The sequence below is a fragment of the Kutzneria buriramensis genome (genome assembly GCF_003387475.1).
Taxonomy (GTDB): Bacteria; Actinomycetota; Actinomycetes; order Mycobacteriales; family Pseudonocardiaceae; genus Kutzneria; species Kutzneria buriramensis.
In genome coordinates this window covers 226056-283726 of the sequence record NZ_QUNO01000005.1, presented here as the reverse complement: position 1 = coordinate 283726, position 57671 = coordinate 226056, and the positions used below count along the sequence as shown (strand labels likewise).

Here is a 57671-nt window from a genome sequence, read left to right as displayed (position 1 = left end):
GAGGACGGGAATTGCTGTATGCACTTTGCTTGGTGTTCCGGCGATGCCCGCGAACAACTCGTCCTCGTCCATGCCGAGGCTGCGAGCGATCGCCTTTCGGACGTCGGCCGTTGCGGGTCGTGAGTTCTGCTCGATCTTCTTCAGCAGACTGAGGGACACGCCCGCCAACTGCGCAAGGTCCTGTTGCGTGAGACCTTGGCGGCCACGGGCAGCAGCGATTCGCCAGCCGGCGTCAATCTGCCCGCTTGGTGTCATCGCGTCCCTCCAGAAATCACGCGGTCAGCAATTCCGGAAGCTCATCCAGTGAATCTACCCGCCAGTCGGCTGCTCCTACCACCCGCGGGTCATCTGCCCACAAATAGCCCCATGGGCCGCGCCGGACGAGCGCCGTGCGCAGACCGGCCGCCTTCGCTGGCAGTATGTCATTGTCCCGGTGGTCGCCCACGTACACGATCTGGTCCGGTTCGCCTGGTGCCATCTGGGCGACGCGCTCGAAGAATGCGGTGTCGGGCTTGGCGACGCCCCACTCTCCGGACGTGGCGATCGCCTCGACGGGGAGCCGCAGCTCGCGCAGCAGCTCGGCGGCGCGAGCAGTCTGGTTCCCGGCGACACCGAGCCACAGACCCTGGTCGCGCAGCCGTTGCAGGGCGCGGCGGACGTCGGGGTAGAGGTCGGACTCCTCGATACGTTCGCCTTTGCCGGCTTCCTCCCGCAGCTGCCGTTCGCGGTGAAGGTCGAAGCCGGGGCGAAAGTACTGGAAGGTCTCGGCGTTGTTCCGACCGGCCGCGGTGACCGCGCCCATCACTGCCGAGAAGGTGTTGCGAGGCACGCCGATCCAGTCGGCCCAGGCACCCCACTCTCGGGTGTCGTCCAGCAGGGTCTCGCCGACGTCGAACACCACAGCGCGGATCACCCTCTGCTCATATGTCATCAGCGCCGACGACGCAAGTGCGTCCGTTCCCCTGCCATCGTCGAAGAGCGCGGCAGCCGTGGCTGATCATGTCCACCGCGCCCCAGGTCACAGCCTGGTCACGGCCGGCAGGGTCGATGTCCCCGATTGGCCCGAAAACCGGAGTTAAGGAGTGCATGGATCTCCGGCAGGATGGATGGAGGCGCCGCTCATGGCTCTCGCTCGTCGGCGAGGGGTTCGGCAGGCACGCGGGTCCGCGAGCCCAGACAACCTGGGAATTCGGTCACGATTTGGTTACCCGTGGCGATTTTGGGGCCGAAATTCGGAGTTCTTCTATGCCGAGCACCTCTCGGCTACCCCGGATGGGAGGCGGTGGTGACCATGGTGGACCGCGACAGCCGTGCCGATGACCGTGGCGTAGCAGCTGCGGATGGGCTGGCGTCTGGCGCAGCGTGTGGCTCGGCGCAGCCTCGGCGTTCTGAATCCGCTGCCCCAAACGCCGAGGCGATTCCGGCTAACACCGCTGGTCAGAGGTGGTATCGGCGGGAGCGGACGGAAGGCCGACTGAGGGGCAATCCTCACCAATCCACACATCGTCACCCGCGCGGCGGGACTGCCGGCCGCCGGGCGGGGGAACCGGACGCGGCGTTGTGGTTCCGCCTGGTCGACCGGGACCGGCGACTGCTGGCGCTACTGGCCGAGCACAAGGTCCTGACCACCAACCAGATCGCTGCGATCGAGTTCGCGTCCCTACGCCGCGCGCAGGACCGGCTGCGGCGACTACGCGAGCTGGGCGTGGTGTTCACGTTCCGCGAGACCTACCCGATGGGCGGAACCAGCCAGGCACGGTTCGCGCTGGGCTACCTCGGCGCGCGATTGATCGCCGCGCAGCGCGCGCAGAAGCCGCCCGCGCAGAAGGCGTACGCCGAGAGCCTGGAACGGCTCGGGATGTGGCCGAAGCTGGACCACCAGCTCGGCGTGAACGAGTTCTTCTGCTCCCTGTCCGCACATCGCAACCCGGCCCGCCGACGCGATGGCGCGGCGGCGAGGTTGACGCAGTGGTGGTTGGAGAAGCAGTGCACGGAGTTCTTCTGGACAAACGTGGACTCGCGCACTGTTCGACCACGCCCGGACGGATACGGTTGCTGGGAGGAGCACGGCCGCGTTGTGCGGTTCTTCCTCGAACACGACACCGGCACTGAGCCCCTCGCCAGGGTCACGGGCAAGATCGTCGACTACGGCGATTTCCCCACCAACGCTTTCGGCGTCCTGCTGTTCTCGGTGCACTCCGCCCGACGGGAGATCGCCCTGCGAGCGGCGCTGCACCGCGACCTCGCTGGCTCGCCGCCCAGCTTTGTGATCGCCACAGCGGCACGCGACCACAACCACCCTGATGGCCCAGCAGGGCCGATCTGGGGCCTGTGGACACCGCGTAGCGGCGACACCGTGGCCCGCCGGTACCGATTGGCCGAGCTGCCCGCTCGCGGCCCCCATGTCGAACACAGCGCGCCCAGCACCGACCAGCCGTTGAATGAGGCGGCGTTCGACCCGAATGACCGGGAGATCCTGGGCCGAATCAGCGCCTGGCAACCCGAGCCGGCGGACGCGACAAGCTATCCAGACGACGATGAGGACCTGGACGGCGACGTGATGCTCTACGACGACAGCGACGACGATGTGTATCGCGTGCCGGCAGACACGGCTCGGCCAGCCGCTCAGCGGCCACGGCGCTGGGCGGCCTGACGTCCCCGTCTCGGCAAGGGCTTCTGCGTCGTGTGGCGGGAGGTGAACGGCGATGAGGTGAACGACGACAATCACACCGACGATGGTCACCAGGCTGTTGGCCTGGGCCTGCCGCCTTGCGCGGCACAGGAAATCTGGACCCACCATGCGTCGAGCTGTCCATGGTGGTCTCGCTCCGGCGAGACCACACCGAGACGACCAGACGAGAAACCGAGACCACGACGAGACCAGCGAGACCCGACGTCTCGCCATCCGTCTCGCCGGTCTCGGAGGAAGTCTCGGGTGGACAGTAGAGAGGGTTCAGTCAACCGGTGATCGCTGGCCCCGATGGGTGCTACGGCAGTCGGGGAGTCGAAGCGCCACGTGGTTGCTGCAGCGAGGACGCCCGCCAGCTCGTGAATCGCGCGTCATGGCGCGGCCAACGCCTCTATCACGAACCATCCACTGTGGATGATTACGGGGTGTCGGTGAGCGAGGGCTGGCTGGGCCAGCTGCGTCGACGGTTGTCTCTGACCGCTGACCAGCGCCCGCGACTTCCCGCCATGAGCGGCTCGCGGGCTGGAGGTGCCCCATGCACACCCACGACAACACCCCAGACACCCCCGGCGATGACCAGGACGCCGTGGTCGTTCCACTACCGCGGAAAGCACTCGACGATTACATCGAGAGCCTGCCCGAAACTGGCTCTGACCAGCCGGTTTGGTGGTATGATCAGAAGCAGAAACGCGGCGGTGACCGCACGTATTCTGGTCACGTCAACCACGTTCATGGCGCGGAAGCCGAACGGGTGCGCGGCGAACTGGCCAAGGTGATCCAGGAGCTTCTGGACTGGGCCGCGCAGCAACAATCCGGTGATCAATCCACTGAGGATGGTGAAGCCGCATGACGCCCGACGACCTGCCGGTCAACCCGCCGGCGCCAGCGTTGACACGACGGGCAGCATCGCTGTCGGCGACCGTGCCGGTCTCCGGGCCGTCGGGGTTGTCCGACTATGCCGTTTCGCCGTTGGGCGTGCCGGTGGCCTTGCTGCGGGACGAGGTGCGGGTGGCGTTCCTCGGGCGAACCTCCACAGAGGACCAGCAGGACCCACGTCAATCTTTGATGCGGCAACTCGGCAACGCCAAGACTGCCATCCCGGAGTCGTGGGTGGTCGTGGCGCACTTCTACGACGTCGAGTCCGGCCGCATGGAACTCGACCAGCGTGGCCACGGTGAGAACTACGGGCGATTCGACATCCCCATCGCCCGCGACGGCGGGATCGCTGATCTGCTGGACGAGGCTGCACATCCAGGTCGGCGGTTCGACGTGGTGATCTGCGAGTCCATCTCGCGCGTTGCCCGCCGTGCCTACGAGGGCCTGTCGATCGAGCGGGAGTTGGAACGTGCCGAGGTGCCGCTGTTCGCGGCCAACGAGCCGATCACCCTGACTGGTAGCCGGGCACAGCGGATCCTGCAACGGCGCATCAACCAATCCGTGGCCGAGTACGAAGTCCTCAACACTCTCGAACAGTCCTGGGGCGGGCTGTGCACCCACGTACGGGAAGGTTGGAACATCGGCAAACCCCCGTACGGCTACAAGGCGAAGACATACCGTCATCCCAACCCCGTCAAGGCGGCGAAAGGGCAGACCAAGACGCGGCTGGAACCTGATGGTGTTCGTGGTGAGACGGTCACGCAGGTCGCGTTGTGGCGCTACCACGAAGGGCTTGGGTACGACACGATCGCCGAGCGGCTCAACGCCGACCCGACCAAGTATCCGCCTCCGGAGCCGCCCGGCAAGGAACGAGCGCGTGGGGCCTGGGGCAAGTCCAGCGTCTTCGAACTGCTCAAGAATCCCAAGTACACCGGGTACCAGGTGTTCAACCGACGCGCCTCGCGCTCCCGGCGCGGCAAGGTCAACGATCCTGTGAAGTGGGTCTGGTCGACGGAGCCGGCGCACGAGCCGTTGATCCCGAAGTGGATGTACGACGAGCTCCGTGCCCGAAGCGGAGCCCGGCGCGGGTCGCGGCAAGAGAACGACAAGAACGTCCACCCAGAGACTCGGCGGACCTACGTGCTGCGGGGGATGGTGTTCTGCGGGTGCGGACGGCGAATGTTCGGCAACCACCGGCACGACAGGGCGTACTACATGTGCTGGCCGCGCAACAACAACCGTGGCAGGGCCGACAAGTACGAGGGCCATCCCAAGGCCGTCTACATCCGGGAGGACACCATCCTGGACGCGGTGTCCCGGTTCTTCGCCGACCGGGTGTTCGGCCCGCACCGCAGGGAGATCCTCGCGGCCGATCTCGCCGGCATTGACGATCGGGCCACCCGCGAGCGACAGACTGAGCGGGAACGCCTACAACGGGCCGTCGCCGACATGGCGCGGCGGCAGAACTCGATCCTGCGGCAAGCCCAAGACAGCGACCCTGACGACCCGTTCACCAAGGCCCCTCGTGGCACCTTCAACGACCTGGACGCCGAGAAGACCGCCACGCTGGCCGCCATCGCCCAACTCGACGCCGCCGACCAGACAGAACCCGGCCTCCGCCCCAGCACAGCGGACATCGCCTTGTTGGACTCGCTGCCCTACCTGGCGCTCAACCTGGCCGGAGTGCCTGAGCAGCCGTTGCGCCAGCTGTTCGAGATCACCCAGCTCGCCGTCCGGTTGCACGACGACAGCGACCACGTGACCATCACCATCAAGCTGCCCACCGACCAACTACCCGACATCGCCCGCGTGGCAGAAAGGATCACCAACATCATGCCCGAAACACAAGAAACGCCTGCTCAGAGGGCAGGCGCGGCTTGTGTGGATGCTGTTTGTGCCCCCGGTGCGATTCGAACGCACACTGGACGGGTTTTGAATCCGTTGCCTCTGCCGTTGGGCTACGGGGGCCTGGTGCAGGGTGTTGACTCTACGCGATCGGGGCGATGGGGTTGCGGGCACCCCCGGGGTGTAGGGCTGATCACGCCGTGGCTGCGGGTGGGGTGCGGGCACACTGAGTAAACTGCGGGTTCGGTCCACTCGTCAGGGTGGATTCCTCGATCGCACAGGAGGACCGCGGTGACCCAGCCGGCTGCCGAGGCCCAGACGCAGGCTGCTGCCCCGCAGCGTCGGGTGCTCGTGGCGGAGGACGAGGCGCTGATCCGGCTCGATCTGGTGGAAATGCTCCGCGAGGAGGGCTACCAGGTGGTCGGGGAGGCGGGGGACGGCGAGGAGGCCGTCAAGCTGGCCGGTGAACTGCGGCCTGACCTGGTGATCCTTGACGTGAAGATGCCGAAGATGGACGGCATCGAGGCGGCGTCGGTGATCGCCAAGGAGCGCATCGCCCCAGTGGTGATCCTGACGGCCTTCAGCCAGCGCGACCTGGTCGAGCGGGCGAGGGACGCGGGCGCCATGGCCTACCTGGTGAAGCCGTTCGCGAAGCGGGACCTGGTGCCGGCGGTGGAGCTGGCGATGAGCCGCTTCTCGGAGCTCCAGGCGCTGGAGCACGAGGTCGCGAGCCTCACGGACCGCCTGGAGACGCGCAAGGTCATCGAGCGCGCGAAGGGCCTGCTGATGAGCAGCCAGGGCCTGACGGAGCCGGAGGCGTTCCGCTGGATCCAGCGCACGGCGATGGACCGCCGCACCACGATGAAGGCGGTCGCGGAGGCGGTCGTCGACAGCATCAAGTGACGGTGACGTCCTTCAGCGCCGACACCGGAGGCTTCGACCCGTCGACGGAATACGCCCGCACGTCGAACGTGTGGTGCCCGGGGCTGAGGGAACCGGCGCTGAACGTCACGGTGTAGCGGCCGCCGAGGCCGGGGCCGTCCATGGCGGTGGGTTGCGCGGCGACGCGGGACCCGTCGAGCCACACCTCGAATCCGGCGACGCCGGAGACCTCCGACGAGTAGCGGCCGTCCAGCAGCACCTGGAGCACGGTGCGGCCGGTGTCCACGAGCGAGTCGACCTTGACGAGGGGGAACTGCTCTACGGGCGGCGCGGCGGGCAGCGGGCCGTAGGCGACCGGCGGCGGGGGACTGGTGTGGTGGATCTCCAGGTAGCTCTCGACGATGGTGGCGGCCCCCCGCGCGGACCGCACGACGTACGGGCTCAACGGGTCGCCGGCGACGAACAGGGCCGCGGGTAGGTCGGCGGACACGGTGGTGACGGACCCCTCGGGCACTGGCCCGGGCACGGCCTGCACCAGGGGATACGTCCCGGATCCCAGCTCCACGGCCAGCCCGGACGGGTCGAGCCCGGCCCCGGCCTGCACGGTGGCGACGTAGCGGACGGACGCGGCGCCGACCATGGACCCGCGGGAGATGCCGATGCCGGGGGCGTCCTCGCCGGGCGCCAACGCCCGGAGTGTGGCGGGCACCAGCGACGCCTCGCTGATCGGCGGCACGGGCTCGGCCGCCCCGGAGAACCCGGCCCCGCCGACGAACACCCGCGACTTGAGCCCGGCCGGCCCCTGGAAGCCGTACAGCACGTACGCGGACGTCCACGACGGCACGATGCCGCCGAAGCCGATCTCCTGACCGTCCTGGAGCACGGAAACACCCGAAGAGGTGAGCACGACCTCGAACCGGTGCGGCACACCGACGCCGCGGGCTGGCGCGGCCGAGGAATGTGAGCCGGTCACGGGTACGCGCGGCACGTCGTCGGCGGCGAGCACCCGGGCGCCCTTGTCGTCGACGACGACCTGGACGGTGCCCGCCGGCAGCGCGGACCCGACCCGGTCGACGGGACCGGGACAAAGATCCACAGTCAACTGGCCGCCGGGCCCGGCGGCGTCGGTGACGACCGCGATCCGGCCCATTTCCCCTTTCGACGCGAGTTCGATGCGCGATCGGGCACGCAGCACGGCCTGATCGGATCCGCATTCCAACCCGATCGTGAGGCCTCCTCCACCGCCGCCCGCGTCCACGCAGCCCTGATAGCCGGACAGGTGCCATCGCCGGGTCAGGGTGCCCACCTGCGAGAAGTCGTCGTGCAACCCGGTCAGCGGCTTTGTCCACGACGTGTCGGTAGTAGCCGCGGGGGTCCCGCTGGCGTCGGCCGGGTTGGACCGTTGGCCGTAAGCATCAACGGCGCGCACTTCGATCGAGTAGGACACGCCAGCCCGAAGTCCGCCGAGTCGCACTTCGGGCTGTATGGTCAGCATTGTGTGGTCCAGTTCGCCCGCGTGGCGCCAGGTCACCTCGTACCCCGATGCGCCGGCATCGGTCCAGTCGGCGCGCAACGCGCCGACTTCGGAAGTCAACCGCAGGTCGGACGGCATGGCTGGTCGGCCGTTTGGTTGCGGTACGTCAACGTTACGGTTGGTGAATCGGTCCACCCGCCTGATCGTCGAATTCGGGGCGGGTGGTGTCTTTTGGTCGGGTTGAGCGGCGCGTAGCGCCACACCCGCGCTGACCAGCAGAAGGATGGCTCCCAGCGGTACCAGCCAGCGTTTCGTCGGGACCATTCGGGCATGGTAGGGCGGCACAACGGGGTCGAGATAGGGCCCGTTGCCGACTTGAAATCGGCATTTCCGCTGGATGTGTTACGTAAAAAGGTTGTGGCGTTGTGCGTCGGTTTGGCAACGGAGGGTTCTCAACGTTGCGGTCTGGTCACGGAAACGGCCACCGCGATGACTGTGAAGCGCTCCATCGCCTAACTTCCGCGCAACCCCCAAATCAGACGGGGTCGTACGGTCCGCGCGTATCACGCCGACCGCGCAGCTTGCGAGAAGGGACGTCACGTGCTTAACCGGACGGTGAAGGCCGCAGTGGTGGTGATGGCCGGCGCACTCGCGCTGGCAGCCTGCGGCACGAACAAGACCGAGAGCGGCGGAGGCGGCTCCGCCAGCTGCGACACCAGCAAAGGCACGCTGACCATCGGCGTCATCGCGCCGCTCACGGGCAGCCTCGCCGCCCTGGGCCTGGGCATCCAGCACTCCGCCGAGCTCGCCGTGGCCGAGGCCAACGACAAGTGCACGGTCAAGGGCTACAAGCTCAACCTGGACGCGGAGGACGACACCGCCACGCCGCAGGTCGGCGCGCAGGCCGCCACGAAGCTGTCCTCGGACAACACCGTGGTCGGCGTCGTCGGCACGCTGAACTCCTCGGTCGCGCAGACGGTGCAGCCGATCCTGGCCGGCAAGAAGGTCGTCCAGATCTCGCCGGCCAACACCAACCCGTCGCTCACCAAGGGCACGGACCTGACCAACCCGAAGCGTCAGTTCCCGACGTACTTCCGGGTCTGCACCACGGACAACTACCAGGGCCCGGACGCGGCCGACTACCTGGTGAAGAAGTCCGGCAAGAAGAAGATCGCGGTCATCCAGGACGGCAAGACCTACGGCGCGGGCCTCGCCGCGGCGTTCTCCGACCGGGCCACCACCGACGGCGCCACGATCGTCGACAAGGAGCAGGTCGGCGAGAAGGACACCGACTTCTCCGGCGTGCTGACCAAGGTCAAGGCGGCCAGCCCCGACGCCATCTACTACGGCGGCGAGTACCCGGTGGCCGGCCCGCTGTCCAAGCAGGCGGCCGCGCTCGGCCTGAACATCCCGGTGATGGGCGGCGACGGCATCTTCGACCCGAAGTACATCGACCTCGGCGGCAAGGAGGGTGACCTGGCCACCTCCGTCGGCGCCCCGGTCGAGTCCCTGGACTCCGCCAAGGACTTCGTGAAGGCCTACCAGGCCAAGGGTTACAAGGACCCCTACGCGGCCTACGGCGCCTTCTCCTACGACGCCGCCAACGCGATCATCTCCAGCCTGGCCACCACGCTCGGCGACAGCGGCACCTGGAGCGACTCGCTGCGCGACAAGCTGATCAGCAACGTCGGCTCGTACAAGGGCCAGGGCGCGACCGGCGCGGTCGCGTTCGACCAGTACGGCGACAGCACGAACAAGGTCCTGACCGTGTACCAGGTCACGGGCAAGGAATGGAAGCCCGTCCAGACCGGCGCCTTCGAGGGCTGACCACAACTACTCAAACGCGTGTGACAGCGGCGGGGGTGAGCGCCTCACAAGGGCGTCACCCCCGCCGTTCATGGAGGTAGCAGTGGCAACCCTGTTGCAACAGATAGTCAACGGGCTCATCTTCGGCGGCCTGATCGCCATGGTGGCTCTGGGCTACACGATGGTCTACGGGATCATCCAGCTGATCAACTTCGCGCACGGCGAGATCTTCATGACCGGCGCCTTCGGCGGCCTCGCGGTCTACACCTGGCTGCTGCCGGCCGAGGCCCAGAAGATCTGGTACGTGGCGCTGCCGGCGATGATGGTCGGCGGCGCGATCGTCTCCCTGGTGGTCGCGCTGCTGATGGAACGCCTGGCCTACCGGCCGCTGCGCAACGCGCCGCGGCTGGCGCCGCTGATCACCGCACTCGGTGTGTCGGTGTTCCTCCAGGAACTGACCCGGATCGTGTATCCCGGCGCCAACTCGGCGGTGCCGTTCCCCAACGTGTTCTCCGCGGCGCCGGTGCACATCGGCTCGATCACCATCCCGTCCAGCGGCCTGCTGATGCTGGTCGTGTCGGTGGTGCTCTCGGTGGTGCTGCAGACCTACGTCAACCGGTCCCGGATGGGCCGTGCGATGCGGGCCACCGCGCAGGACCCGGACACCTCGCGGCTGATGGGCATCAACCCGGACCGCGTGATCGTGCTGACCTTCGGCATCGGCGCGGTGCTGGCCGGCATCGGCGGCGTGCTCTACGGCACGTACATCAACAACGTCGACCCGTACATCGGCTTCCAGAACGGCCTGTTCGCGTTCGCCGCGGCCGTGCTGGGCGGCATCGGCAGCATCCGCGGCGCGGTGATCGGCGCGTTCGTCATCGGCCTGATCAAGAACATCGCCGACATCTACCTGCCCGGCGGCACCGCGTACGACTACGTGTGGATCTTCATCCTGCTCATCGCGGTGCTCGTGTTCCGGCCGCAGGGCCTGTTCGGCGAGGTGGAAAGGGTGCGCGCATGAAAACCGCGATGGCTCGTCCCCTGTCCGCGATCGGCTCGGTGGTGCTGATCATCGGCGCCCTGCTGCCGTGGGCCACCTTCGTGCTCAACGACGGCCCCTATCCCGACAAGGCCACCCTGGAGTTCTTCGACGCCCCGTTCGGGCTGAGCTCCTTCCGGCTGTACCTGGAGATCCTCGGCCTGGCCGGCATCGTGTTCACCTTCGTGCCGGTGCGGGACAAGATCCGGGTGCTCAAGTCGATCGGCTGGGGCGCCGCGGGCATCTCCGTGGTCAACCTGCTGTTCATCGCCGGCGACGGCGGCGGCCTCGGCGCCATCACGGCGGCCGACGGCGTGCCGGCGTTCGGCAGCATCGTGGCCGTGGTCGGCTCGGCCGTCCTCCTGTTCGGCGCGTACCAGCTGCCGCCGGAGCCGCTGACGGTGATCGACTCGAAGCTGCCGTGGTGGGCGGAGTGGCTGATCCTGCTGGCCGCCTTCGTCGCGCTGCTGTTCCTGATCACCGAGACGCTGACGGCCGGCGGCCACAGCGGCGTCTCCGATCCGTACATCGGCCCGCTGTTCCTGTCCTACCTCAGCGCGGTCGGCGCCCTGCTGGGCGTGCTGCACGCGTTCGGCGTCACCGAGTGGATCTCGGACATGTCCGAGCGCCACCGCGTCTTCAGCATCGTCGTGCTGGTGCTGTGCGCGGTCGCGGTGCCGTTCACCTCGGTCGGCAACGACTACTGGATGACGATCACCGCGAACATCGGCGTGTACGCGGCGACCGCCATCGGCCTGAACATCGTGGTCGGCCTGGCCGGCCTGCTCGACCTCGGGTACGTGGCGTTCATGGGCATCGGCGCGTTCGTCGCGGCGAACCTGTCCGGCGCGGTCGCCGCCGAGTTCCACATCCAGCTGCCGTTCATCGTGGCCGCGATCGCCTCCGGCATCGTGGCCGGCGTGTTCGGCGCCGTCGTCGGCTCGCCGACGCTGCGGGTGCGCGGCGACTACCTGGCCATCGTCACGCTGGCCTTCGGTGAGATCTTCGTCCGGGTCTCGCAGAACAACATCGGCGGCCTGACCGGCGGTTCCAACGCGATCCCGAACATCCCGGACCTGAGCCTGTTCGGGGCCCAGTTCAACGACGCGCCGACCATCGGCGGCCTGCAGCTGCCCGGTGGTGTCCTGTACTACTTCCTGATCGTGCTGCTGGTCGCGCTGGTGATGTTCGTCTTCGGCAACCTGAAGAACAGCCGCATCGGCCGGGCCTGGATCGCGATCCGGGAGGACGAGGACGTCGCGCGGGCGATGGGCGTGAAGACCGGCAAGCTGAAGATCCTGGCCTTCATGACCGGCGCCACGCTGGCCGGCCTGGCCGGCGCGGTGTTCGCGCACAAGCTGGCCACCGCCTCGTACGACAGCTTCCAGTTCAACCAGTCGGTGACCCTGCTGGCCGCGGTCATCCTGGGCGGCATGGGCACGATCCCGGGCGCGGTGCTCGGCGCCGCGCTGCTGTTCGTGCTGCCGGAGGAGCTTCGGCAGTTCAAGGACTACCGGCTGCTGTTCTTCGGCCTGGCGCTGGTCGTGATCATGCGGTTCCGGCCGCAGGGCCTGATCGCCGACCGGCACCGCCGGGCGGAGTTGGCCGACGAGGACACGACCGGCGAGTCACTGGACGACACGGCGATCAAGGAGCCGGTCGCCGTCGCAGCCAAGGAGGCCGGCGCATGACCCCGGTGTTGCAGGCGCGGGACGTGTCGATGGTCTTCGGCGGCCTCGCCGCGCTGAAGAACGTGTCGCTGGACCTGGACGAGGGCAAGATCGTCGGTTTGATCGGGCCGAACGGCGCGGGCAAGACGACGTTCTTCAACTGCCTGACGGGTCTCTACACGCCGACCACCGGGCAGGTGCTGCTCAAGGGCGACCCCCTGCCCGGCGACCCGGCCGCGGTGACCGACGCGGGCGTCGCCCGCACGTTCCAGAACATCCGGCTGTTCCCCAGCATGACCGTGCTCGAGAACGTGCTGCTGGGCCGGCACGTGCGGATGAAGCAGGGGCCGCTGTCGTCGCTGTTCCACGGGCCGGCGTTCCGCCGCGGCGAGGCCGCCGCCCGGGACCGGGCCCGCGAGCTGCTGGCGTTCGTCGGCCTGGGCAAGGTCGAGGACGAGCTGTCCCGCAACCTGCCCTACGGCGACCAGCGGCGGCTGGAGATCGCCCGCGCGCTGGCCACCGACCCGGCGGTGCTGCTGCTGGACGAGCCGACCGCCGGCATGAACCCGCAGGAGACCGAGGCGGCCCGGCAGCTGATCTTCCGGATCCGCGACACCGGCGTGTCGGTGGTGGTCATCGAGCACGACACGAAGTTCATCTTCACGTTGTGCGACCGCGTTTCCGTGCTGGTGCAGGGCGAGCTGCTGGTCGAGGGCACCCCGGACGAGGTGCGGGGGGACCCGCGCGTGGTCGAGGCGTACCTGGGCAAGCCGCCGGAGGAAGTCGAGGCCGAGCTCCAGGCCGTGCAGGAGGGTGAGCAGTCGTGAGCGAGACGACCGCGGCGCCGCAGGCGCCCGTCAGCACCCAGACCCGTCCGCTGCTGGAGGTCCGCGGCCTGTCCGTGGCGTACGGGGCGATCGAGGCGATCCGCGACATCACCTTCTCCGTGCAGGCGGGGCAGATCGTGTCGCTGATCGGCAGCAACGGCGCCGGCAAGACGACGACGCTGCGCACCATCTCGGGGCTGCTGCGACCCAAGGCCGGGGAGATCCTGTTCGAGGGCCGGCCGATCCACACCCAGCCGGCGCACGCCATCCTCGGCATGGGGGTGGCTCACTGCCCGGAGGGCCGGCGGCTGTTCCCGCGGATGACCGTCGAGGAGAACCTGCTGCTCGGCGCGTACACCCGGTCCGACGACGGCGTCGCCGAGGACATGGAGCGGGTGTACGAGCTGTTCCCGGTGCTGGGCGAGCGGCGGCAGAACAAGGCCGGCCTGTTCTCCGGCGGCGAGCAGCAGATGCTGGCCATCGGGCGGGCGATGATGTCCCGGCCGCGGCTGCTGATGCTGGACGAGCCGTCGATGGGCCTGTCGCCGATCATGACCCAGCGCATCTTCGACACCATCCGCAACCTGCGCGACCTGGGCACCACGGTGCTGCTGGTGGAGCAGAACGCGCTGGCGGCGCTGGCCCAGTCCGACTACGGCTACGTGGTCGACCTGGGGCGCACCACGCTAGAGGGCAGCGGCCACGAGCTGCTCGCCGACCAGCGGGTCCGCGACGCCTACCTCGGCGAGAGCTGAGTCCGAGGAGGGTAAGGCGTCCTTCCCTGCGCTCAACGCAGGGAAGGACGCCTTACCTGCATCCGGGGTAACTCGATCAGGTGGTCTTTGCGCCGGTGGTCTCGCGGATGGCGCAGGTCAGGCGGGCGGTGCAGACGCGCTTGCCCGCCTCGTCGGTGACCACGACCTCGAACGACGACAGCGTCCGCCCCACGTGCAGCGGCGTGGCCACGCCCGTGACGACGCCGGCCACCACGCCCCGGTGATGGGTGCACGACAGCTCCACGCCCATGGCGATGCGCCCGTGGTCGGCGGCGTGCATGGCGGCGGCGATCGAGCCCAGCGTCTCCGCGAGCACGGCGCTGGCGCCGCCGTGCAGCAGCCCGTACGGCTGGCGGTTGCCGGCCACCGGCATGGTGCCGACCAGCCGGTCGCGGTCCCATTCGACGACCTCGATGCCCATCTTCGCCGGCAGCTGCTCCTTGAGCTCGGCGAGCTGGGCCGCCTGGTCCTGTCGGGTCTCGGTCACCGACACCTCCCACGGTCTTGTCAGACCCTCACCCTAGACTCGCCCCCGTGAACCAGGTCGCAGCCCACGCAGCGTCGATCACCTCGGCCAACCGTCTTCTGCTGCTCGACGGCCACTCGCTGGCCTACCGGGCGTTCTTCGCGCTGCCCGCGGAGAACTTCAAGACGACCACCGGGCAGACCACCAACGCGGTCTACGGCTTCACCTCGATGCTGATCAACCTGCTGCGCGACGAGAAGCCCACGCACGTCGCGGTGGCCTTCGACGTCTCCCGCAAGACCTTCCGCACCGAGGCGTACAAGGAGTACAAGGCGAACCGCTCGGCCACCCCGGACGAGTTCCGCGGCCAGGTCAGCATCGTGCAGGACGTGCTGGGCGCGCTGGGCATCCCGGTGCTGGCCAAGGACAACTTCGAGGCCGACGACATCATCGCCACGCTGACCACGCAGGCCGCCGGCGCGGGCTACCAGGTGCTGATCTGCACCGGCGACCGCGACGCGCTCCAGCTGGTCACCGACAAGGTGACGGTGCTCTACCCGCGCAAGGGCGTCTCGGACCTGACCCGGTTCACGCCGGACGCGGTGCAGGAGAAGTACCAGCTCACCCCGCAGCAGTACCCGGACTTCGCGGCGCTGCGCGGCGATCCGTCGGACAACCTGCCCGGCATCCCCGGCGTGGGCGAGAAGACCGCGGCCAAGTGGATCCGCGAGTTCGGCTCGCTCGGCGAGTTGGTGGACCGGGTCGACGAGGTCAAGGGCAAGACCGGAGACGCGCTGCGCGCGAACCTGTCCAACGTGCTGCTCAACCGGCAGCTCACCGAGCTCGTCAAGGACGTCGAGATCGGCGTCGGCCCGGACGACCTGGCTGTGCAGCCGTGGGACCGCGACCAGGTGCACCGGCTGTTCGACGACCTGGAGTTCCGCGTCCTGCGGGACCGGCTGTTCGCCACCCTGACCAGCGCGGAGCCGGAGGCCGAGGAGGGCTTCGACGTCAGCGGCGGCGCGATCGTGGCCGGCGAGCTGGCGGCGTGGCTGGACCGGCACGCCCGCACCGGCGAGCGCGTCGGCCTGGCGTTCAAGGGCACGTGGGCGCGCGGTACCGGCGACATCGAGGGCATCGCGCTGGCCACGTCGTCCGGCGAGGGCGGCTACATCAACACGACCGCCCTGACCGAGGCCGACGAGCAGGCGCTGGCGGCGTGGCTGGCCGACGAGAAGGTGGCCAAGGCCGGGCACGACTTCAAGGGCCCCGAGCACGCGCTGCGCGCCCGCGGCTGGGACCCGCGCGGCTGGACCAGCGACACGGCGCTCGCGGCGTACCTGGTGCGGCCCGGGCAGCGCTCGTTCGAGCTGGACGACTTGGTGCTGCGCTACCTGAAGCGGGAGCTGCGCGCCGAGGAGGGCGCCGACGACGGCCAGCTGTCGCTGCTGGCCGACGAGGCCGCCGACGCGCAGGCCGCTGCGAAGGCGCAGATCGTCAAGGCGAAGGCCGTCGCCGAACTCGCCGACGCGCTGGACACGGCGCTGGAGGAGATCGGCAGCCGGCGGCTGCTCGACGAGCTGGAGCTGCCGTTGCTGGGGGTGCTGGCCGACCTGGAGGAGGCCGGCATCTGCGTGGACGTCGAGCACCTCACCGAGCTCGAGGCGCACTTCGCGGCGCGGGTGAAGCAGGCCGCGCAGGACGCCTACTCGGTGATCGGCAAGGAGATCAACCTCGGCAGCCCCAAGCAGTTGCAGGTGGTGCTGTTCGAGGACCTCAACATGCCGAAGACCAAGCGCACCAAGACCGGCTACACCACCGACGCCGAGGCGCTCCAGACGCTGTACGAGACCACCGAGCACCCGTTCCTGGCGCACCTGCTGGAGCACCGGGACGCGACCCGGCTCAAGACCACTGTGGACGGTCTGCTCAAGTCGGTGGCCGACGACGGGCGGATCCACAGCACGTTCAACCAGATGATCGCCGCCACCGGCCGGCTGTCGTCGACCGACCCGAACCTCCAGAACATCCCGGTGCGCACCGAGGAGGGCCGGCGGATCCGCCACTCGTTCGTGGTCGGCGCCGGCTACGCCGAGCTGATGACCGCGGACTACAGCCAGATCGAGATGCGCATCATGGCGCACCTGTCCGGCGACGCCAGCCTGATCGAGGCCTTCAACACCGGCGAGGACCTGCACACCTACGTGGCGTCGCAGGCGTTCTCGCTGCCGGTCGAGGAGGTCACCGGCGAGCTGCGGCGGCGAGTCAAGGCCATGACCTATGGCCTGGCCTACGGGCTGTCGGCGTTCGGACTGGCCTCGCAGCTGCGGATCTCCACCGAGGAGGCCCGCGAGCAGATGGACGCGTACTTCACCCGCTTCGGCGCCGTCCGCGACTACCTACAGGCCGTGGTGGTCAAGGCCCGGGCCGACGGCTACACCGAGACCATTTTCGGCCGCCGGCGCTACCTGCCCGACCTCAACAGCGACAACCGCCAGCGCCGCGACGCGGCCGAGCGCATGGCGCTCAACGCCCCCATCCAGGGCAGCGCCGCCGACATCATCAAGGTGGCCATGCTCGGCGTGCACAAGGCGTTGCGCGAGGCGGAGCTGCGCAGCCGGGTGCTGCTCCAGGTGCACGACGAACTCGTGCTGGAGCTGGCCGAGGGCGAGCACGAGCAGGTGGAGGCCCTCGTCCGCCAGCACATGGGCAGCGCATACCAGCTCGCCGTCCCCCTGGAGGTCTCCGTCGGCTACGGCCGAACCTGGGACGACGCGGCCCATTAACCCCCGCGAGTCGCGCTCACAGACACACCGGATGTAGGTTTCAGGTAGATCATCGGTGGGCTTCGTCGTCCACGGCTGATCGCACGGCGCTGAGCACTCGGCGCAAGTCGGGGACGGGGATCGACCCCAGCGCCAGGCGAAGTGCCTGCGGCGCCTGGGAAACGGCGAACTCCTCGGCGGTGGACACGGAGATCCGTTGCCGCGCAAGGGAAGCGGCGATGCGGTCGGCCCGGGCCGACTCGCCCAGCGGCAGCCACAGGAAGTACGACGACGGGTGGCCGACGACCGGCAGGCCGGCGAAGACGTCCCGGGCGATGGACTGCCGCATGTGGGCGTCGGTGCGCTTGTGGGCCTCGAGCCGGTCGACGGTGCCGTCGTCGAGCCACCGCCGGGCGATGGCGACGTTGAGGCCGGGGGTGTGCCAGGTGGTGGCGCGGACGACTCGCTCGATCGCCGGCACCACGGGCGGAGCAGCGGCGACGTAGCCGACGCGAAGCCCGGTGGCGACGCTCTTGGACAGGCTGGAGACGTAGACGGTGATCTCCGGCGCGAGGGCGAAGACCGGCGGCGGGGCGTCCGGCGCGAGGTACGCGTAGGCGGCGTCCTCGATGATCAGCAGCCCGTGCCGGCGAGCGGTCGCCACCAACCGCTTGCGGGCGGCCAAGGTCAGCACCGTGCCGAGCGGGTTGTGCAGCGTCGGCATGGTGTAGACGGCGCGAACCGGCCGCCGCCGGCAGAGCTCGTCGAGGTCGGAGTACACCGCCAACTCCAGCCCGAGGGCGTGAGCGATCGCCTTGAAACCCGGATACGTCACCGCGTCCGCGGCGACGACGTCACCACGCCGCAGGGTGGCCATGACCGTCGACGCGAGCCCGTGCTGGGCCCCGCTGACGATCAGCACCTGCGCCGCGTCCACGGCCAGCCCCCGCCGGCCCAGGTGACGAGCGACGGCGGCCCGATCGTCGAGGCGTCCGGCATGCGGCTGGTAGTGCAGGAACGCCTCCACCTCGCCGGACCCGGCCAGCTCCCGCAGGGCGTTGCGCAACAGGTCGGCCTGCCCCGGGATGGCGGGGTAGTTGAACCGCAGGTCCACGACGTCGGCCGCCATCAGCTGCTGGTCGATCCCCGACAGCTCCGGCAGTTCGCGCACGAACGTGCCGCGCCCCTGCTCGCCGGTCACCAGGCCCATTGCCTCCAGCTCGGCGTACACCCGGGTCGCGGTGACCAGCGCGATGCCCTCACGCGCGGCGAGCTCGCGGTGGGTGGGCAGCCGTGTCCCGACCGGCCATCGGCCGGCGCGGAGCTCCGCCGCGAGAGTGTCCACCACCTGCTTGTACCGGGGGATCCGCACGACCGATTGTATGCATGACAATTCTTCGACTGTCATGCCATCGAGCTCCTAGCGTGAGCCCCATGCACATCGCGATCCTGACCTTCGACGGGTACAACGAGCTCGACTCGCTCATCGCCCTGGGCATTCTCAACCGGGTCGACCGGCACGACTGGCGGGTGTCGATCGCCGGCCCCGCGCCGAGGATGACGTCGATGAACGGCGTGGTCATCGAGTCCATGGCCACGCTGCACGACGCCTGCGCCGCCGACGCCGTGATCGTCGGCAGCGGCAGGAAGACCCGAGAGGTCGTCGAGGATCCGGCGATCATGTCGGTGCTGCGCGGCCTCGACCCGTCTCGGCAACTCCTCGCCGCGCAGTGCTCCGGCACGCTGGTGCTGGCCAAGCTCGGGCTGCTCGACGGCGTGCCCGCCTGCACCGACCTCACCAGCAAGCCATGGGTCGTCGCCGCCGGGGTCGACGTCGTCAACCAGCCCTTCTACGCCAACGGAAACGTCGCCACCGCCGGCGGCTGCCTCGCCTCGCACTACCTGGCGACCTGGCTCATCACCCGCCTCGCCGGCGAGCCGGCCGCGGTCGAGGCGCTGCGCTACGTCGCACCGGTGGGGGAGCAGGAGGAGTACATCGAACGGGCCCTGCGCAACGTCAACCCCGCTCGGACACCCCTCGTACGAGCATGATCACGGACTCCCGGACCTCGTGCTGGCTGCGCTGAGGCTGGAACACCTGCCAGTCCAGGGCCACCACGAGCAGCGTCCCGAACAGCGCCGCCGACGCGGTCCCGACCTGCACGTCCGGCGGCAGCGCGCCGGCATCGGCCCGCCGCTGCACGACCTGCCGCACGATGGCCACGATGTCGTCGCGCAGCAGGCTCAGCGTGCCGTGCCACTGCCCGGGCGTCCGCCACATCTCGCTGACCAGCAGCTGCGCGAACGCGGGGTACTCGGCGAAGAAACCCAGGGCGCCGTCGACCAGAGCCTCCAAAGCGGAGCCGGTGTCGTCGACGTCCTCGGCGACCCGCAGCCGCGCGGCCAGCAGCTCGACGCCGTGCCGGAGCAGGGCGTCGACGAGACCGTCCTTGCTGCCGAAGTTGTAGTACACGGTCCCCTTGGCCACGCCCGCCTCGGCGGCGATCTCGTCCACGGTCACGCCGGCCGCCCCGCGCTCGCCGACGAGGCGCAGCGCGGCGTCGAACAGCTTCTGCTTCGTCGCCGAGGTACGGGCGGGCCGCGGGTTCACAGCACCAGTTCCGGCTTGAGGCGGGAGGGCGTCCACACCCTCTGCTTGTACGCGGCCAGCACGGACAGCGCCAGCCCCACCACGAGATAGCCCCCGATCACCGCAAGATCCACCCCGAGGCTGGATAGCGTGCCGCCGTAGAGCAGGTGCCGCAGGCCGTCCACGACATACCCCAGCGGCAGCGCGATGTGCAGCGGTTGCAGCGGCGCCGGGATGGTCTGCCACGGGAACGTGCCGCCGGCGGTGGTCAGCTGCAACACGAGCAGCACCAGGCCGAGGAACTTGCCGACGGCCCCGAGCAGCGCGTTCAACCCGTGCAGCATGGCGGTGAACGCGAAGCCGGTCAGCACCAGGAAACCCAAGGTGCCCAACGGATTCGACGGGTGCACGCCGACCAGCGTGGTGACGACGGCGAACAGCAGCACCACCTGCAGGAAGCTCAGGAACGCCGCCGGCAGCCAGCCGCCCAGCGCCACGATGCCGGGACGCTGCCGCGCCGCCAACGCGCGCCGGGACAGCGGCCGCAGCAGCAGGAACAGCACGAACGCGCCGATCCAGGTGGCCAGGCCGAGGAAGAACGGGGCGAGACCGGCGCCGTAGGTGCCCGCGGTGGCCTGGCCGATGGCCTGCACGGTGACCGGGTCGCCGATGGTGTCGGCGGTCTTGGTCGGGTCGTTCGGGTCCGGGATCTTGCCGGCGCCCTCGTTCAGGCCGTCCCGCAGCTGGGCGCTGCCGTCGGCGAGCTGCTTGGTGCCGGACGCGAGCTGCGTCGCCCCGGCGGAGAGCTTGTCGGCGCCGTCGGTGGCGGTCTTCAGGCCGTCACGGAGCTGCGTGGCGCCGGAGTCGGCCTGCGCGATGCCGTTGGCCAGCTGCGGGGAGGCCGCCGCGAGCTGCGACGCGCCGTCCGCGACCTGACGGGAACCGGTCGCCAGCTGCTGGAGCTTGCCGTTCACGGTCTGGATCTGGCTGTCGGCGTCGTTGATCGGCTTGCGGGCGTTGTCCAACACGGACAGCACCTGGTTGATCTGATCCTGGGTCAGGCCCTGGGCCTGCAGGCGGGCCTGGATGTCGGAACGGAGGCCGTCCAGGTTGTTGTTGAACGTCTGCGCGGCCGTGGCGACCGCCGAGCCGCCGGCCGCGACCTGCGCGTTGCCGTCGGCGACCTGCCTGGCGCCGTTGGCCAGCTGCTGGGTCTGGCTGGGCAGGCTGGCGGTGTTGCTCTTGAGCAGGTCGAGGCCGGTGACCAGCTGGTTCGCGCCGTCCAGCAGCTTGTGCTGACCCGCCGCCAGGTCGGAGCTGCCGCTGGCCAGCTGCTGCGCGCCGGTGTTGGCCTGCGCCGCGCCGTCGGCCAGCTTGGACGCCCCGCTCGCCGCCTGCAGCGTGCTGCTGCGGATCGTCGCGTAGCCGGTGAGCAGCTGGTCGGCGGCGGTCGTGCCGACCTTCTTGGCCACCGCCGCGCGCACGGCGTCCACCACCTTGTCCGCGATCGTGCGGGCCAGGTAGTTGTTGGAGTCGTTGGTGGTCAGCCGGATGACGCCCTGCCGCGGCTGGTTCTGCGCCGGCGAGGTGAGCGCCTGCGAGAAGTCCTTCGGCAGCGTCAGCGCGAAGGTGTACTTGTTGTCCCGCACGCCGGCCTCGGCCTCGGCGTCGCTGACCCGGTGCCAGTCGAACTGCCCGCTCTGCACCAGCTCGTCGGCGACCTCGTTGCCGGCGTTGATCTGCTTGCCGTTCACGGTGGCACCCTGGTCGTCCACGACGAGCGCGACCGGCAGCGACTTGAGGTTGTTGTACGGATCCCAGTTCGCGTACAGGTACATCGCGCCGTACAGCAGCGGCACGAGCACCAGCGCCACGACGGCGATCTTGGGCAGCTTGCCCGCGGTGATGCGGCGCAACTCGTTGGCCGCCAACCGAATGGGGCTCACTGGTCGTCCTCCTGAACCTGCATGAAGGCAAGCGTGTCGGGGAGCTCGCGGTCGCCGAGGTGGCCCGCGGGCAGGTCGAGCAGCCGGGCGGACGTCTCGCTGCACAGCACCACCACGGCCAGGCCGTGCTCGGCCGCCTTGGAGGCGGTGGTCCACCACGTCTGCGGGCCGGCGCCGTGCCGGTCGGGCAGCACGAGCACCAGTGCCTCGATGCCCGGGCGCTGGCTCGCGGCTTCCATCATCAGCCGGGTGCGCACCTCGGCCGGCACCGACTCGAAGCGGGTGGCGGCGTGGTCGTGGGACTCGTGCTTGAGCAGCCAGTCGGCGACGGCCTTGCGGCTGGCGGGCTGCTTGGCGAACGCCAACTCCTCGCCGATCACCGTGCCGAGGGTCAGCGCCTCCTCGGGGGCCGACACGTCCGGCGCGTCCACGATCGCGACCAGCCGGCGCAGACCCTCGTCGTCGGCCTTGCCGTCGAGCAGCACCTCGCCGACGCTCGGCTTCATTCGACCGCCCATGGCCAGCGCGAACGCGGTGTGTCCGGTGCCGGGCTCCCCGGCGACGAGGGCGAGTTCGCCCGTCCGCACGCGCAGCGAGGTCGGCTCCAACAGGGGGCCGTGCGCCCCGTCGATGCCGACGCTCTGGACGTGGATCTCCACCGAGCCTCCTTGAACTGACTGGTCAGTTCAAATAGTGGGGTAACCCGGTGCCGCGTCGCAAGCCGGGTCGACGTGATCTCGACCCTAGGGTCGCCTACCTCACGGCGCTCACCGGACTGCGCCGGCCGGGCGAACCTCCCACTGTGTCCACAGTGGCCGGTAACCCTGCCGTGGCCAGAACACCGACGACAGCGGGTTAGGTGGGTTGTAGTGCAGGAAGGTGCCGACGGTCCGGTGGCCGGCGAAGTGATTGTGCACGACCGCCATCAGCTGCTGGCCGATTCCGGCGCCCCTTGCCCCCGGGAGCACCGAAAGACAGTTCACATAGCCCCACAGCCCCATCGGCAGCTGCCGGCTGGTCTTGGTGCCGGGCGTGTTGGCGATCAACCCGGTCTCGGCGAGGCCGACCACCATGCCGTCCCGCTCGGCCACCCACACCTCGTCGCCCACGCCGAGCCGGCCGGCCACCGCCGCGCGCCGCATCGGCTCCGCCTCGGGACGCTCGATCGCCGTGCCGACCTTGGCCGAGTACCGGATCTCGGCCATCGCCAGCTCCACGACCGCGTCCTCGTCCGACGCCAGCGCCGGCCGGATGGTGACCGTCAGCGAGGGCACCCGCAGCGGGCTCGGCCGCCGCACGGCCGTCACCGTCAGCGGCTGCAAGCCGTGATCGAGGAACACTCGGACGCAGTCGACGTCACGGCTGGGCCAGACCACCGACGCCGCCGTGTCCGGGCCGCGGTCGCCGACCCGGTCCAGCCACTGACGGAAGGCCCGCAGCATCGCGTCCATGCCGGCCGCGCCGGTATGGCCGATCACCGGCTGGAGCTCGTACGTCGTCGCCGCCGACCACAGCCACGGCGGCATGCCCGGGCCCGCGACCCAGCGTGTGACCACCCCGGCCACCCGCGAGCCGTCCGGCAGCGCGGCGCTGATCATCTCGCCGGGCTCCGGCGGCGGCGCGGTCGGCAGCACCCGGTCCAGCCGTGCGAACCGTTCCTCCTGCGCGGCGAGCAGGGGGTCGGTGACGGTCATGCCGGCCGTCGGCAGCGGAAGATCGCGGTGCCGGGGAACAGCCGTCCGCGCAGCGGGCTCCACTGGCCCCACTCCGGGTGCTCGGCGCCCGGCCACTCCGGCTCGACCAGGTCCTCCAGCGCCAGGCCGGCGGCCGCGAGCTGGCGCACGTAGTCGCCGAGCGTGCGGTGGTGCTCCACGTAGGTGGCGTTGCCGTCCCCGTCCACCTCCAGATAGGGGGTGCGGTCGAAGTACGACTGGACGACCGTCAGGCCCATCGGGCCCGGGTCGTCGGGGAAGATCCAGCGCATCGGGTGCGTCACCGAGAACACCCACGGGGCGCCCGGCCGCAGCACCCGCGCGACCTCCCGGAAGACCGCGCCGACGTCGGCCACGAACGGCACGCCGCCGAACGCCGAGCAGGCGGCGTCGAAGCTGGCGTCGGCGAAGGGCAGCTGGTCGGCGCTGGCCCGCAACAGCGCCGGGCGCAGGCCCGTGGCCTCGTTGCCGGCCACCGCGTGGCGGAGCATGCCCGCCGAGATGTCCAGCCCGACGGCGTGCGCGCCGGCCGCGGTCAGCCAGCGGCTGCACGGCGCCGCGCCGCAGCCGATCTCGAGCACCGACCGGCCGGTCACGTCCCCGAGGTAGCCGGCCTCCGACTCGCGCACGCCCTCCGGGCACCACACGAAGTCGGCGTCGCCGAGGAAGGCCCCGTGCTCGGCCTGGTAGTCGTCCGCGTCGGCGTCCCACCAGGCGATACTCGCCCGGCGCGACTCCGATCCGCCCACCTCGCGCTTGGCCGAGCCCGTCGTGCCGAGCAGGTCCTCGGCGCCGGCGTAGCGTTCCTGCGTGCTCACACTGCTCCTTCTGGGGACCGGGTTTGCCCGGCCGTCACGGGCGCGCGTACGATATGGGCCGCGTAGTAGGTTCTGCGCTGCCCAGAACTTTGGACTCAGAGCTTCTTGACCATGGCCTGGAGTTTCGGTGGCGCACGCAGCTCGACAACTTCAGGCCCACTAACCCAATCCGTACCGGAGCAACCCACCTAATGTCCACCGACACCACCATCGTCCCGGCTTCGACGACCCCGAAGCAGCAGATCGCCGTCAACGATATCGGCACGGAGGAGGACTTCCTCGCCGCTATCGACAAGACGATCAAGTACTTCAACGACGGCGACATCGTCGAGGGCACCATCGTCAAGGTCGACCGGGACGAGGTCCTGCTCGACATCGGCTACAAGACCGAAGGTGTCATCCCCTCCCGCGAACTGTCGATCAAGCACGACGTCGACCCCAACGACGTCGTCAAGGTCGGCGACGAGGTCGAGGCCCTCGTCCTCCAGAAGGAGGACAAGGAAGGGCGCCTGATCCTCTCCAAGAAGCGCGCCCAGTACGAGCGCGCCTGGGGCACCATCGAGGCCCTCAAGGAGAAGGACGAGCCGGTCAAGGGCACGGTCATCGAGGTGGTCAAGGGCGGCCTCATCCTGGACATCGGCCTGCGCGGCTTCCTGCCCGCGTCGCTGGTCGAGATGCGCCGGGTGCGCGACCTGCTGCCGTATGTCGGCCGCGAGCTCGAGGCCAAGATCATCGAGCTGGACAAGAACCGCAACAACGTGGTCCTGTCCCGCCGCGCGTGGCTGGAGCAGACCCAGTCCGAGGTCCGCAGCGAGTTCCTCAACCAGCTCCAGAAGGGGCAGGTCCGCAAGGGCGTCGTCTCCTCGATCGTCAACTTCGGCGCGTTCGTCGACCTGGGCGGAGTGGACGGCCTCGTGCACGTCTCCGAGCTGTCCTGGAAGCACATCGACCACCCGTCCGAGGTCGTCGAGGTCGGCCAGGAGGTCACCGTCGAGGTGCTGGACGTCGACATGGAGCGCGAGCGCGTCTCCCTGTCGCTGAAGGCGACCCAGGAAGACCCGTGGCGCCAGTTCGCCCGGACCCACGCGATCGGCCAGATCGTGCCGGGCAAGGTCACCAAGCTGGTGCCGTTCGGCGCGTTCGTCCGCGTCGACGAGGGCATCGAGGGCCTGGTCCACATCTCCGAGCTGGCCGAGCGCCACGTCGAGATCCCGGAGCAGGTCGTCCAGGTCAACGACGACGTCATGGTCAAGGTCATCGACATCGACCTGGACCGTCGCCGGATCTCGCTGTCGCTGAAGCAGGCGAACGAGGGCTTCACCACGGAGACCGAGTTCGACCCGACCCAGTACGGCATGGCCGCCGAGTACGACGCCGAGGGGAACTACATCTACCCCGAGGGCTTCGACCCGGAGACCCAGGACTGGCAGGAAGGCTTCGACAAGCAGCGCGAGGAGTGGGAGCGGCAGTACGCCGAGGCCCACACCCGCTACGAGGCCCACATGAAGCAGATCGCCAAGGCCGCCGAGGCCGACGCCGAGGCGCAGGGGGAGACCAACTACTCCTCCGGCTCCACCGAGGCGCCGTCCCAGGGTGGCGGCTCCCTCGCCAGCGACGAGCAGCTCGCCGCCCTGCGCGAGAAGCTCTCCGGCGGCCAGTGAGCCCCCGGTAGCCAGCTGATCGACCGAGCCCCCGCTCCCTCCGGAGCGGGGGCTCGGTCGTTTCCCGATCGCTCCGTGCAGAAGCGCGGCATGTCCTATGACGTGGGCTCGACGTCCAGATCCGGCCTTGACGTACTTGTTTTCGCTGATATCTGTGGGCGGTCGGCGCCGTGAATGCTGCCCAATCTATCGTCGACCTTGCCTCGACGTTCGCCGCGTGTATAGCGTGAATGTCGCAGCCCGACGAAGAGATATGAACTTCGTCGGTCTCTGTGTCATTATTCGCACTCGTAACAGGACATGTGACGTGACATGCAACGATTCGTTTCCGATGTTGGTGTCGTCTGAGGACGCCGCGTCCCTGGCCGCTGTCGTGACGGGTTCGGTTCTGCTGCCGGGGGACTCGGGATACGACGACGAACGCGCCGTCTTCAACCTGAATCATGAGCTGATGCCCGCAGTCATCGTGGTGGTGGAGAATGCGGCCGATGTCCAGGCCGCGATCGCTTTCGCGGCGGCCCGGCGCCGGCCGGTCCTGGTGAAGGCCACCGGTCACCAGATGGTCGGCACGGCGGACGACGCCGTCATGATCGCGACCCGTCGGATGAACGACGTGACCATCGACGCGGTCGGCCGCACGGCCCGGGTCGGCGCCGGCGCGGTCTGGGGCGAGGTCGTCGCGGCCGCGGCCAAGGACGGACTGGCCCCGCTGAACGGGTCGAACCCCACGGTGGGGGTCTGCGGCTACACCCTGGGCGGCGGCCTCAGCCCGACGCTGGGCCGCTCCCACGGCTACGCCGCCGACCATGTGCGCTCGCTCGAGGTGGTGACCGCGGACGGCGAACTGCGGCAGGTCGACGCCCACTCCGAACCCGAACTGTTCTGGGCGATGCTGGGCGGCAAGGGCAACTTCGGGGTGGTGACCGCACTGGAATTCGATGTGTTCCCGGTGGCCCGCCTTTACGGGGGCGGCATCTATTTTCCCGGTGAGCGAATGGCCGACGTGCTGCGCGCCTGGACCGCCTGGCATCCGGGCACCCCGGAGACGATGATTTCGTCGTTCGCCGTGTTGCGGCTGCCGCCGCTGCCCGCACTCCCCGAACCGCTTCGCGGTGTGTTCTCGGTGTCTTTGCGGTTTGCCTACAACGGCACGGCCGTGGATGGTGAGCGAATGATAGCGCCGCTGCGGGCGGTGGGTCCGGCAATTCTGGACACCGTGCGGGACATGCCGTACAGCGAGGTCGCGTCGATCCACGACGAGCCGACCGAGCCATTGCCCTATTACGAACGGGGTGTCATGCTGCGGGAATTCCCCGCACAGGCGCAGGACAGGCTGATCGAGCTCGTCGGCCCCGAGTCCGACACCACCATGTGGATCGCCGAACTGCGGGCTCTGGGCGGAGCGTGGGATCGGGAGCCGGCGGCGGGCAACGCCGTGGCGACCAGGGGCCTGCCGTACAGCCTGCTGGGCGTCGAGGTCGGTCCGCTGTCGCAGGAGCAACGGCTCAAGGAGTCGGTCGCCGCGCTGCTGGACGGCATGAAGCCCTGGGCGGGTGACCGGCGGCTGGTGAACAACCTCGCCCCGGAAGAAGCGGCCGACGCAGCCGCGGTCTACGGCCCGGAGCGCCACGCGCGGCTCGCGGCCGTCAAGAGGACCTACGACCCGACCAACATGTTCCGGATCAACCACAACGTGGCGCCGGCCACCTGAACGGCGACGCAGGCGGGGTGCCCGCGCCGCCCGGTGGTTGGATGGCGGCATGTTGCAGGTGGGGTTGACGGGTGGGATCGGGGCCGGCAAGTCGACCGTGGCCCGGCGGTTGCACGAGCTGGGGGCGACGGTGGTCGACTCCGACCGGATCGCCCGCGAGGTGGTCGAGCCGGGCACGGACGGCCTGCGCGAGGTCGTCGCCGCGTTCGGCGACGAGGTGCTGGCCGAGGACGGCAGCCTCAACCGCCCGGCGCTCGCGGCCAAGGTGTTCGGCAACGACGAGAACCGGGCCAGGCTCAACTCGATCGTGCACCCCCGGGTGCGCGACCGGGCGGTGGAGCTGACGAGCAAAGCCCCAGCTGACGGCATCGTCGTGCAGGACATCCCGCTGCTGGTGGAGAACGGCATGGCGCCGGCTTTTCACCTGGTCGTGGTGGTCGACGCGGACGTGGAGCTGCGGGTGCACCGCCTGACCACCAGCCGCGGCATGGACGAAAAGGACGTACGGGCGCGAATCGCCGCGCAGGCGTCGGAGGAGCAGCGCCGCGAGGCAGCCGACGTGTGGCTGGACAACGGGGGCAGCGAGGCCGACGTCCGGGCCGCGGTGACCGACCTGTGGCACCACCGGCTGCTGCCGTTCGAACGGCACGTCCGCGAGGGGACCTACCCGGACCGCGGCGGCCCCGAGATCGTCGATTACGACCCCGAGTGGCCCCGCGACGCTCGCCAGCTGATCGCCCGCCTGAAGCTGGCCGCCGGCGACAAGGCGCTCCGCGTCGACCACGTGGGATCGACGGCTGTGCCCGGCCTGGCGGCCAAGGACGTGATCGACCTCCAGCTGACGGTGCAGAGCCTGGACGACGCCGACGCGCTGGCGGAAACCCTTGCCGGCGTGGGCTTTCCGGCGCTGCCGGCGTTCACCCGGGACACTCCCAAGGCGACGGACCCGGACCCCGAGCACTGGCGCAAGCGCACGCACGCCAGCGCGGATCCGGGCCGCTGGGCCAATCTGCACATCCGCGCCGCCGGCTCGCCGGGGTGGCGCTACGCGCTGCTGTTCCCGGCCTGGCTGCGCGCCGACGCCGACGCCCGCGCCGAGTACGAGGCGGTCAAACGTGAGGCCGCCCCGCGTTTCGCCGACATCCCGTCCTACGGCGTCGCCAAGGATCCCTGGTTCGCCCAGGCCGACTCGCGGGCCGAGGCCTGGGCGGCGGCAGCGGGGTGGCAGCCGCCGACCCGCTGAAAGTTGGTCCCCGCCTAACGGTGCCGCAGGTGTGGCCGGGCGGGGAACGACCACTGCGACTTCGCCCGGGACGCGCTACCGGGCGAGCAAGTCCTTACAGGGGCGGCCAGACGTCGAGGATGTCCAGGTGGCTCAGCCACGCGTTGAGGTCGTGGCGGAAGTGGCTCATCTCCTCGAGCGTGCGGTGCACGGTGCGCAGCGCCAGGTCGGCGTCGCCGGGGCGCAGCACGCGGCCGGCGACGGCGGCGGCGAACTCCTCGGAGCGCACGATGCGGGCCGTGGTGCCGCCGGGGACGGCCAGGCCGAGCAGCAGATCGGTGGTCCGCCACGACCGGCTGTCGCGCTGCACCCGCACCGCGGTCAGCGTGCTCGGCGCCGACCGGCCGTGCCGCGAGCGCGGCCGCTGGTGGGTCAGGCGCAGGCCCAGGTCGGGCAGCAGCCAGGTGACCTCGCAGTCCGCGAACGGATCCTCGGGTGTCGGACATTCCATCCGAAGTCCCCACCGCTCCACCTGGCACGTCGTGAGGTGTCGGGTGCCACCGGACGAATAGGTGCGGACCCCGGTGAAGGTGTCGACGGTGTCGACGAGCTGCGGCGTGATGACCGTTCCCACGCGACCCGAGAGTAGCCCTAGGTGTTCGCCCGGTGACCGTCCGGGTCGATTCGTTACATCACGCATTGTGCCCGTTTGGATACCGAATGGGTTGCGGGCGTCCCCGTCAGTCGAACGGCCCTTGACCGTGTCCGCCGTCATCGGCTATCCGACCAGGTGAGGTGGACACCGTCCGCGGCCAGCCACCGCTGGATGTCGTAACCGTGCGCCGCGATCCCGGCCACCGCTCGGTAGGTGCCCTCCAGGGCCAGCTGGGCGTCCTGGGCGGTCAGGTGCCCCAGGCGGACCGCCGCCATCAGCTCGTCGGTGTCCAGCACCTCGACGTCGCGGCCGGTCCGCACCAGCAGGTCGAGGTAGAGGTCGACGGTCCGCCACGCGTGCTCGCCGGGCTGCACGTGGACCACGTCCACGTAGAAGTCGAAGTCCCGCTCGTGTCCCGGCCACCAGCTCTGCCGGGTGACCCGCAGCCCGTACGCCGGCAGCAGCCACGACTCGAAGTGCCTGAGCTTCGGGTGTCCCACCACGGGCCGCGACATGTACAGGCCGTGCTCGGCGCGGCGGTACTCGGCGACCTCCCGCACCTGTCCCTTGGGGTCCGTGTTCGTCATCGCGACGAGGTCGAAGTCCTCGACCTTCGGCGGATGGACGTGGGTCTCGCCCCGGACCTGGGTGGGCAGTCGGAAGGTCATGCCGACATCGTCTGACCTGCGGGGCCGCCGGTGCCATCCTCCGGCAGGGTCATATTCCGACCGCTGTCGGACGCCTGCGTTCGGTCAACCCGTGATGGAGGTGCCGACGCTGCTCACCGTGAGCAGCGGGCCGACGTTGCCCGAGCAGGTCGCGCCGGTGCTCGGCAGGAACATCGCGGCGGTCTCGTTCGGCGGGTAGACCCGCAGGCCGCGCACGTCGACCTGCTTGCACTGGGCCGGGTCGAACGGGTCCGGGTTGACCATGATCAGACCGGCGTTGGTGCTGTAGCCGGGACGCAGCGTGATGGTCGGGCCCTGGTTGCCGCTGCGGTTGGCCGCCTCGCCGACCTGCTGGCCGTTGTCGCCGGTCACGAAGGAGACGCCCGGGAAGCCCTGGAGCGTGCAGGTGCGCTGGCCGGTATTGGTGAACTGGAGCGAGGTGTACGTCTTCTGCATCGCGTGGTCGGCGTCGTGGCCGAACGACAGTTTCAGCTCGCTCGACTTGCAGTTCGACGGATTGGCGGACACCACCGGCTGCGCGCCATTGTTGCCCGTTTGCCCACCGGTTTGGCCGCCGCCGGACTGGTTCGAGCCGCCGCCGGCGTTGGCGGACTGCGTCGCCGACGTCGGCGCGGACGCGCTGGTCGTGGCGTTGCCGTTGGTGATGGGGGTGACGGTGGCGTCGATGTGGGCGCCTCCACAGGCGCTCAGCACGATCGCCCCGGCGGCGCAGACCAGCCCAACAGCAATGGTGGAACGCATGGGTGCCTCCAGTGAAATACGGCGCGGCGGAATTGTTCTTGAATATCGCCCTGCCGTGGTGGTTCGTATGCATAGAGGATGTTTGTGGGCCCCTTTGGTTGGGGGTGTGTGATTTGGTTCACAGCGGCTGAACCTTGATCATGGTTGGCGGCGTCGTGCGAAAACTGTCAGGGGTGCGTCCTACTCTGGGGACGTGGCAGATTCACCTGTGCTCGCGTCCTCCGTCTTCCGGCCCGTCAGCGACATCCCCCGCGCCGACGGGCGGTTCAGGGTGGTCGCCGACTACCAGCCGTCGGGCGACCAGCCGCAGGCCATCGCCGAGCTGGAGCAGCGGCTCAAGCGGGGCGAGCCCGACGTCGTGCTGCTGGGCGCGACCGGCACCGGCAAGTCGGCGACGACCGCGTGGCTGGTGGAGAAGCTCCAGCGGCCGACGCTGGTGATGGCGCCCAACAAGACGCTGGCGGCGCAGCTGGCCAACGAGCTCAAGGGCTTCTTCCCGGACAACGCCGTCGAGTACTTCGTCAGCTACTACGACTACTACCAGCCCGAGGCGTACATCCCGCAGACGGACACCTACATCGAGAAGGACTCCTCGATCAACGAGGACGTGGAGCGGCTGCGGCACTCCGCGACGATGAGCCTGCTGACCCGGCGGGACACCATCGTGGTCGCCTCGGTGTCGTGCATCTACGGCCTGGGCACGCCCCAGTCCTACCTGGACCGTTCGGTGCAGCTGAAGGTCGGCGGCGAGGTGGAGCGCGACCTGTTCCTGCGCGCGCTGGTGGACGTGCAGTACACCCGCAACGACATCGCCTTCGCCCGCGGCACGTTCCGGGTGCGCGGCGACACCGTGGAGATCATCCCGGCGTACGAGGAGCTGGCCGTGCGGGTCGAGTTCTTCGGCGACGAGATCGACCGGCTGTACTACCTGCACCCGCTGACCGGGGACGTGGTGCGGGAGGTGGAGGAGCTGCGGATCTTCCCGGCGACGCACTACGTGGCCGGGCCGGAGCGCATGGAGAAGGCCATCGCCGGCATCGAGGCCGAGCTGGCCGAGTCGCTGGCCCGGATGGAGAAGCAGGGCAAGCTGCTGGAGGCGCAGCGGCTGCGCATGCGCACCACGTACGACATCGAGATGATGCGCCAGGTCGGGTTCTGCTCCGGCATCGAGAACTACTCGCGGCACATCGACGGCCGCGGCGCCGGCAGCGCGCCGGCCACGCTGATCGACTACTTCCCCGAGGACTTCCTGCTGGTCATCGACGAGTCGCACGTGACCGTGCCGCAGATCGGCGGCATGTACGAGGGCGACGCGTCCCGCAAGCGCAACCTGGTGGAGCACGGCTTCCGGCTGCCGAGCGCGCTGGACAACCGGCCGCTGACCTGGGAGGAGTTCCAGGACCGGATCGGGCAGACGCTGTACCTGTCGGCGACGCCCGGACCGTACGAGATGGGGCAGGCCGGCGGCGAGTTCGTGGAGCAGGTGATCCGCCCGACCGGGCTGGTCGACCCGCAGGTGGTGATCAAGCCGACCGAGGGGCAGATCGACGACCTGGTGCACGAGATCCGGGTGCGGGCCGAGCGCGACGAGCGGGTGCTGGTCACCACGCTGACCAAGAAGATGGCCGAGGACCTCACCGACTACCTGCTGGAGCTGGGCATCCGGGTGCGGTACCTGCACTCCGAGGTGGACACCCTGCGGCGGGTGGAGCTGCTGCGGCAGCTGCGGTTGGGCGACTACGACGTGCTCGTCGGCATCAACCTGCTGCGGGAGGGCCTGGACCTGCCGGAGGTGTCGCTGGTGGCGATCCTCGACGCCGACAAGGAGGGCTTCCTGCGGTCGGGGACGTCGCTGATCCAGACCATCGGCCGCGCCGCCCGTAACGTGTCGGGCGAGGTGCACATGTACGCCGACAAGATCACCGACTCCATGAGGTACGCGATCGACGAGACGAACCGCCGGCGCGCCAAGCAGATCGCGTACAACACCGAGAAGGGCATCGATCCGCAGCCGCTGCGCAAGAAGATCGCCGACATCCTGGACAAGGTCTACGCGGAGGCCGAGGACAGCGAGGAGGTCAAGGTCGGCGGGTCGGGGCGCAACGCCTCCCGGGGCAAGAAGCCGACCGGCGAGGGCAAGGCCGTGTCGCCGGGCGTGCTGGTGGAGCGGGACGTCAAGAACATGCCGCGCGCCGAGCTGGCCGACCTGGTGCAGCAGCTCACCGACCAGATGATGGCCGCCGCCCGGGACCTCCAGTTCGAGCTGGCCGGCCGCATCCGCGACGAGATCGCCGACCTGAAGAAGGAACTCCGCGGCATGGACGCCGCCGGCCTGAAGTGAACCCCCGCGAGTCGCGCTCTCGGGCACACCGAATGTAGGTTTCGGGCAGGGCCTGCATTCGGTGTGCCGCAAGGTTTTCGGAGTTGCGCGAAAGTGCGCGCGGGGCCGGGGAAGCGGGCCTAGCGTTGGTCTCATTCACCTGTGGGGAAGGGGAGACCGATGCGTGCAGCGGGACGGATCGTGGCGGGGCTCGCGGTGCTCGCCGCGATGGTGACGGGTGGTGGGACGGCGTTGGCGGCCACGGCGGTCGAGTACGGCGTGGTGCAACCGGATGCGACGGCGATCGAGTACGGGCTGGTGCAGCCGGACGCCACGGCGGTCGAGTATGGCCTGGTGCAACCGGATGCGACGGCGATCGAGTACGGGCTGGTGCAGCCGGACGCCACGGCGGTCGAGTATGGCCTGGTGCAACCGGATGCGACGGCGATCGAGTACGGGCTGGTGCAGCCGGACGCCACGGCGATCGAGTATGGCGTGGTGCAGCCGGATGCGACGGCGATCGAGTACGGGCTCGTGCAACCGGAAGCCTCGGCGACCGAGTACTGATCGGAGTGTGGGGCGGGTGCATGCCCGCCCACCACTTGATCTTCTGCCTGAAACCCACATTCGCTCTGTCCCGCTGTGCTTGATTTCTGGGCGAACTCGCGGGGGTGGGTCAGTCGGCTATCACGCGGGTGCCGGTCAGCCAGTCGTGGAGGGCGCGGCGCTGGGGGTGGACGAGGGCCAGGCCGATGCTGATGGGCACGATGACGTAGACGCAGGCGAGGCAGAGGCAGGCGGTCTGCTGGGTGCCCAGGTGCATCCACACCCGGCTGAGGCCGAGGTGCGCGAGGAACCACGGGAACAGCTTGATGGCGGTGCGCATGGCGAGCTGCCAGGCGTTGGCGCGGGTGCCGTCGGCACGGACCACGCGCAGGCCGACGCGGCGTTTGCCGAGGCTGCCCTGGAGCCGGCCGTTCTCGGACAGCACGAGGTAGATGCCGACGGGCAGCAGCCCGAGCGCGAGGGCGGCCAGGTCGGCGGACAGCTCGCTGGTGGCGGACCAGTGCGGTTCGAGGCCTAATCGACGCAGTCCGATCGCGACGCCGCCGAGCAGCAGCAGCCAGGCGAGCGCGACCAGACAGTCCACGAGACAGGCCTCGGTACGGGCCCTGGACCCGGCCCGCGGCTGGACGTGACGCGGCAATGCTCACCCCCGACCGAACTGCTTCAGCCGACAACAAGATCATTAGATCACGTCGACGAGTTCAGACGCCCAACCAGATCGTATCGGCAGGAACCGGCACCGGGGTCAGCCCGCGAACGGACGAACCCGCTGGTGCAAGAGAACCCGTCACGACCGCCGTGAGCGGTACCGGAGCATGAGGAAGCCGTCGTCGGTGAGCACGGAGGCGAGCTCCAACTCCCGCGGTGCGACGGGCGGTGGCCCGACGGCGATGCGGCTGGCGTCGCCGCCGGCGAGCACCGGCGACACGGTCAGGCACAGCTGGTCGACCAGCCCGGCCTCGATCAGCCCGCCGAACAGATGCGGCCCGCCCTCGCAACTGACCCGCCGCAGCCCGCGCTTGTCCAGCTCGGCCAGCGCCACCGGCAGATCCACATCGGCGTCCCCGGTGACGACGACGTCCGCGCCGGCGTCGGCCAGCGCGGTTCGGCGCTCCTCGGAGGCGGCCAGACACGTCAGCACGATCGTCGGCACGGCGGCGTCGGTGATCAGCGGCGCTTCCGGGTCGATGGTGGCCCGTCGGGTGACCACGGCGATCGGCGGCACCGGGCTGAGGCCGAGCCGCGCGCGGGCGGCGGCCCGCACCTCGCCGGCCTTGACGCCCTCGTAGCCCTCGATGGCGGCGGTGCCCGCGCCGACCAGCACCACGTCGGCCAGGGTCCGGCCGAGCATGAACACCTTCTTGTCGGCGGGACCGGACAGGCCCTGCGACTTGCCGCCGACGGTGACCGCGCCGTCCGGGCTGGAGACGAAGTTCACCTGCACCCAGGGCCGGTCCAGCTCGGGCGGGTAGTCGTAGAGCCGTTCCAGCTCGGTGTCGTCGATCTCACCGTCGTGAGGCAGGAGCATCCGCACGGCTCCATCCCAGCACGACACTACGATTCGGGCATGACCACCCCGCGCCTGATCGACCGTCATCCCACGATCAGCGGGGACGAGATCGTCGCGGCCATGGTCCCGCCGCCGCGCTTCGGCGACGTCAGCTTCGACAGCTACCTGCCCAATCCGCACGAGCCGAGCCAGGCCGCCGCCGTGATCTCCGGCCGCACCTTCGCCGACAAGATCGCGGCCGCCGCGAAGTCGAAGTCGTGGGTGAAGTCGCTGTTCGCGGGCAAGGAGCCGGCCGGTAAGCGCGGGCTGTACCTGGACGGTGGCTTCGGCGTCGGCAAGACGCACCTGCTGGCCTCGCTGTGGCACGCGGTGCCCGGCCCGAAGGCGTACGGCACCTTCGTGGAGCTGACGCACCTGGTCGGCGCGCTGGGGTTCGTGGAGGCGGTCAAGCGGCTGTCGGAGCACCGGCTGCTCGCGATCGACGAGTTCGAGCTGGACGACCCCGGCGACACCACGCTGGTCACCCGGCTGCTCCAGGAGCTGACCGACGCCGGCACGTTTGTCGCGGCGACCTCCAACACGCTGCCGGAGAAGCTGGGGGAGGGGCGGTTCGCCGCCGACGACTTCCTGCGCGAGATCCGCAGCCTGTCGGCGCGGTTCGACGTGGTGCGGGTGGACGGTCCCGACTACCGGCACCGCGGCCTGCCCGACGCGCCGGAGCCGATGTCCGACGACCAACTCGACGCCAGCGCCGAGCGCACGCCCGGGTCCACTCTGGACGACTTCGACGCGCTCTGCGCCCACCTCGCGAAGCTGCACCCGTCCCGCTACGGGCGGCTCGTCACCGACGTGGCGGCGGTGCACCTCAAGCAAGTGCACCCCGCGCCGGACCAGGACGTGGCGCTGCGGCTGGTGGCGTTCGCCGACCGGCTGTACGACCGGGCGGTTCCGGTCGCGGTGTCCGGGCAGCCGCTGTCGGAGCTGTTCACCGAGGAGATGCTGCGCGGCGGCTACCGCAAGAAGTACCTGCGGGCCGTGTCCCGGCTGATCGCCCTGTCGCGCGAGGCCGGGGTCAGGGGTTGAGAGGGAAGGTCGAGGGCTGCGTCGAAGTCGCAGGCCCTAGGGGTTGACCTCGAAGTCGCGGCCCTCGAGGCCGCGGCCGTGCTTGCGGAAGTGCTCCAGCCCGACCTCGATGAACAGGCCCTGGGCGGTCAGCGCGACCGGGCCGTCCTCGGCGTTCAGCCGGCCCGCCGCGCTGGTGTAGATCTTGCGGCCGGCCACGCCGTCGACCTGGGCGTGGATGTGCAGCGTGGAGTCGACGGGCACCGGGCGCCGGAAATCCGTCTCAAGGCGGCCGGTGACGGCCGGGATGTGCGTGAGCATCCCCAGCATGCCGAGCACCTCGTCGAACGCGCAGGCCAGCAGCCCGCCATGGGCCAGCCCGGGCGCGCCCTGGTGGTGGTCGGTGACCAGGAACCGGCCCTGCACGGTCAGCCCCTCGCCGGCCCGGACCCGCATGTGCAGGCCGCTCTCCGTGCCGCCGCACGCGAAGCACTGCGAGTAGTGCACGGGCAGTTCCTCGCCGGGCGCGGGCGCGTCGGGGTGCCGGGTCGGCAGCACCGCACCCTCGGGAAGCTCCACCTTGTTCACGGGACAAGTATCAATCGCTGCTCCATGCCGGCGATCACCAGGTCCAACCCGAACTCGAACTGGGTGTCCCCGCCGACGGTGTGGCGCAGCGCGGCGGTGTGCTCGACCAGCGTGGGATAGCGGTCGGCGGGCAGCCCGGACATGATCTCCCGCACCTTCTCGCGGCGCTCCGGGTCGCGGTTCTCCTCCAGCAGCCGGACCTCCAGCGTGGTCACGCCGACCACGAAGCCCAGCAGCGTGGTGTACGCCCGCGCCGCGTTCTCCACGTCGAAACCGGCCTCGACCAGGGCCCGCAGCAGCGACTCGGCCGATTCGGCGGACTCGTGCCCGGCCAGCGGCCGCTGCTGGAGCAGCGAGGTCAGGCACGGGTGCTCCAGGATCTGGCCGCGCAGCCGCCGGCAGATGGTGCGCACCTGGTGCTGCCAGCCGCCGTACGCGGTGGTCAGCGCGGCGGCCGCGAGCGCGTGGTCGCGCACGGCGTCGAGCAGCTCGTCCTTGCCGCGGAAGTAGGTGTAGAGCGTCATCGGCGCGACCCCGAGCTCCTTGGCCAGCGCGCGCACGCTGAACTGCTCGATCCCGGTCCGGTCGAGCAGGCCCAGCGCGGCGGTGACGATGAGCTCCGCGCTCAGTGTGTTGCGGGGCACCCTCGTCCGGGCTGTCGTCGTCATTCCGTACACTGTACCGTACGCCGTACGGAACGGCGACGAAGGAGTCAACGCGGTGCGAGCGGTTCAGGTCACGGAGTTCGGCGGCCCCGAGGTGCTGAAGGTGGTGGAGCTGCCGAAGCCGGTGCCCGGCGACGGTCAGCTGCTGGTGAAGGTGGATCGGGCCGGCATCAACTACGCCGACACGCACCAGGCGGAGAACTCCTATCTGGCCGCGCAGAAGCTGCCCTTCATCCCGGGCGGCGAGATCGTCGGACGCACCGAGGACGGCCGCCGCGTGGTGGCCCTGAGCGCGGGCGGTGGCTACGCCGAGTTCGCGCTGGCCCACGAGCGGCTGGCCTTCGACGTGCCCGACGGCGTGTCCGACGCCGCGGCGCTCGCGCTGATCGTGCAGGGCGCGACCGCCTGGCACCTGCTGCGCACGTCCTCGCACATGCAGGTCGGCGAGTCGGTCGTGGTGATCTCCGCCGCCGGCGGTGTCGGCACGCTCGCCGTCCAGCTGGCCAAGCTGTGGGGCGCCGGCCGCGTCATCGGCACTGCCTCTTCGGACGGCAAAAGGGGCCTGGCCGTCGACCTCGGCGCGGACGTGGCGATCGACGCCGACCCGACCGACACGCTGGCCGAGCGCCTGATCGAGGCCAACGGCGGCAAGCGCGTCGACATCGTGCTGGAGATGACCGGCGGCGGCGTGTTCGACGCCTCGCTGAGCGCCCTGGACAGCTTCGGCCGGCTCGTCGCCTACGGCGCGGCGTCGCGCGAGACCGGCTCGCCGGTCGCGGTGAACAAGCTGATGGCGCACTCCAAGTCGGTGATCGGCTTCTGGCTCCAGGACTGCTTCCGCCGCCCCGAGATGATGCGCGACGCCATGAACGAGCTGTTCGGGCTCGTCGCCACCAACAAGCTCAAGCCGCTGCTCGGCGGCGACTACGCGCTCACCGACGTGCAGCAGGCGCACCTGGACATCCGGTCCCGCAAGACCGCCGGCAAGCTGGTGCTCGACCCCGCCAAGTAACTGATTTTCACCGGCGAGGCCCGCTGGGTCACTATGAGCGCATGGGGTTCCTAGAGGCCGGCGGGCTCGCCTATCAGCTCTCCGACGGCCGGCAGCTGTTCACCGACGTCACGTTCCGCGTGTCGCCGGGCAACGTCGCCGCGGTCGTCGGGGAGAACGGCGCCGGCAAGACGACGCTGCTGCGCATCCTGTCCGGCGAGCTGTCGCCGGCCGAGGGCGGCGTGGTCGTGCAGGGCGGGCTGGGCGTGATGCCGCAGTTCATCGGCTCGGTGCGCGACGACTCGACGGTCCGCGACCTGCTGCTCGCCGTCGCCGCGCCGGGGCTGCGGGCCGCGGCGAAGGAACTCGACGAGGTCGAGCTCGCGCTGATGGAGACCGACGACGAGCCCACCCAGATGCGCTACGCGGACGCGCTGGCGGCGTGGGGTGAGCTCGGCGGCTACGACCTCGAAGTGCTCTGGGACGTCGTCACCGTTGCGGCGCTTGGCATCCCGTTCGACCGGGCGCGTTTTCGCGGCGTGCGGACGCTGTCCGGCGGCGAGCAGAAGCGGCTGGTGCTGGAGGCGTTGCTGCGCGGCAGCGACCAGGTGCTGATGCTCGACGAGCCGGACAACTACCTCGACGTGCCGGGCAAGCGCTGGCTGGAGGAGCGGCTGCGCGAGACCAACAAGGCCGTGCTGCTGGTCAGCCACGACCGCGAGCTGCTGGCCAACGCCGCCACCCACATCATCGCGCTGGAGGCCCGCACGACCTGGGTGCACGGCGGCGGGTTCGGCACCTGGCACGAGGCCCGCGCCGCGCGGTGGGCCCGGGTCGCCGAGCTGCACAAGCGGTGGGACGAGGAGCACGAGCGGCTCATTGAGCTCGTGAAGGAATTGCAGTGGCAGGCCGCGAGCAGCCCGGCCATGGCGCCGAAGTACCGCGCCATGCAGACCCGGCTGCGCAAGTTCGAGGAGAGCCCGCGGCCGCCGGAGCTGCCGGAGGAGCACGAGGTCAAGCCGCGGCTGCGCGGCTCGCGCACCGGCATCCGCGCCGTCACGTGCGAGCAGCTGGAACTGACCGGCCTGATGAAGCCGTTCGACGTCGAGATCTTCTTCGGCGACCGGGTGGCCGTGCTGGGCTCCAACGGTTCCGGCAAGAGCCACTTCCTGCGGCTGATCGGCGGCGGCGACGTCGCGCACACCGGCTCGTGCCGGCTGGGCGCCCGCGTGGTGCCGGGGCTGTTCGCGCAGACGCACGAGCATCCGGAGTGGGTCGGCCGCACGCTGGTGGATGTGTTGTGGCACGGGGAGGACGGCCGCAAGGGGCTCGACCGCGGGGCCGCGATGTCGGTGCTGAGCCGGTACGGGCTGGCGGCCAGCGGTGATCAGCGGTTCGAGACGCTGTCGGGCGGCCAGCAGGCGCGGTTCCAGATCCTGCTACTGGAACTGTCCGGCGCGACCCTGTTGCTGTTGGACGAGCCGACCGACAACCTCGACCTCACCTCGGCCGAGGCGCTCCAGGACGCGCTGGAGGAGTTCACCGGCACCGTGGTCGCGGTGACGCACGATCGTTGGTTCTCCCGATCGTTCGACCGGTTCCTGCTCTTCGGGGCGAACGGCAAAGTCCACGAGGTGGACGAACCCGTGTGGGACGAGGGCCGGGTCGCACGGTCCAGGTGACTTTCGTTCACAAGAATCGGTCCCGAAACAATTCGTCACGTGGTTGGTCTGGACGGTCTACCCGGTCAACCCCTAGGTTCGCCTGATTCCTGACGAACAGACGACTGTTTGGTGGACGATGACTACCAAGGCGTGGTTGGGTCTCACCCGCCGCTGCTCGGCCGTGCTCGCCGTCGCGCTCGTCGCGGCCGCCTGCGGCACCGCTTCCGGCAGTGGGAACTCCGTGGTCGGCAAGGCTTCCGGCGGGCATCTCACCATCGCGATCGCCGAGGACCAGCCGGGCAGCAGCCTGAAGGGTCTCAACGGCGACTACACCGGCTTCGACATCGACGTGGCCCAGTTCGTGGCCAAGGAGCTGGGGGTCGACCCCAGCGGCATCACCTGGCGGTCCACGGTCAGCGCCGACCGGGAGACCGTGCTGGAGAACGGATCCGCCGACCTGGTGGTGGAGACGTACTCGATCACCGACAAGCGCAAGCAGGTGATCTCCTTCGCCGGGCCGTACTTCGTCGCCGGGCAGGACCTGCTGGTGCGGCTGTCGGACAACACGATCACCGGCCCCGAGTCGCTCAACGGCAAGCGGCTGTGCTCGGTGCTCGGCACCACCTCCGCGCAGGAGGTCAAGGACAAGTTCGCCAGCCAGACGCGCCTGGTGGAGTACGCGCACTTCTCCGAGTGCATCACCGCCCTGCTGGCCAACATCGTCGACGCCGTCACCACCGACGACCTGATCCTGGCCGGCTACGCCTCGCAGAACCCCGAGCTGCTGCGGGTGGTCGGCAAGCCGTTCACGCAGGAGCGGTACGGCATCGGCGTGCGCAAGGGCGACACCGACGCCGTGGCCAAGATCGACGACGCGCTCACCAAGATGGTCAGCACCGGCGCGTGGAAGTCCTCGCTGGAGCACAACTTCGCCGGCACCGGCTACAAGATCCCGTCCCCACCGGCGATCACCGAGCGCTGAATGCAGGGAAGGACGCCTTACCCTCGCTCAACGAGGGTAAGGCGTCCTTCCCTGCGTCAAAAAGTCAGTGGATCGCGGACCACTGGAAGGTGACGGTCCCGCCGGCGGGCAGGGTGGCGTCGAACGAGTGGGTTCCGTAGACGACGGTGAAGTTCTGCGTGGTGGCGCCGGTGTTCAGGGCCACCAGCACCGTGGAGTGGTCGGGGTCCGTGAACGCGACCGTGGTCAGCGGCGCGCCCTTGCTGGACGTGGTGTCCACGGTGCTGCCGATGTGCACGGCGCCGGCCGGCACGAACCGGGAGAAGTGCCCGAGATCCCGGTACTGGTCGTTGTAGGTGACCTCGTGCGTCACCGAGTTGACGGTGATCGTGCCGTTGCAGCTGCCGCAACCGCCCAGGTGCGGGCCGTGGTTCTCGTCCAGCGCGATGTTCCAGTCGATGGAGCTGCGGCCCCAGTTCTGCATCACGCCGATGACCGTCGAGGAGTCGCCGCCCTCGCACTCGGTCATGAAGATGTCCTTGTCGGGGAAGGACGCCCGCAGGCCGGTCTGCGCGGTCGGGTCGCCGAAGTAGCAGTGGTACGCGGTGCCGGCCACCCACCGGTAGGCGTCGGTGCCGAGCAGGTCGTACGGGTAGTTCGGCTCCGGGTCCTCGTTGGCGCGCTGGTGCGAGGAGATGTCGCCGGGATGCTCGGTCCAGTTGTGGTCGAAGGCGAGGATCTTGGTGTGCAGCCCGGCCGCGCGGATCGCCGGCCCGAGCGCCTCGATGACCTTGGCCTCCTGCTCCCACGGCAGGTCGGTGCCGGGATAGTTCTTGCGTTCCAACGCCTGCGGCTCGTTCTGCACGGTGATGTAGTCCACCGGCACGCCGGCCCGCTGGTAGGCCTGGATGAACTTCACCAGGTACAGCGCGTAGGCGCGGTAGATCCTCGGGTCGTCGATGAGATTGCCGTCGATCATGGAGCCGGAGGTCTTCATCCAGCCCGGCATGCTCCACGGGCTGGCCACGATCTGGATGCGCGGGTTGAGCTTCAGCGCCTGGCGCACCAGCGGCAGGATCTGCGCCTCGTCGTGGGCGATGGAGAAGTGCCGCAGCTGGTAGTCGGTCTGGCCGGCCGGCATGTCGTCGTAGCTGTAGTCCTGGCCGACGGCGAAGTCCGAGGCGCCGATGGGCTGGCGCAGGAAGCTGAGGCCGGCGCCGGTTCTCGGGTCGAACAGGTTCCGCATCACCTGGTCGCGGGCGTCCGGCGTGAGGCCGTAGAGCACGTGCGCGGACGAGTCGGTGATCGCGGCGCCGAACCCGGACACCGACTGGTACCTGACGCCTCCGTCGACGTGCACGGTCACGGGCGCCTTGGTGACGGTGTCGTTGAGCGGCAGCTGAGTGTCCGTCGGCGTCGTCACGTCCGGCATCGTCAGCCACTCGTGCACGCTGGTGGGATTGGGCGGTGGGGCGGATCCGACGGCCGGGGCCGTGGTGGCTCGGCCGGTGGCGGGGACCGCGATCGCGGCCGCCGCGACGGCGATCGTCAACAACAGGCGAGGGCGCATCACACGAACTTCCTTTGTTCACGGTGATGAACGGCGGCGGCTTTGGTGTCAACCGGCCAGACACAACCAAGGAACTTCGTTCGACACAAGGTTCAAGGTGAAAAAGACCGGGGTGGAGCAGTGCCGCTCACCGCCCGTGATCAGGCATTCAGCTCATCCCGGTGACCATCAGCCCAGCGCCTGCATGATCGGCGTGTACAGCCGCGTCCGGTCGCCGGGCATGTCCTCGCCGCGCACCATCTCGGTCGCCTCCAACCAGCGCGGCAGCCCTCTCGCGGCGGCCCAGTCGGCCAGATCCGAGCGATCCACGTCCAGTCGGACGTAGCCGTCCACAGTGGACGCGACGTCGGCGATCAGGTCCTTGGCGTCGCGGTCGGAAGCGGCGATCACCGGGCCGATCACCACGGTCTCGCCGTCCCGCCACGAGCCGGCATAGCCGGTGATCACGCCGTCGGACTCGATCACCCGCATCTGGCCGGCGAAGCGGACGAACTCGGTGAGCAGCCGACCGCGGTCCGCGCCGGTGGCGTCGGCGTCCAGGCGGCGCACGGCGTCCAGGTCGGCGCCGGTGAAGGGGCGGGTGCGGCCGGTGCGGGCGCCGTGCCCGGCGAACCGGCCGCGGTGGGTGAAGATCGTGCCGGTGGCACGGAAACCCAGTCGGCGGTAGAGCGGCACGCCGGCGTCGGTGGCGTGCACGGCGACGGTGCGGGCGTCGGCGGCGTCCAGCGCGTGCCGCATCAGGGCGCCGCCCAGGCCGCGGCGGTCGCACCGCTGCGCCACCAGCACCATGCCGATCCAGGCCAGGCGGGGACCGAAGCGGCTCAGGATCGCCGAGCCGACGAGGTCCTCGCGGTCGTGCAGGCCGTAGGCCTCCCCGTGGGTCAACAGGAAGGTCCACTTGCGGTGGTCCCGGGGCCAGCCCCGGTCCGCTGCGAGATCGAGACACGCGGCCAGGTCGTCGATGCCCAGCCGCGCGATTGCAGCCGTGTCCATGCCGTCAACGTCTCATGACGTGGGTCACATGCGGTACGGCATTTTACCTACCTATAACGTTGGAAATCGCCGCCACGCCCCGGTCGATCTCCTCCCGGGTGATCACCAGCGGCGGCGCGATCCGCAGCGTGGTGTCGTGGGTCTCCTTGCACAGCACGCCCTGCTTGGCCAGCGCCTCGGAGGCCGCGCGGCCGGCCGGGCCGCCGGGCGCGATCTCCACGCCGGCCCACAGGCCGCGGCCGCGCACCTCGGCGACGCCGCGCCCGACCAGCTCGTTCAGCCGCCCGTGCAGATACGCGCCCATCTCGCGGGAGCGCTGCTGGAACTCGCCCGTGGCCAGCAGCTTGACCACCGCGCGGCCGACCGCGCAGGCCAGCGGGTTGCCGCCGAAGGTGGAGCCGTGCTCGCCGGGACGCAGCACGCCCAGCACGTCGGCCCGGCCGACCACCGCGGACACCGGCATGATGCCGCCGCCCAGCGCCTTGCCCAGCGTGTACAGGTCGGCGCGCACGCCCTCGTGGTCCAGCGCGAGCAGCTCGCCGGTGCGGGCCAGGCCGGACTGGATCTCGTCGGCGATCATCAGCACGCCGCGCTCGTCGCACAGCCGGCGGATGCCGGCCAGGTAGCCGGCCGGCGGCACGACCACGCCGGCCTCGCCCTGGATCGGCTCGATCAGCACGGCGGCGGTGGTGTCGGTGATCGCGTCGGCCATCGCGTCCAGGTCGCCGTACTTGACGACGGTGAAGCCCGGGGTGAAGGGGCCGAAGTCGGCGCGGGCGGTGTCGTCGGTGGAGAACGACACGATCGTGGTGGTGCGGCCGTGGAAGTTGGACCCGGCCACCACGATCTGCGCGGCGCCGGCCGGCACGCCCTTGACCTGGTACGCCCACTTGCGGGCGACCTTGATCGCGGACTCGACGGCCTCGGCGCCGGAGTTCATCGGCAGCACCAGGTCGGTGCCGGTGAGCTCGGCCAGCTCGCGGCAGAACAGGCCGAACTGGTCGTGGTGGAAGGCGCGGCTGGTCAGTGTGACCCGGCCGAGCTGCTCGACGGCGGCGGCGACCAGGGCGGGGTGGCGGTGGCCGAAGTTCAGCGCCGAGTACCCGGACAGGAAGTCCAGGTACCGGTTGCCGTCGACGTCCGTCACCCAGGCGCCGTCGCCCTCGGCGATGACGACCGGCAGCGGGTGGTAGTTGTGCGTGCTCCACCTCTCGTCGAGTTCGACGTAGCCGGCGGCCGTGGAGGGCGTGTCGATGGTGGCGGTCATGTAGCAAGGCTAGATGGCCTCAGGCGGAGATTTCATCCGGCCGACGTTGCGTCTGACACCAGTTTGTTGCGCTGTTCGACATTCTACCGGCGATTCGTTGCATTCACGTCGCATTGCGCAAGGTGCAACCTTGGTTGCGCACCTTGTCCTCGGTCTATGGTCTAGGCCAAAGTGACCGCACGCCGCCGTTGTTTCCTGGAAGGACGTGCGCTGTGACGGATCTGGATCGTCGGCGGTTCCTGGGGGTGCTCGGGGCCGGGGTCGGAGGAGCGGTGCTCATGAGCAGTGGCGTGGCAGAGGCCGGCGCGGCGCCGGACGCGAAGGTCGCCACCCGGCCGCTGTTCATCGGCACGTACACCGATGGCGCCGGGGCCGGCAAGGGCATCGGCGTCGGCACCTGGGACCCGGCCGGCGGGCAGCTGACCGCCAAGTCCGTGGTCACCGTGTCCAACCCGTCGTTCCTCGCGCTCGCACCGTCGCAGCGCTTCCTGTACGCCGTGAACGAACAGTCCGGCGGCAAGGTCACCGCCTTGACCGTGTCCAACGGCGGCCTGAAGGTGATCAACAGTCAGTCCAGCAAGGGCGACGGGCCCACGCACCTGTGCGTGACGCCCGACGGCAAGTACGTGCTGGCCGCCAACTACGACTCCGGCAGCGTCGTGATCCTGCCCGTGCGCGCCGACGGCGGGCTCGGCGCCGCCACCGACCTCGCGCAGCACACCGGTTCCGGGCCCGACCCCGACCGGCAGGAGGGCCCGCACGCGCACCAGGTGCTGCCCGACCGCACCGGCGCGTACGTGCACTCCGTCGACCTCGGCACCGACACCGTCTACGCCTACACGGTGTCGAGCGCCGGCAAGCTCAGGCTGGTGCACCAGGCCAAGGTGCCGGCCGGGCAGGGCCCGCGGCACCTGGCGTTCCATCCGAACGGCAAGTTCGCGTACATCGCCAACGAGCTCGGCAACTCGGTGATCGTCGCGACGTACAACGAGGCCACCGGCGTGCTGACGCCCGGCAAGCCGCAGACCACGCTGACCGCCGCGCCGCCGGCCGGGGTGCGCAACTATCCCGGCGAGATCGTCGTGTCGGCGGACGGGCGGTTCGTGTACGTCTCCAACCGCGGCGCCGACAACGCGGCGGTGTTCGCCGTGGGCGACGGCGGCGCGTCGCTGAAGCTGCTGGCCAACACGCCCGTGGGCAAGAACCCGCGGCACATCGGCCTCGACCCGACCGGTGCGTTCCTGTTCTCGTCCAACCAGGACTCGGGCACGGCCACCAGCTACCGGGTGGACCGGGCGACGGGCCTGCTGACGGCCGTCGGCACCGCGCTCAAGACCCCGCAGCCGGTGATGACCCTCCCGCTCTAACCGCTTTTGTTGCCACATGCGCTTCCCATTTGCGTCCTGACGCCACGCGAAGAGCGCGCATGTGGCAACTCTGGTCAGAAGGGGTGGAGTTCGACGGCGACGCGGTAGGCGGCCGGCTCCGAGGTGATGTGCAGGCCGGGATCGTCGAACATGCGTCGCAGCGAGGCGAGCCACTCGGGATTGGCGGTGGCCCGGTCGAGCGCGGTGCCCGAGCTCCAGTCGGCGACGTGCACGAACCGCGCCTCGGGCGCGTCGGCGAGCGCCCGGTGCAGGCGGGACCGCACGAAGCCGGGCTGGGTCGACATGATCCGGGCGTTCTCCCGGTACACCTCGACGAAGTGCTCGGCTTCGGCCGCCGGCACCGCGTAGTTCTTGATCAGGGTGACCGGCCCGTCGACGCCGGTCTTCGACTCCAGTGCGTGGCTCATGCCAGGAAGACCGGACACGTCCCGAACCTGTGACGCCGTTCGTCAGAAGGCGGTGGCCAGGGCGTCGGCGCGTTCGCGGCGGGACAGGGCGCGGAGCACGGGGAGCGCTCCGCGCTTGCGCACCGCGATGCGGGCCAGCGTGGTGACGGCGGCGTCGACCACCTCGTCGTCGAACTGGGGTGTGGGGACGTCCAGGCTCACCGCCAGGTCGTCGGCGTGCACGACGATCTCCAGCAGCCGGGTGAGCAGGCACTGGCCGAGCGGCAGCATCCAGCGGTCGAACACCAGGATCGGACGGTCCTCGTCCAGGCCCTCGAGCCGCGCCGCGACCTCGACGATGGCCGCGTCGTAGCGGGCGGCGAGCTCGGCGGCGGAAGCGCCGGCGTTCTGTTCGCTCCGCTCGCGGATGCCGGACGCGATGGGGGAGTCGACGTCGAGGTCGGGGTGCCGGGCGTAGTAGTGGACGGCGTCCATCACCGGCGCGTCCGACGGAACCGGCGCGTCGAGGTAGCGGGGGATGTTGCCCACCTGGCCGTGCAGGTGACCGGCGAGGCCGGAGATCCGGAACTCGGCCAGGGCGCTGGGCTTGACCCACGACTCCGCCAGCTCGGGCGCGTGCAGCAGCGGGGCCGCCGACCGGGCGGCCGACAGGAATGCGGCGATCACTTCAGGGCCTGCTCCAGGCGTGCGGCGACCTCGCGGTAGCGGGCCACCGGCACCAGGTGCACGCCGTCGAACGCGCCGGACTCGCGGATCTTGAGCACCTGCTCGCAGGTGGACTCGACGCCGGCCAGGCGATCGCCGTCGAGACGGTCGACCAGGTCGGAGGGGATGTCGATGTCGGGGATGGCGGCGGACAGCCGCTGCGCGTGGCCGGCGCTGGCGATCACCATCACGCCGGCGTAGACGGGCATGTCGACCGGGTTGGCGTCGCGCCACCGCAGCAGCGCGTCGATCGAGAAGCTGACCTGCACGAACATGAAGTCGGCGGCGTGCTTCCACTTCGGCAGCGGCCGCAGGCCGGCGGCGGTGCCGATGCGGAACGGGGCGACGCCGGCGAACGCCTTGTCCTCGGACAGCGACCGCACCTCGTCGATCATCGACCGCACGGTGAGCTGCCCGGTCCGGCTGCCCGACTTGGGGTCGTCGCCGTAGACGAACAGGAACTCCTCGACGCCGTACGCGGCGGCGGTGAGCAGGTCCCGCCGGAAGCCCAACATGTTGCGGTCACGCGAGTTCAGGCAGGCGATGCTGTGCCCGCCCATGGCCTGCACCTCGTGCGCGACGGCCACGCTGGACACCGTGGCCCGCCCGATGTGGTTGTCGGGGATGAGAAAGCGGTCGGCGACCTTGGACAGCGTGCCGATCTGATGCCGGACGTGCATCAGGTCGGGCCTGGTCGGCGGCTCGATCTCGCAGACGACCTGGAACGGGCGCGAAGTCATGGTCAGAATCTAGCGGCAAGCCCTCGCAGCACGTTCGGGAAAAGCAGGCTCATCACCCGAGCGGCCTTGGCCTCGGCGGTCACGGGCACGATCGTCCGCCGCTGCCGCACCGCCCGCACGATCTCGGCGGCGACCCGCTCCGGCGGGAAGTTGCGCCGCCGGTAGGCCTTGGTGCTGGCCGCCTGCTTCTGCGCCTGCTCGGCCGCCGACGCCCCGGAGAACGTGGTGGTGCCGGCGATGTTCGTGTTCACGATGCCGGGGCAGATGGTCGACACGCCGATGCCGGCCGAAGCCAGCTCGGCCCGCAGGCAGTCGGACAGCATGAACACGGCGGCCTTGGACGTCGAGTACACGCCGAGCAGCTTGGACGGCAGGTACGCGGCGGCGGAGGCGACGTTGACGATGTGACCACCCTCACCCCCGGCGATCATCAGCTCCCCGAACACCTTGCTGCCGTGGATCACGCCCCACAGGTTGACGTCCAGCACCCGCTGCCACTCCTCGGTGGTGGCGTCCATCAGCGCGCCGGCGTGGCCGATGCCGGCGTTGTTCACCACCACGTCCGGGATTCCGTGCGCGGCGGTGACATCGGCGGCGAACTTGGCCACCGCGCCCTCGTCGGCGACGTTCACCTGGTACGCGTGCGTCTTCCCGCCGGCCAGGACGGCGGTCTCGGCGGCGGTGTCGTGGTTGACGTCACAGACCACGACCTCCGCGCCCTGCTTGGCGAACGCCAGCGCCGTCGCCCGGCCGATGCCGCTGCCGCCGCCGGTGATCACCACCAGCTTGTCCGCGAACGGCGGCCGGTGCCGGCCGACCTCGGCGCGGCGCAGCGACCGGGTGGCCGGCGCGCCGTCGACGTGCCGGATGAACTCGGTGGCCATGCGCGCCACCACCTCCGGGTGCGTGAGCGCGACCCAGTGGCTGGCGGGAACCGTGCGCCGCCACAGTTTCGGCGCCCAGCGCTGGAGGTTCTCGGTCAGCGGCGCGGTCGCGTACCGATCCCGCTCGGGGTGGATGACCTGCACCGGAACGGTCGTGCGGCGCTCCCGCGGGTTGCGCATCACCGGTCGGAAGTTGGCTTTGTACAAGGACATGCCGTTGATGCCGTCCTTGGTGATGGTCGGCGCGGGATGCCCGGCCCGGCGCGGCACGCCGTCGGCGATGCGCAGCACGCGGCTCCAGTTGCGGCCCAACCAGAGGCGCCAGGCCAGCGCGGGCAGCACCGGCAGGTGGAAGAAGCCGATGTACCAGGAGTGCAGCAGTTGCCGGACGACCTTGGGGCTGGGGCGGCGCATCCAGTGCGCGATGTGGTCCAGGCACGGGCCGGAGATGGAGGTGTACGAGGCGATGCGGTCGGCGTTGGCCGGCTCGGTGACGGCCTCCCAGGCCTGGATCGAGCCCCAGTCGTGTGCGACCACGTGCACCGGGCGGTCCGGGCTGACCGCGTCGGCGACGGCGATCAGGTCGTGGGCCAGGTGCTCCAGCCGGTAACCATCCACAGTGGACGGCTTGCCGGTCTTGCCGGCGCCGCGGGTGTCGTAGCTGACCACGTGGAAGTCCTCGACCAGGCGGGCGGCCACGTCGTTCCACATCAGGTGGGTGTCGGGGTAGCCGTGTACCAGCAGCACGGTCGGCTTGGCCGGGTCGCCCTGCTCGTAGACGGCCAGCTTCACGCCGTCGGAGGTAACCGTCCTGCTCTTCATCGCTCCTCCAGCACCAAGCGCTCGCCGTCGGTGCGCTCGACGCACACCAGGATGTCATTGCCGTCGACCGTGCGTTGCCGGCAGGTGCCGCAGAACCCCTGCTGGCACGAGTACGGCACACTGGGCCGGAAGTCCCGCAGCACGGCCAGGGCGGACCGGTCCGCCGGCACGTGCAGGACGGTTGTGCCCACCTGGAGCTCGAACGGCTTGCCGTCGACCACCGGCGGCGGTCCGAACCGCTCGTAGTGCAGGCCGGTCGCCGGGCAGTCCCTGAAGTTGTTCTTCACGGCGTCCAGCATCGGCGTGGGGCCGCAGACGTAGACCGCGCCGCCCTCGGGGGCGTGCTTGAGCAGGTCGCCGCGGTCGGGGTTGATGGTGACGTTTCCTCGCGGCAGCTCGTCCAGGAACGGCAGTGACCGTCCTTTGTAGACGAGTCGCCAGTCCATTCCCGTTCTGGCGGCCGTCCGGACCATCGGCAGGATCGGCGTGATGCCGATGCCGCCGGCGATGAACAGCGCCTTTCCCCGGGCCACGAAGGGAAACGCGTTGCGCGGGCCGCGGACCGTGACCCGGTCGCCGGGGCGCAGCGAGTGCACCTCGGCCGAGCCGGGGCCGATCAGCCGGGCGGCGATCCGGTAGCTGTGGTCGCCCGGGTCCCCGCACAGGGAGTACTGCCGGCGCAGTCCGGACGGCAGGTGCAGGTCGAGGTGGGCGCCCGGGTGCCAGGTCGGCAGGTCCTCGCCGGCCAGCCGGATGCTGACGACGTCGTCGGCGACCAGTTTTCGTTCGCCCACCACGAGGTTCAGCGGGCGTTCGAGGGGCGCGGGGTTTCCGCGGCTGCGCCCCCAGTACGGCAGGGTCTGTGTGTAGACGTCCGTGAACCGGGTCAGGCCGCGGAGGAATCGGTCCTGCATCAGTGCGCTGCCTGCGCTGCCGGGGACTGCGCCAGGTAGGCGACCGCCTGGGCGGTGGAGCCCTCCTGGGTGGGGTAGTAGCCGGGCTTGAAGTACCGGGACATCGAGCGGGCGATCCGCCACGGTCCGGGCAGCAGGCCCTTTCCGACCGCGCGCCGGTAGTCGCCCCAGGTCGGCTTCGTGCCGTTGGGCAGCTCGGGGTCGTGGGCCATCAGGAACTTCACGCCCTTGACCCACATGATCCACAACGTCGGGCCGGCGATGAACATGGCCCGCACGCGGCGCAGGTAGCGGCCGTCGAAGTGGCGCATCACGTCGAACGCGACGCAGCGGTGCTCGACCTCCTCCGCGCCGTGCCAGCGCAGCAGGTCCAGCATGGTGCGGTCGGCGTCGGCGGCGTCCAGGCCGGGGGAGTTGAGGATCCAGTCGCCGAGCAGCGCCGTGACGTGCTCGATGGCCGCGACCAGGGCCAGCTGCTCGATCAGGTACTCCTGGCGGCCGCGCACCGTCAGCGCCGGGCGCTCGCCGAGGATGCGCCGGAAGATCCAGGACACCTGCTCGACGAACGGCTCCGGGTCGAGGCCGTTGGCCGGCAGATGGGCGAGCACGCCCTGGTGGGCCTCGGCGTGCACCGCCTCCTGGCCGATGAAGCCGCGGACGTCCTCGGCCAGCCGGTCGTCGTCGATCAGCGGCAGGGCCTGCTGGAACGCGCGGCAGAACCAGCGCTCGCCCTCCGGCAGCAGCAGGTGCAGGACGTTGAGCATGTGGGTGGCGAACGGCTCCCGCGGCACCCAGTGCATGGGCAGTTCGGACCAGTCGAACCGGACGTCACGGGGTTGCAGCACCAGCTTGTCGGGCTCCGTCATCGCCGACCTCCCGGTTACCTGTTACTTGAGGTAACAGTAAGCCGAGGCCGGTAGCCCCGCAACCCCCGCGAGTCGCGCTCACGGGCAGAGCGAATGTAGGTTTCCGGCAGAAATGAGCCTGGAGTCTCGGATCTGCGCGAAACCTACGTTCGGTCTGGTGCCGAGCGCGACTCGCGGGGGTTCAGACGGAGGGGATGAGGGTGGAGTAGGCGGCCAGGGTTTTGTCGCGGTCGTCGTGCATGAGGTAGAGGGCGAACTGGTCGACGCCCAGGGCGGCGAGTTCCTGGAGGCGGTCCAGGTGGGCGGATTCGGGGCCCACCAGGCAGAAGCGGTCGACGATGGCGTCGGGGACGAAGTCCGTCGACGGGTTGCCGGCGCGCCCGTGGTGGGAGTAGTCGTAGCCCTCCCGACCCTTGATGTAGTCGGTCAACGCCTTCGGCACCCCGCCGCCCTCGCCGTACCGGGAGACGAGGTCGGCGACGTGGTTGCCGACCATGCCGCCGAACCACCGCAGCTGGTCCCGCTGGTGTGCGAGATCCGACCCGACGTACGCCGGCGCGGCGACGCAGATCTTCACGGCCGACGGGTCACGGCCGACGGCGGCGGCCGCCTCCCGCACGGAGCCGATGGTCCAGCGGGCGATGTCGGGGTCGGCGGTCTGGAGGATGAAGCCGTCGGCCTGCTCGCCGACCAGCTTCAGCGCCTTCGGCCCGTACGCGGCCATCCACATCTCCAGCTTGCCGTCGCGCACCCACGGGATCCGCACGGGCACCCCGTGGTGGTCGACCTCCCGCCCCTCGGCCAGCTCCTTGATCACGTGCATCGCCTCGCCCAGCGTCGCCAGCGTCGCCGGCTTCTGGCCGATCACCCGCCGCGCGGAGTCGCCGCGGCCGATGCCGCACACGGTCCGGTTGCCGAACATGTCGTTCAGCGTGGCGAACAGCGACGCGGTCACCGACCAGTCCCGGGTGCTCGGGTTAGTGACCATCGGCCCGACCACGAGCGACGAGGTCGCGGCCAGGATCTGCGAGTAGATGACGAACGGCTCCTGCCACAGCACGACCGAGTCGAACGTCCAGCCGTACGCGAAGCCGCCGGCCTCGGCGGCCTTCATCATCTCCACCACGTCCCGAGCCGGCGGATCCGTTTGCAGCACAACGCCGAAATCCATCGCTGCGCCCTCTCAGTTCAGGTACTGGTTGAGTTCACGGGCCAGGAACTTGCCGTGCCCCTTGCCGCCGTGCCAGCCGGCGCCGTCGACCACGACCCGGCCCCGCGACAGCACGGTGTCCACCCGACCGGTGAGCTCCATGCCCTCGTACGCCGAGTAGTCCACGTTCATGTGGTGCGTGCTGGCCGACAGCGTCTGCCGCGCGTTCGGGTCGTACACCACGATGTCGGCGTCCGAACCCGGCGCTATCACGCCCTTGCGCGGGTACAGGCCGAACATCCGTGCCGGGGTCGTCGAGGTGACCTCGACCCAGCGCTGCAACGTCAGCTCGCCGCCGACCACACCCTGGTAGATCAGGTCCATCCGGTGCTCGACGCCGGGCATCCCGTTGGGAATCTTGGAGAAGTCGCCGCGCCCCAGGTCCTTCTGCTCCACGAAGCAGAACGGGCAGTGATCCGTCGACACCACCGACAGGTCGTTGGTGCGCAAACCCTGCCACAACGCGCCCTGGTGCGACTTCTCCCGCAACGGCGGCGACGCCACGAACTTGGCGCCCTCGAAGTCCGGGCGGGCGAGGTCCTCGATGGACAGGAACAGGTACTGCGGACACGTCTCGGCGAACACGTTCTGTCCGTCGTTCCGCGCCTCGGCAACGGCTTCCAACGCCTGCGCCGCTGACAGGTGCACGATGTACAGCGGCGCGCCGGTGACCTTGGCCAGCTGGATCGCGCGGTGGGTGGCCTCACCCTCCAGCTCCGGCGGCCGGGTCAGGCCGTGCTGCACGGGATCGGTGCGGCCGGCCGCGAGTGCCTGCGCCACCAGCTGGTCGATCGCGATGCCGTTCTCCGCGTGCATCATGATCGTGCCGCCGTTGGCCCGGGCCCGCTGCATGGCCAGGAGAATCTCGCCGTCGGTGGAGTAGAACACGCCCGGATAGGCCATGAACATCTTGAACGTGTTCACGCCGGCGTCCACGCAGGCGTCCATCTCCTTGAGCGTGCCGTCATTGACGTCGGACACGATCATGTGGAAGCCGTAGTCGATCGCGCAGTTGCCGTCGGCCTTCTCGTGCCACTTGTCCAAAGTGGACAGCAGTGAGGACCCCTTGGCCTGCACGGCGAAGTCGACGATGGTGGTGGTGCCGCCCCACGCCGCCGCCGTGGTGCCGGTCTCGAACGTGTCGGCCGAGAAGGTGCCGCCGAACGGCATCTCCATGTGCGTGTGGCCGTCGATGCCGCCCGGCAGCACGTACTTGCCGGTCGCGTCGACGACCGTGTCGGCGTTGCCCGGCCACGAGCCGGGCGCCACCACCGCCGTGATCGTCTCGCCGTCCACGACCACGTCCGCGGTCACCGAGCCCGTCGAGCTGAGCACGGTGCCGCCCCTGATCAGAATGCTCACGGCTTCACCAGCGATTCGTAGCTGTCGGGCCGACGGTCGCGGTAGAACGCCCACAGGTCCCGGACCTCGGCCAGCCTGCCCATGTCCAGGTCGCGGACGACGACCTCCTCCTCGGTGTCCGACGCGGCCTCGCCGACCAGCTGCCCGCGCGGGTCCACGAAGTACGACTGGCCGTAGAAGTCGTTCTCGCCCAACGGTTCCACGCCGACCCGGTTGATGGTGCCGACGTAGTACTCGTTGGCCACCGCGGCCGCCGGCTGCTCCAGCCGCCACAGGTACTCCGACAGGCCGCGGCTGGTCGCCGACGGGTTGAACACGATCTGCGCGCCGGCCAGGCCCAGTGCCCGCCAGCCCTCCGGGAAGTGCCGCTCGTAGCAGATGTACACGCCGATCCGGCCGACAGCGGTGTCGAACACCGGGTAGCCCAGGTTGCCGGGCCGGAAGTAGAACTTCTCCCAGAACCCCTTCACCTGCGGGATGTGGTTCTTGCGGTGCTTGCCCAGATACTTGCCGTCGGCGTCGATCACCGCCGCGGTGTTGTAGTAGACGCCGGGCTGCTCCTCCTCGTACATCGGCGCGACCAGCACCACGCCGTGCTGCTTGGCCACCTCGCACAGCAGCTGCGTGGTCGGCCCGTCCGGGATCTGCTCGGTGTAGGAGTAGTAGTCCGCGTCCTGCACCTGGCAGAAGTACGGCCCGTAGAACAGCTCCTGGAGGCAGACGACCTGCGCGCCCTGCGAGGCGGCGGTCGCGACGGCGGCCACCGCGTTCGCGATCATCGATTCCTTGTCGCCGGTCCAGCGCTGCTGGACCAGCCCGGCCCGGACGATCTGTGGTGCCACGATTAGCGCTCCTTCTAGTTCGTCGCGACGGTCACTGCCGGCGAGGCCGAGGGCCTCGGTGCCAGCACCAGGTACAGCACGAAGGCGGCGATCAGGCCGGCCACCCAGCTGTAGTCGTAGAGGGGCTTGAGGAACGGGATCAGGCCGTCGGCGGGGAACGGCCCGGTGCCGGGGGCGGAGTAGGCGCCGCCGACGGCGAGCAGGGAGCCGACCAGGGTGGCCACCAGCGCCCGCCAGTTCCAGCCGCCCGAGAACCAGTACCGGCCGCTGTCCCGGTACAGGTCGACGAGGTCGAGCTGGGTGCGGTTGACCAGCCAGTAGCCGGCGATCAGCACGCCGGCCACCGAGGCCAGCACGCCGCCGTAGAAACCGAGCCAGGTGAAGATGTAGATGTGCGGGTCGGAGATCAGCCGCCACGGCTGGATCACCACGCCGAGGATGCCGGTGATCAGGCCGCCGGTGGCGAAGGTGATGCGCTTGGGCACCGCGTTGGAGAAGTCGTAGGACGGCGACACGACGTTGGCCGCCAGGTTGGCCGACACCGTCGCCAGCACCAGCGCGACCAGCGCGACGACCACCAGCAGCGGGCTGTCGAAGTGGCTGGCCAGCTGGGCCGGGTCCCAGATCGCCTGGCCGTACAGGGAGACCGCGCCTGAGGTGGTCAGGATGGCCACGATCGCGATGAACGACATGGTGGTCGGCAGGCCCAGGATCTGGCCCCAGAACTGCTTGCGCTGGCTGCCGCCGAACCGGGTGAAGTCCGGCATGTTCAACGACAGCGTGGACCAGAACGCGATCATCGCCATCAGCGACGGCCAGAACACCGCCCAGAAGCCCGGCCCCCAGCCCAGCTTGGACGGCTCGGACAGGATCGGGCCGAAGCCGCCCGCCTTGACCAGCACGTAGCCCAGCAGGATGAGGAAGCCGACCGACACCAGCGGCGCCGTCCAGTTCTCGAACCGGCGGATCGCGTCCATGCCGCGCCAGATGATCAGCATCTGCGCCACCCAGAACAGGGCGAAGCACAGCCACAGCGTCCACGGCTGGCCGCCGACCTGGCCGGCGTTGGTCCAGCCGCTGCCGAACAGCTTGCCGACGATCACGTACAGCGCCTCGCCGCCGACCCAGGTCTGGATGCCGAACCAGCCGCAGGCGATGAACGCCCGCAGCAGCGCCGGCAGGTTGGCCCCGCGCACGCCGTAGAAGCTGCGGGCGAACACCGGGAACGGGATGCCGTACTTGGTGCCGGCGTGGCTGTTGAGCAGCATCGGCACCAGCACGATCAGGTTGCCCAGGGTGATCGTCACGAACGCCTGCACCCAGTCCATGCCCAGCGCGATCAGCGAGGCGGCCAGGGTGTAGCTGGGGATGTTGTGGGCCATGCCCATCCACAGCGCGAAGAAGTTGTACGTGGACCAGGTCCGGCGCTCCAGCGGCACCGGGGCCAACTCGGGGTTGTAGAACCTGCTGCCGACCACCGCCGAGTCGTCCGCGAGCTCGATACGGCCGTCCGATTGGGTGACTGGGACCGGGGAGTGTGCCATGGCTAGCTCCTGACGCCACCTGAGCGAGAAGTCAGTATCGTGTGTGCCGGCTGCCGGAAAGGGCAGTGTCACACTGTCCATGGTTGGCCGCCACCGTGCACAGTGTGTCCAGAACGGAACCTCCCTGCCCGTTCGGGCGTCACTTGATCGTGATCTCTCGGCGGGCGCTGCTGGTAGGCGGCGGGGTGGGGACAGCGGGACTGGTCGCGGCGGCGGCGGTCGAACAGACCCGGTTGCGGCGGCTGTTGGGGTGGACCGGGCCTGATGGCACGGTGCCGGACGTGCCGCCGGTGGCGGTGTCCGTGACCCGGCAGAAGTCGGCGGCGCGGGGCTGCGACGTCGAATTCGTGACGATGAATGCCGCGCCGGGGTTACAGGTGTGTGTCGTCCTGCACGGGCGCGGCAGCAGCGCCCGAGGCATGGTCACGCTCGGGCTGCCGCAGTTCCTGGCGGCCGCCCGAGCTAAGTTCACGGTGGTGGCGGTTGACGGCGGCGATTCCTATTGGGTACCGCGCGGCGCCGACGACCCGCAGAAGATGCTGACCGCGGAGCTGCCGGGCTGGCTGCGGGCGGCCGGGCTGGGAGAGCCGCGAGCGGTCCTCGGCATTTCCATGGGCTGCTTCGGCGGGCTCGTGTACGCCCGGCAGGCCGGCCTGCCGGCGGCGGTGCTCAGCCCGGCGCTGTTCCGGTCATGGGACGACGCCCGGACCGTGAACGCGTTCGCCGACGAGGCGCAGTGGGAGTCGTACGAGCCGCTGCGGCACCCGCTGCCGGCGCGGCTGGGCGTCTGGTGCGGGTACGAGGACCCGTTCTACGACTCGGCGCGAGAGGTGGCGGCGCACGCCGAGGTGGCGGACTTCGACCATGGCGAGCACACGGACGGCTACTGGCGGCGCGTGCTGCCGGACGCCCTGAGGTGGCTCGCGTAGCAGGACGCGCCCCCTGGCCGCGTCCTGTAGGCGGCCACCG

52 protein-coding genes, 1 tRNA gene and 1 pseudogene (1 of these 54 only partly in view) are annotated in these 57671 nt (G+C 69.9%); 22 read left to right on the top strand and 32 right to left on the bottom strand.

What is annotated here, in order from left to right:
- Window positions 1-255, bottom strand: the 5' portion of a protein-coding gene (locus BCF44_RS16625) for a helix-turn-helix domain-containing protein (RefSeq protein WP_116175189.1). Its footprint begins 918 nt before the window's first position; only the first 255 of its 1173 coding nucleotides appear in the window; the start codon lies at window positions 253-255; its stop codon lies beyond the left edge, outside the window.
- A 16-nt stretch (window positions 256-271) separates the two neighbouring features.
- Entirely contained in the window at window positions 272-913 is a 642-nt protein-coding gene (locus BCF44_RS16620) for an HAD family hydrolase (protein WP_116175188.1), read from the bottom strand.
- A gap of 378 nt (window positions 914-1291) precedes the next feature.
- Between BCF44_RS16620 and BCF44_RS16615 the strand changes: the two genes are divergently transcribed.
- From BCF44_RS16615 to BCF44_RS59145, 3 genes and pseudogenes are all read left to right on the top strand, one after another.
- The gene (locus BCF44_RS16615) at window positions 1292-2653 is read left to right on the top strand and encodes a replication-relaxation family protein (protein WP_246015216.1); all 1362 of its coding nucleotides are present in this window, start codon (window positions 1292-1294) and stop codon (window positions 2651-2653) included.
- Between the two features lie 571 nt (window positions 2654-3224).
- Window positions 3225-3539 (top strand): hypothetical protein, encoded by a 315-nt coding sequence (locus BCF44_RS54730; RefSeq protein WP_147328509.1) that lies wholly within the window; start codon window positions 3225-3227, stop codon window positions 3537-3539.
- Window positions 3536-4870 (top strand): annotated as a pseudogene (locus tag BCF44_RS59145) (recombinase family protein); the annotation flags it as partial. The gene BCF44_RS54730 and the pseudogene BCF44_RS59145, both read left to right, overlap by 4 nt.
- Window positions 4871-4993: 123 nt before the next feature.
- On the opposite strand, the gene BCF44_RS56590 reads toward BCF44_RS59145, so the two are convergent.
- Together BCF44_RS56590 and BCF44_RS16600 are read right to left on the bottom strand one after the other, a co-directional pair.
- Window positions 4994-5323, bottom strand: coding sequence for a hypothetical protein (locus tag BCF44_RS56590; RefSeq protein ID WP_211353047.1), 330 nt, complete (start codon window positions 5321-5323; stop codon window positions 4994-4996).
- A gap of 137 nt (window positions 5324-5460) precedes the next feature.
- Window positions 5461-5533: transfer RNA gene (locus BCF44_RS16600), tRNA-Leu, on the bottom strand.
- A 168-nt stretch (window positions 5534-5701) separates the two neighbouring features.
- On the opposite strand from BCF44_RS16600, the gene BCF44_RS16595 reads away from it, so the two are divergent.
- Window positions 5702-6313, top strand: coding sequence for an ANTAR domain-containing response regulator (locus BCF44_RS16595; RefSeq protein WP_116175185.1), 612 nt, complete (start codon window positions 5702-5704; stop codon window positions 6311-6313).
- On the opposite strand, the gene BCF44_RS16590 is transcribed toward BCF44_RS16595, so the two are convergent.
- A complete protein-coding gene (locus BCF44_RS16590) occupies window positions 6306-7904 on the bottom strand; it encodes a fibronectin type III domain-containing protein (RefSeq protein WP_116175184.1) in 1599 nt (532 codons plus the stop codon). The genes BCF44_RS16595 and BCF44_RS16590 overlap by 8 nt on opposite strands.
- Before the next feature lie 462 nt (window positions 7905-8366).
- Between BCF44_RS16590 and BCF44_RS16585 the strand changes: the two genes are divergently transcribed.
- From BCF44_RS16585 to BCF44_RS16565, 5 genes are all read left to right on the top strand, one after another.
- Window positions 8367-9593 carry a branched-chain amino acid ABC transporter substrate-binding protein gene (locus BCF44_RS16585; RefSeq protein WP_246015147.1) on the top strand — a complete coding sequence of 409 codons (1227 nt, stop codon included), beginning with the start codon at window positions 8367-8369 and terminating at the stop codon, window positions 9591-9593.
- Between the two features lie 82 nt (window positions 9594-9675).
- On the top strand, window positions 9676-10593 hold the full coding sequence (locus BCF44_RS16580; RefSeq protein WP_170217571.1) for a branched-chain amino acid ABC transporter permease: 918 nt from the start codon (window positions 9676-9678) through the stop codon (window positions 10591-10593).
- Window positions 10590-12302, top strand: a complete 1713-nt coding sequence (locus BCF44_RS16575; RefSeq protein ID WP_116175181.1) for a branched-chain amino acid ABC transporter permease — start codon at window positions 10590-10592, stop codon at window positions 12300-12302. Before BCF44_RS16580 ends, BCF44_RS16575 begins: the two co-directional genes overlap by 4 nt.
- A complete protein-coding gene (locus BCF44_RS16570) occupies window positions 12299-13108 on the top strand; it encodes an ABC transporter ATP-binding protein (protein WP_116175180.1) in 810 nt (269 codons plus the stop codon). The genes BCF44_RS16575 and BCF44_RS16570 overlap by 4 nt, the downstream gene beginning before the upstream one ends.
- On the top strand, window positions 13105-13863 hold the full coding sequence (locus tag BCF44_RS16565) for an ABC transporter ATP-binding protein (protein ID WP_246015145.1): 759 nt from the start codon (window positions 13105-13107) through the stop codon (window positions 13861-13863). The genes BCF44_RS16570 and BCF44_RS16565 overlap by 4 nt, the downstream gene beginning before the upstream one ends.
- 76 nt (window positions 13864-13939) lie before the next feature.
- On the opposite strand, the gene BCF44_RS16560 is transcribed toward BCF44_RS16565, so the two are convergent.
- Complete coding sequence (locus tag BCF44_RS16560) at window positions 13940-14371, bottom strand: hotdog fold thioesterase (RefSeq protein WP_246015143.1); 432 nt, start codon at window positions 14369-14371, stop codon at window positions 13940-13942.
- A 47-nt stretch (window positions 14372-14418) separates the two neighbouring features.
- Here BCF44_RS16560 and polA point away from each other — a divergent pair, with 47 nt between their 5' ends.
- Window positions 14419-17136, top strand: coding sequence for a DNA polymerase I (gene polA / locus BCF44_RS16555; RefSeq protein WP_116175179.1), 2718 nt, complete (start codon window positions 14419-14421; stop codon window positions 17134-17136).
- A 49-nt stretch (window positions 17137-17185) separates the two neighbouring features.
- Here the strand turns inward: polA and BCF44_RS16550 are convergent, their stop codons facing one another.
- Entirely contained in the window at window positions 17186-18487 is a 1302-nt protein-coding gene (locus BCF44_RS16550) for an aminotransferase-like domain-containing protein (protein WP_116175178.1), read from the bottom strand.
- A 62-nt stretch (window positions 18488-18549) separates the two neighbouring features.
- Here BCF44_RS16550 and BCF44_RS16545 point away from each other — a divergent pair, with 62 nt between their 5' ends.
- Complete coding sequence (locus tag BCF44_RS16545) at window positions 18550-19167, top strand: DJ-1/PfpI family protein (protein ID WP_116175177.1); 618 nt, start codon at window positions 18550-18552, stop codon at window positions 19165-19167.
- Here BCF44_RS16545 and BCF44_RS16540 read toward each other — a convergent pair.
- The 5 genes from BCF44_RS16540 to BCF44_RS16520 form a co-directional block, all read right to left on the bottom strand.
- Entirely contained in the window at window positions 19133-19726 is a 594-nt protein-coding gene (locus BCF44_RS16540; RefSeq protein ID WP_170217570.1) for a TetR/AcrR family transcriptional regulator, read from the bottom strand. The genes BCF44_RS16545 and BCF44_RS16540 overlap by 35 nt on opposite strands.
- Window positions 19723-21651, bottom strand: a complete 1929-nt coding sequence (locus BCF44_RS16535; protein WP_116175175.1) for a YhgE/Pip domain-containing protein — start codon at window positions 21649-21651, stop codon at window positions 19723-19725. Before BCF44_RS16535 ends, BCF44_RS16540 begins: the two co-directional genes overlap by 4 nt.
- The gene (locus BCF44_RS16530; RefSeq protein WP_116175174.1) at window positions 21648-22310 is read right to left on the bottom strand and encodes a hypothetical protein; all 663 of its coding nucleotides are present in this window, start codon (window positions 22308-22310) and stop codon (window positions 21648-21650) included. The genes BCF44_RS16535 and BCF44_RS16530 overlap by 4 nt, the downstream gene beginning before the upstream one ends.
- 108 nt (window positions 22311-22418) lie before the next feature.
- Entirely contained in the window at window positions 22419-23345 is a 927-nt protein-coding gene (locus BCF44_RS16525) for a GNAT family N-acetyltransferase (RefSeq protein ID WP_116175173.1), read from the bottom strand.
- Window positions 23342-24181, bottom strand: a complete 840-nt coding sequence (locus BCF44_RS16520; protein WP_116175172.1) for a class I SAM-dependent methyltransferase — start codon at window positions 24179-24181, stop codon at window positions 23342-23344. The genes BCF44_RS16525 and BCF44_RS16520 overlap by 4 nt, the downstream gene beginning before the upstream one ends.
- Window positions 24182-24372: 191 nt before the next feature.
- On the opposite strand from BCF44_RS16520, the gene rpsA reads away from it, so the two are divergent.
- The 3 genes from rpsA to coaE all read left to right on the top strand — a co-directional run bounded on the left by rpsA (window position 24373) and on the right by coaE (window position 28796).
- A complete protein-coding gene (gene rpsA, locus BCF44_RS16515) occupies window positions 24373-25842 on the top strand; it encodes a 30S ribosomal protein S1 (protein WP_116175171.1) in 1470 nt (489 codons plus the stop codon).
- A gap of 253 nt (window positions 25843-26095) precedes the next feature.
- Window positions 26096-27553, top strand: coding sequence for an FAD-binding oxidoreductase (locus BCF44_RS16510; protein ID WP_246015141.1), 1458 nt, complete (start codon window positions 26096-26098; stop codon window positions 27551-27553).
- Between the two features lie 49 nt (window positions 27554-27602).
- Window positions 27603-28796, top strand: coding sequence for a dephospho-CoA kinase (gene coaE / locus BCF44_RS16505; RefSeq protein ID WP_116175169.1), 1194 nt, complete (start codon window positions 27603-27605; stop codon window positions 28794-28796).
- A 94-nt stretch (window positions 28797-28890) separates the two neighbouring features.
- Here the strand turns inward: coaE and BCF44_RS16500 are convergent, their stop codons facing one another.
- From BCF44_RS16500 to BCF44_RS16490, 3 genes are all read right to left on the bottom strand, one after another.
- A complete protein-coding gene (locus tag BCF44_RS16500) occupies window positions 28891-29409 on the bottom strand; it encodes a ribonuclease FAU-1 family protein (RefSeq protein WP_116175168.1) in 519 nt (172 codons plus the stop codon).
- 137 nt (window positions 29410-29546) lie between these two features.
- Entirely contained in the window at window positions 29547-30098 is a 552-nt protein-coding gene (locus BCF44_RS16495) for a ribonuclease FAU-1 family protein (protein WP_116175167.1), read from the bottom strand.
- An 84-nt stretch (window positions 30099-30182) separates the two neighbouring features.
- Entirely contained in the window at window positions 30183-30860 is a 678-nt protein-coding gene (locus BCF44_RS16490; RefSeq protein WP_116175166.1) for a DUF4232 domain-containing protein, read from the bottom strand.
- Between the two features lie 193 nt (window positions 30861-31053).
- Between BCF44_RS16490 and uvrB the strand changes: the two genes are divergently transcribed.
- Both uvrB and BCF44_RS16480 read left to right on the top strand, forming a co-directional pair.
- Window positions 31054-33201, top strand: coding sequence for an excinuclease ABC subunit UvrB (gene uvrB, locus BCF44_RS16485; RefSeq protein ID WP_281283114.1), 2148 nt, complete (start codon window positions 31054-31056; stop codon window positions 33199-33201).
- Between the two features lie 180 nt (window positions 33202-33381).
- Entirely contained in the window at window positions 33382-33747 is a 366-nt protein-coding gene (locus BCF44_RS16480; RefSeq protein WP_116175164.1) for a hypothetical protein, read from the top strand.
- 109 nt (window positions 33748-33856) lie between these two features.
- Here BCF44_RS16480 and BCF44_RS16475 read toward each other — a convergent pair whose 3' ends face one another.
- Window positions 33857-34387 (bottom strand): RDD family protein, encoded by a 531-nt coding sequence (locus BCF44_RS16475; RefSeq protein WP_116175163.1) that lies wholly within the window; start codon window positions 34385-34387, stop codon window positions 33857-33859.
- 147 nt (window positions 34388-34534) lie between these two features.
- Complete coding sequence (locus BCF44_RS16470) at window positions 34535-35275, bottom strand: pyrimidine reductase family protein (RefSeq protein ID WP_116175162.1); 741 nt, start codon at window positions 35273-35275, stop codon at window positions 34535-34537.
- A gap of 39 nt (window positions 35276-35314) precedes the next feature.
- Between BCF44_RS16470 and zapE the strand changes: the two genes are divergently transcribed.
- Entirely contained in the window at window positions 35315-36340 is a 1026-nt protein-coding gene (zapE, locus tag BCF44_RS16465; RefSeq protein ID WP_116175161.1) for a cell division protein ZapE, read from the top strand.
- A 36-nt stretch (window positions 36341-36376) separates the two neighbouring features.
- Here zapE and BCF44_RS16460 read toward each other — a convergent pair whose 3' ends face one another.
- Both BCF44_RS16460 and BCF44_RS16455 read right to left on the bottom strand, forming a co-directional pair.
- Window positions 36377-36907: a PaaI family thioesterase gene (locus BCF44_RS16460; protein WP_246015139.1), complete on the bottom strand. Its 531-nt coding sequence runs from the start codon at window positions 36905-36907 to the stop codon at window positions 36377-36379.
- Window positions 36904-37575 carry a TetR/AcrR family transcriptional regulator gene (locus BCF44_RS16455; protein WP_116175160.1) on the bottom strand — a complete coding sequence of 224 codons (672 nt, stop codon included), beginning with the start codon at window positions 37573-37575 and terminating at the stop codon, window positions 36904-36906. Before BCF44_RS16455 ends, BCF44_RS16460 begins: the two co-directional genes overlap by 4 nt.
- Window positions 37576-37627: 52 nt before the next feature.
- Here BCF44_RS16455 and BCF44_RS16450 point away from each other — a divergent pair, with 52 nt between their 5' ends.
- The 3 genes from BCF44_RS16450 to BCF44_RS16440 all read left to right on the top strand — a co-directional run bounded on the left by BCF44_RS16450 (window position 37628) and on the right by BCF44_RS16440 (window position 41209).
- Entirely contained in the window at window positions 37628-38584 is a 957-nt protein-coding gene (locus BCF44_RS16450) for a quinone oxidoreductase family protein (RefSeq protein WP_116175489.1), read from the top strand.
- Window positions 38585-38625: 41 nt separating this feature from the next.
- Window positions 38626-40245, top strand: coding sequence for an ABC-F family ATP-binding cassette domain-containing protein (locus BCF44_RS16445; protein ID WP_116175159.1), 1620 nt, complete (start codon window positions 38626-38628; stop codon window positions 40243-40245).
- A 118-nt stretch (window positions 40246-40363) separates the two neighbouring features.
- Entirely contained in the window at window positions 40364-41209 is an 846-nt protein-coding gene (locus BCF44_RS16440; protein ID WP_116175158.1) for a glutamate ABC transporter substrate-binding protein, read from the top strand.
- A gap of 64 nt (window positions 41210-41273) precedes the next feature.
- On the opposite strand, the gene BCF44_RS16435 is transcribed toward BCF44_RS16440, so the two are convergent.
- From BCF44_RS16435 to rocD, 3 genes are all read right to left on the bottom strand, one after another.
- Window positions 41274-42758: a glycoside hydrolase family 30 protein gene (locus BCF44_RS16435; RefSeq protein ID WP_116175157.1), complete on the bottom strand. Its 1485-nt coding sequence runs from the start codon at window positions 42756-42758 to the stop codon at window positions 41274-41276.
- Window positions 42759-42926: 168 nt separating this feature from the next.
- A complete protein-coding gene (locus BCF44_RS16430) occupies window positions 42927-43751 on the bottom strand; it encodes a GNAT family N-acetyltransferase (protein ID WP_116175156.1) in 825 nt (274 codons plus the stop codon).
- Between the two features lie 43 nt (window positions 43752-43794).
- Window positions 43795-45018, bottom strand: a complete 1224-nt coding sequence (gene rocD, locus BCF44_RS16425; RefSeq protein ID WP_116175155.1) for an ornithine--oxo-acid transaminase — start codon at window positions 45016-45018, stop codon at window positions 43795-43797.
- A gap of 278 nt (window positions 45019-45296) precedes the next feature.
- Between rocD and BCF44_RS16420 the strand changes: the two genes are divergently transcribed.
- A complete protein-coding gene (locus tag BCF44_RS16420) occupies window positions 45297-46385 on the top strand; it encodes a lactonase family protein (protein WP_170217568.1) in 1089 nt (362 codons plus the stop codon).
- 74 nt (window positions 46386-46459) lie between these two features.
- Here BCF44_RS16420 and BCF44_RS16415 read toward each other — a convergent pair whose 3' ends face one another.
- From BCF44_RS16415 to BCF44_RS16370, 10 genes are all read right to left on the bottom strand, one after another.
- Complete coding sequence (locus tag BCF44_RS16415) at window positions 46460-46813, bottom strand: antibiotic biosynthesis monooxygenase family protein (protein WP_116175154.1); 354 nt, start codon at window positions 46811-46813, stop codon at window positions 46460-46462.
- Between the two features lie 42 nt (window positions 46814-46855).
- Complete coding sequence (locus tag BCF44_RS16410; RefSeq protein WP_170217567.1) at window positions 46856-47479, bottom strand: maleylpyruvate isomerase N-terminal domain-containing protein; 624 nt, start codon at window positions 47477-47479, stop codon at window positions 46856-46858.
- Window positions 47476-48258: a methylenetetrahydrofolate reductase gene (locus BCF44_RS16405; protein WP_116175152.1), complete on the bottom strand. Its 783-nt coding sequence runs from the start codon at window positions 48256-48258 to the stop codon at window positions 47476-47478. Before BCF44_RS16405 ends, BCF44_RS16410 begins: the two co-directional genes overlap by 4 nt.
- A gap of 2 nt (window positions 48259-48260) precedes the next feature.
- Window positions 48261-49964 (bottom strand): SDR family oxidoreductase, encoded by a 1704-nt coding sequence (locus BCF44_RS16400; RefSeq protein ID WP_116175151.1) that lies wholly within the window; start codon window positions 49962-49964, stop codon window positions 48261-48263.
- Window positions 49961-50878, bottom strand: a complete 918-nt coding sequence (locus tag BCF44_RS16395) for a PDR/VanB family oxidoreductase (RefSeq protein WP_116175150.1) — start codon at window positions 50876-50878, stop codon at window positions 49961-49963. The genes BCF44_RS16400 and BCF44_RS16395 overlap by 4 nt, the downstream gene beginning before the upstream one ends.
- The gene (locus BCF44_RS16390; RefSeq protein WP_116175149.1) at window positions 50878-51744 is read right to left on the bottom strand and encodes a metal-dependent hydrolase; all 867 of its coding nucleotides are present in this window, start codon (window positions 51742-51744) and stop codon (window positions 50878-50880) included. The genes BCF44_RS16395 and BCF44_RS16390 overlap by 1 nt, the downstream gene beginning before the upstream one ends.
- Window positions 51745-51925: 181 nt before the next feature.
- A complete protein-coding gene (locus BCF44_RS16385) occupies window positions 51926-52915 on the bottom strand; it encodes a TIGR03842 family LLM class F420-dependent oxidoreductase (RefSeq protein ID WP_116175148.1) in 990 nt (329 codons plus the stop codon).
- A 12-nt stretch (window positions 52916-52927) separates the two neighbouring features.
- Window positions 52928-54316, bottom strand: a complete 1389-nt coding sequence (gene hydA, locus BCF44_RS16380) for a dihydropyrimidinase (RefSeq protein ID WP_116175147.1) — start codon at window positions 54314-54316, stop codon at window positions 52928-52930.
- Window positions 54313-55095 (bottom strand): nitrilase-related carbon-nitrogen hydrolase, encoded by a 783-nt coding sequence (locus BCF44_RS16375; protein WP_246015214.1) that lies wholly within the window; start codon window positions 55093-55095, stop codon window positions 54313-54315. The genes hydA and BCF44_RS16375 overlap by 4 nt, the downstream gene beginning before the upstream one ends.
- 77 nt (window positions 55096-55172) lie before the next feature.
- Window positions 55173-56702 (bottom strand): NCS1 family nucleobase:cation symporter-1, encoded by a 1530-nt coding sequence (locus tag BCF44_RS16370; RefSeq protein ID WP_116175146.1) that lies wholly within the window; start codon window positions 56700-56702, stop codon window positions 55173-55175.
- Window positions 56703-56887: 185 nt separating this feature from the next.
- Here BCF44_RS16370 and BCF44_RS16360 point away from each other — a divergent pair, with 185 nt between their 5' ends.
- Window positions 56888-57631, top strand: coding sequence for an alpha/beta hydrolase (locus BCF44_RS16360; protein ID WP_170217566.1), 744 nt, complete (start codon window positions 56888-56890; stop codon window positions 57629-57631).
- Window positions 57632-57671 lie beyond the last annotated feature (40 nt).

Excerpts from the sequence above, each read along its gene's own strand:
- BCF44_RS16615 (WP_246015216.1), top strand. The coding sequence starts at position 1,292 with ATGGTGGACCGCGACAGCCGTGCCGATGACCGTGGCGTAGCAGCTGCG.
- BCF44_RS54730 (WP_147328509.1), top strand. The coding sequence starts at position 3,225 with ATGCACACCCACGACAACACCCCAGACACCCCCGGCGATGACCAGGAC.
- BCF44_RS16590 (WP_116175184.1), bottom strand. The coding sequence starts at position 7,904 with ATGCCGTCCGACCTGCGGTTGACTTCCGAAGTCGGCGCGTTGCGCGCC.
- BCF44_RS16575 (WP_116175181.1), top strand. The coding sequence starts at position 10,590 with ATGAAAACCGCGATGGCTCGTCCCCTGTCCGCGATCGGCTCGGTGGTG.
- BCF44_RS16570 (WP_116175180.1), top strand. The coding sequence starts at position 12,299 with ATGACCCCGGTGTTGCAGGCGCGGGACGTGTCGATGGTCTTCGGCGGC.
- BCF44_RS16545 (WP_116175177.1), top strand. The coding sequence starts at position 18,550 with ATGCACATCGCGATCCTGACCTTCGACGGGTACAACGAGCTCGACTCG.
- BCF44_RS16525 (WP_116175173.1), bottom strand. The coding sequence starts at position 23,345 with ATGACCGTCACCGACCCCCTGCTCGCCGCGCAGGAGGAACGGTTCGCA.
- rpsA (WP_116175171.1), top strand. The coding sequence starts at position 24,373 with ATGTCCACCGACACCACCATCGTCCCGGCTTCGACGACCCCGAAGCAG.
- BCF44_RS16510 (WP_246015141.1), top strand. The coding sequence starts at position 26,096 with ATGAACTTCGTCGGTCTCTGTGTCATTATTCGCACTCGTAACAGGACA.
- coaE (WP_116175169.1), top strand. The coding sequence starts at position 27,603 with ATGTTGCAGGTGGGGTTGACGGGTGGGATCGGGGCCGGCAAGTCGACC.
- BCF44_RS16495 (WP_116175167.1), bottom strand. The coding sequence starts at position 30,098 with ATGACCTTCCGACTGCCCACCCAGGTCCGGGGCGAGACCCACGTCCAT.
- BCF44_RS16490 (WP_116175166.1), bottom strand. The coding sequence starts at position 30,860 with ATGCGTTCCACCATTGCTGTTGGGCTGGTCTGCGCCGCCGGGGCGATC.
- BCF44_RS16470 (WP_116175162.1), bottom strand. The coding sequence starts at position 35,275 with ATGCTCCTGCCTCACGACGGTGAGATCGACGACACCGAGCTGGAACGG.
- zapE (WP_116175161.1), top strand. The coding sequence starts at position 35,315 with ATGACCACCCCGCGCCTGATCGACCGTCATCCCACGATCAGCGGGGAC.
- BCF44_RS16455 (WP_116175160.1), bottom strand. The coding sequence starts at position 37,575 with ATGACGACGACAGCCCGGACGAGGGTGCCCCGCAACACACTGAGCGCG.
- BCF44_RS16445 (WP_116175159.1), top strand. The coding sequence starts at position 38,626 with ATGGGGTTCCTAGAGGCCGGCGGGCTCGCCTATCAGCTCTCCGACGGC.
- BCF44_RS16440 (WP_116175158.1), top strand. The coding sequence starts at position 40,364 with ATGACTACCAAGGCGTGGTTGGGTCTCACCCGCCGCTGCTCGGCCGTG.
- BCF44_RS16435 (WP_116175157.1), bottom strand. The coding sequence starts at position 42,758 with ATGCGCCCTCGCCTGTTGTTGACGATCGCCGTCGCGGCGGCCGCGATC.
- BCF44_RS16430 (WP_116175156.1), bottom strand. The coding sequence starts at position 43,751 with ATGGACACGGCTGCAATCGCGCGGCTGGGCATCGACGACCTGGCCGCG.
- rocD (WP_116175155.1), bottom strand. The coding sequence starts at position 45,018 with ATGACCGCCACCATCGACACGCCCTCCACGGCCGCCGGCTACGTCGAA.
- BCF44_RS16420 (WP_170217568.1), top strand. The coding sequence starts at position 45,297 with ATGAGCAGTGGCGTGGCAGAGGCCGGCGCGGCGCCGGACGCGAAGGTC.
- BCF44_RS16415 (WP_116175154.1), bottom strand. The coding sequence starts at position 46,813 with ATGAGCCACGCACTGGAGTCGAAGACCGGCGTCGACGGGCCGGTCACC.
- BCF44_RS16405 (WP_116175152.1), bottom strand. The coding sequence starts at position 48,258 with ATGACTTCGCGCCCGTTCCAGGTCGTCTGCGAGATCGAGCCGCCGACC.
- BCF44_RS16400 (WP_116175151.1), bottom strand. The coding sequence starts at position 49,964 with ATGAAGAGCAGGACGGTTACCTCCGACGGCGTGAAGCTGGCCGTCTAC.
- BCF44_RS16395 (WP_116175150.1), bottom strand. The coding sequence starts at position 50,878 with ATGCAGGACCGATTCCTCCGCGGCCTGACCCGGTTCACGGACGTCTAC.
- BCF44_RS16390 (WP_116175149.1), bottom strand. The coding sequence starts at position 51,744 with ATGACGGAGCCCGACAAGCTGGTGCTGCAACCCCGTGACGTCCGGTTC.
- BCF44_RS16385 (WP_116175148.1), bottom strand. The coding sequence starts at position 52,915 with ATGGATTTCGGCGTTGTGCTGCAAACGGATCCGCCGGCTCGGGACGTG.
- BCF44_RS16375 (WP_246015214.1), bottom strand. The coding sequence starts at position 55,095 with ATGATCGCGAACGCGGTGGCCGCCGTCGCGACCGCCGCCTCGCAGGGC.
- BCF44_RS16370 (WP_116175146.1), bottom strand. The coding sequence starts at position 56,702 with ATGGCACACTCCCCGGTCCCAGTCACCCAATCGGACGGCCGTATCGAG.